The 42,493-nt window shown below is 43.2% G+C and carries 50 protein-coding genes and 2 pseudogenes; 35 read left to right on the plus strand and 17 right to left on the minus strand.

Annotation, left to right across the window (positions count from 1 at the left end; translation table 11 throughout):
* Window positions 1–480: 480 nt before the first annotated feature.
* The 3 genes from QUA78_RS21920 to QUA78_RS21930 form a co-directional block, all read right to left on the minus strand.
* Window positions 481–777 (minus strand): hypothetical protein, encoded by a 297-nt coding sequence (locus QUA78_RS21920; protein ID WP_333301622.1) that lies wholly within the window; start codon window positions 775–777, stop codon window positions 481–483.
* A gap of 190 nt (window positions 778–967) precedes the next feature.
* Entirely contained in the window at window positions 968–2,077 is a 1,110-nt protein-coding gene (locus QUA78_RS21925; protein ID WP_333301621.1) for a ParB/RepB/Spo0J family partition protein, read from the minus strand.
* A complete protein-coding gene (locus QUA78_RS21930) occupies window positions 2,077–2,877 on the minus strand; it encodes a ParA family protein (RefSeq protein WP_333301620.1) in 801 nt (266 codons plus the stop codon). The genes QUA78_RS21925 and QUA78_RS21930 overlap by 1 nt, the downstream gene beginning before the upstream one ends.
* 356 nt (window positions 2,878–3,233) lie before the next feature.
* Here QUA78_RS21930 and QUA78_RS21935 point away from each other — a divergent pair, with 356 nt between their 5' ends.
* A complete protein-coding gene (locus QUA78_RS21935; protein ID WP_333301619.1) occupies window positions 3,234–4,139 on the plus strand; it encodes a DNA/RNA non-specific endonuclease in 906 nt (301 codons plus the stop codon).
* 3 nt (window positions 4,140–4,142) lie between these two features.
* On the opposite strand, the gene QUA78_RS21940 is transcribed toward QUA78_RS21935, so the two are convergent.
* The 4 genes and pseudogenes from QUA78_RS21940 to QUA78_RS21955 form a co-directional block, all read right to left on the minus strand.
* A complete protein-coding gene (locus QUA78_RS21940) occupies window positions 4,143–4,313 on the minus strand; it encodes a LysM peptidoglycan-binding domain-containing protein (RefSeq protein WP_333301618.1) in 171 nt (56 codons plus the stop codon).
* A gap of 81 nt (window positions 4,314–4,394) precedes the next feature.
* A complete protein-coding gene (locus QUA78_RS21945; RefSeq protein WP_333301617.1) occupies window positions 4,395–4,790 on the minus strand; it encodes a nuclease A inhibitor family protein in 396 nt (131 codons plus the stop codon).
* Window positions 4,791–4,845: 55 nt separating this feature from the next.
* Window positions 4,846–4,980, minus strand: a pseudogene (locus QUA78_RS21950) (DUF4087 domain-containing protein); the annotation flags it as partial.
* Between the two features lie 114 nt (window positions 4,981–5,094).
* Entirely contained in the window at window positions 5,095–6,525 is a 1,431-nt protein-coding gene (locus QUA78_RS21955; protein ID WP_333301615.1) for a hypothetical protein, read from the minus strand.
* A gap of 382 nt (window positions 6,526–6,907) precedes the next feature.
* On the opposite strand from QUA78_RS21955, the gene QUA78_RS21960 reads away from it, so the two are divergent.
* Complete coding sequence (locus QUA78_RS21960; RefSeq protein ID WP_333301614.1) at window positions 6,908–7,297, plus strand: hypothetical protein; 390 nt, start codon at window positions 6,908–6,910, stop codon at window positions 7,295–7,297.
* 272 nt (window positions 7,298–7,569) lie between these two features.
* Window positions 7,570–7,872, plus strand: coding sequence for a hypothetical protein (locus QUA78_RS21965; RefSeq protein ID WP_333301613.1), 303 nt, complete (start codon window positions 7,570–7,572; stop codon window positions 7,870–7,872).
* A gap of 539 nt (window positions 7,873–8,411) precedes the next feature.
* Here the strand turns inward: QUA78_RS21965 and QUA78_RS21970 are convergent.
* The 3 genes from QUA78_RS21970 to QUA78_RS21980 all read right to left on the minus strand — a co-directional run bounded on the left by QUA78_RS21970 (window position 8,412) and on the right by QUA78_RS21980 (window position 9,884).
* Window positions 8,412–8,774, minus strand: coding sequence for a hypothetical protein (locus QUA78_RS21970; protein WP_333301612.1), 363 nt, complete (start codon window positions 8,772–8,774; stop codon window positions 8,412–8,414).
* Between the two features lie 82 nt (window positions 8,775–8,856).
* On the minus strand, window positions 8,857–9,330 hold the full coding sequence (locus QUA78_RS21975) for a hypothetical protein (RefSeq protein WP_333301611.1): 474 nt from the start codon (window positions 9,328–9,330) through the stop codon (window positions 8,857–8,859).
* Between the two features lie 68 nt (window positions 9,331–9,398).
* Entirely contained in the window at window positions 9,399–9,884 is a 486-nt protein-coding gene (locus QUA78_RS21980; RefSeq protein WP_333399014.1) for a GIY-YIG nuclease family protein, read from the minus strand.
* 574 nt (window positions 9,885–10,458) lie between these two features.
* Between QUA78_RS21980 and QUA78_RS21985 the strand changes: the two genes are divergently transcribed.
* The 8 genes from QUA78_RS21985 (at window position 10,459) to QUA78_RS22020 (ending at window position 16,882) form a co-directional block, all read left to right on the plus strand.
* The gene (locus QUA78_RS21985; RefSeq protein ID WP_333301609.1) at window positions 10,459–10,683 is read left to right on the plus strand and encodes a hypothetical protein; all 225 of its coding nucleotides are present in this window, start codon (window positions 10,459–10,461) and stop codon (window positions 10,681–10,683) included.
* 61 nt (window positions 10,684–10,744) lie between these two features.
* A complete protein-coding gene (locus QUA78_RS21990) occupies window positions 10,745–11,086 on the plus strand; it encodes a hypothetical protein (RefSeq protein WP_333301608.1) in 342 nt (113 codons plus the stop codon).
* A 278-nt stretch (window positions 11,087–11,364) separates the two neighbouring features.
* Window positions 11,365–11,658, plus strand: coding sequence for a hypothetical protein (locus QUA78_RS21995; protein WP_333301606.1), 294 nt, complete (start codon window positions 11,365–11,367; stop codon window positions 11,656–11,658).
* A complete protein-coding gene (locus QUA78_RS22000; RefSeq protein WP_333399015.1) occupies window positions 11,619–12,002 on the plus strand; it encodes a hypothetical protein in 384 nt (127 codons plus the stop codon). Before QUA78_RS21995 ends, QUA78_RS22000 begins: the two co-directional genes overlap by 40 nt.
* A gap of 116 nt (window positions 12,003–12,118) precedes the next feature.
* Entirely contained in the window at window positions 12,119–12,664 is a 546-nt protein-coding gene (locus QUA78_RS22005) for a hypothetical protein (RefSeq protein ID WP_333301604.1), read from the plus strand.
* A gap of 148 nt (window positions 12,665–12,812) precedes the next feature.
* Window positions 12,813–15,188 carry a hypothetical protein gene (locus tag QUA78_RS22010; protein WP_333301603.1) on the plus strand — a complete coding sequence of 792 codons (2,376 nt, stop codon included), beginning with the start codon at window positions 12,813–12,815 and terminating at the stop codon, window positions 15,186–15,188.
* 8 nt (window positions 15,189–15,196) lie between these two features.
* Window positions 15,197–16,030: a hypothetical protein gene (locus tag QUA78_RS22015; protein ID WP_333301602.1), complete on the plus strand. Its 834-nt coding sequence runs from the start codon at window positions 15,197–15,199 to the stop codon at window positions 16,028–16,030.
* A gap of 12 nt (window positions 16,031–16,042) precedes the next feature.
* Window positions 16,043–16,882: an ATP-dependent DNA ligase gene (locus QUA78_RS22020; protein WP_333301601.1), complete on the plus strand. Its 840-nt coding sequence runs from the start codon at window positions 16,043–16,045 to the stop codon at window positions 16,880–16,882.
* A gap of 141 nt (window positions 16,883–17,023) precedes the next feature.
* On the opposite strand, the gene QUA78_RS22025 is transcribed toward QUA78_RS22020, so the two are convergent.
* The 4 genes from QUA78_RS22025 to QUA78_RS22040 all read right to left on the minus strand — a co-directional run bounded on the left by QUA78_RS22025 (window position 17,024) and on the right by QUA78_RS22040 (window position 22,401).
* A complete protein-coding gene (locus QUA78_RS22025; protein ID WP_333301600.1) occupies window positions 17,024–17,584 on the minus strand; it encodes an HU family DNA-binding protein in 561 nt (186 codons plus the stop codon).
* A 151-nt stretch (window positions 17,585–17,735) separates the two neighbouring features.
* Complete coding sequence (locus QUA78_RS22030) at window positions 17,736–20,444, minus strand: hypothetical protein (RefSeq protein ID WP_333399016.1); 2,709 nt, start codon at window positions 20,442–20,444, stop codon at window positions 17,736–17,738.
* Window positions 20,434–21,852: a hypothetical protein gene (locus tag QUA78_RS22035; protein WP_333301598.1), complete on the minus strand. Its 1,419-nt coding sequence runs from the start codon at window positions 21,850–21,852 to the stop codon at window positions 20,434–20,436. Before QUA78_RS22035 ends, QUA78_RS22030 begins: the two co-directional genes overlap by 11 nt.
* 114 nt (window positions 21,853–21,966) lie before the next feature.
* Window positions 21,967–22,401: an RNase H family protein gene (locus tag QUA78_RS22040; RefSeq protein WP_333301597.1), complete on the minus strand. Its 435-nt coding sequence runs from the start codon at window positions 22,399–22,401 to the stop codon at window positions 21,967–21,969.
* A 108-nt stretch (window positions 22,402–22,509) separates the two neighbouring features.
* Here QUA78_RS22040 and QUA78_RS22045 point away from each other — a divergent pair, with 108 nt between their 5' ends.
* Window positions 22,510–22,776 carry a hypothetical protein gene (locus tag QUA78_RS22045; protein WP_333301596.1) on the plus strand — a complete coding sequence of 89 codons (267 nt, stop codon included), beginning with the start codon at window positions 22,510–22,512 and terminating at the stop codon, window positions 22,774–22,776.
* Window positions 22,777–23,028: 252 nt separating this feature from the next.
* On the opposite strand, the gene QUA78_RS22050 is transcribed toward QUA78_RS22045, so the two are convergent.
* Both QUA78_RS22050 and QUA78_RS22055 read right to left on the minus strand, forming a co-directional pair.
* Window positions 23,029–24,192 carry a hypothetical protein gene (locus tag QUA78_RS22050; RefSeq protein ID WP_333399017.1) on the minus strand — a complete coding sequence of 388 codons (1,164 nt, stop codon included), beginning with the start codon at window positions 24,190–24,192 and terminating at the stop codon, window positions 23,029–23,031.
* 53 nt (window positions 24,193–24,245) lie between these two features.
* Complete coding sequence (locus tag QUA78_RS22055; protein WP_333301594.1) at window positions 24,246–25,088, minus strand: DNA cytosine methyltransferase; 843 nt, start codon at window positions 25,086–25,088, stop codon at window positions 24,246–24,248.
* 65 nt (window positions 25,089–25,153) lie between these two features.
* Here QUA78_RS22055 and QUA78_RS22060 point away from each other — a divergent pair, with 65 nt between their 5' ends.
* Both QUA78_RS22060 and QUA78_RS22065 read left to right on the plus strand, forming a co-directional pair.
* On the plus strand, window positions 25,154–25,507 hold the full coding sequence (locus QUA78_RS22060; RefSeq protein ID WP_333301593.1) for an HNH endonuclease signature motif containing protein: 354 nt from the start codon (window positions 25,154–25,156) through the stop codon (window positions 25,505–25,507).
* Window positions 25,508–25,601: 94 nt separating this feature from the next.
* On the plus strand, window positions 25,602–26,882 hold the full coding sequence (locus QUA78_RS22065) for a transposase (RefSeq protein WP_333301592.1): 1,281 nt from the start codon (window positions 25,602–25,604) through the stop codon (window positions 26,880–26,882).
* A gap of 176 nt (window positions 26,883–27,058) precedes the next feature.
* On the opposite strand, the gene QUA78_RS32945 is transcribed toward QUA78_RS22065, so the two are convergent.
* Complete coding sequence (locus QUA78_RS32945) at window positions 27,059–27,520, minus strand: DNA cytosine methyltransferase (RefSeq protein WP_445302458.1); 462 nt, start codon at window positions 27,518–27,520, stop codon at window positions 27,059–27,061.
* 70 nt (window positions 27,521–27,590) lie between these two features.
* Between QUA78_RS32945 and QUA78_RS22070 the strand changes: the two genes are divergently transcribed.
* The 21 genes and pseudogenes from QUA78_RS22070 to QUA78_RS22170 all read left to right on the plus strand — a co-directional run bounded on the left by QUA78_RS22070 (window position 27,591) and on the right by QUA78_RS22170 (window position 41,992).
* Complete coding sequence (locus QUA78_RS22070; protein WP_333301590.1) at window positions 27,591–27,980, plus strand: hypothetical protein; 390 nt, start codon at window positions 27,591–27,593, stop codon at window positions 27,978–27,980.
* A 60-nt stretch (window positions 27,981–28,040) separates the two neighbouring features.
* The gene (locus QUA78_RS22075) at window positions 28,041–28,448 is read left to right on the plus strand and encodes a hypothetical protein (protein ID WP_333301589.1); all 408 of its coding nucleotides are present in this window, start codon (window positions 28,041–28,043) and stop codon (window positions 28,446–28,448) included.
* Between the two features lie 120 nt (window positions 28,449–28,568).
* Window positions 28,569–28,961 (plus strand): hypothetical protein, encoded by a 393-nt coding sequence (locus tag QUA78_RS22080; protein WP_333301588.1) that lies wholly within the window; start codon window positions 28,569–28,571, stop codon window positions 28,959–28,961.
* A 62-nt stretch (window positions 28,962–29,023) separates the two neighbouring features.
* Entirely contained in the window at window positions 29,024–29,401 is a 378-nt protein-coding gene (locus tag QUA78_RS22085; RefSeq protein WP_333301587.1) for a hypothetical protein, read from the plus strand.
* A 557-nt stretch (window positions 29,402–29,958) separates the two neighbouring features.
* On the plus strand, window positions 29,959–30,324 hold the full coding sequence (locus QUA78_RS22090) for a hypothetical protein (RefSeq protein WP_333301586.1): 366 nt from the start codon (window positions 29,959–29,961) through the stop codon (window positions 30,322–30,324).
* Window positions 30,325–30,405: 81 nt separating this feature from the next.
* Window positions 30,406–30,780, plus strand: a complete 375-nt coding sequence (locus QUA78_RS22095; protein WP_333301585.1) for a hypothetical protein — start codon at window positions 30,406–30,408, stop codon at window positions 30,778–30,780.
* A gap of 4 nt (window positions 30,781–30,784) precedes the next feature.
* Window positions 30,785–31,078 (plus strand): hypothetical protein, encoded by a 294-nt coding sequence (locus tag QUA78_RS22100; protein ID WP_333301584.1) that lies wholly within the window; start codon window positions 30,785–30,787, stop codon window positions 31,076–31,078.
* 135 nt (window positions 31,079–31,213) lie between these two features.
* Window positions 31,214–31,729, plus strand: a complete 516-nt coding sequence (locus tag QUA78_RS22105; RefSeq protein ID WP_333301583.1) for a hypothetical protein — start codon at window positions 31,214–31,216, stop codon at window positions 31,727–31,729.
* A 210-nt stretch (window positions 31,730–31,939) separates the two neighbouring features.
* Window positions 31,940–32,344 (plus strand): hypothetical protein, encoded by a 405-nt coding sequence (locus QUA78_RS22110; RefSeq protein ID WP_333301582.1) that lies wholly within the window; start codon window positions 31,940–31,942, stop codon window positions 32,342–32,344.
* A 173-nt stretch (window positions 32,345–32,517) separates the two neighbouring features.
* A complete protein-coding gene (locus QUA78_RS22115; protein ID WP_333301581.1) occupies window positions 32,518–33,024 on the plus strand; it encodes a type II secretion system protein in 507 nt (168 codons plus the stop codon).
* 139 nt (window positions 33,025–33,163) lie between these two features.
* Complete coding sequence (locus QUA78_RS22120) at window positions 33,164–33,769, plus strand: alpha-ketoglutarate-dependent dioxygenase AlkB (protein WP_333301580.1); 606 nt, start codon at window positions 33,164–33,166, stop codon at window positions 33,767–33,769.
* Window positions 33,770–33,831: 62 nt separating this feature from the next.
* On the plus strand, window positions 33,832–34,443 hold the full coding sequence (locus QUA78_RS22125; protein WP_333301579.1) for an SLOG family protein: 612 nt from the start codon (window positions 33,832–33,834) through the stop codon (window positions 34,441–34,443).
* Between the two features lie 109 nt (window positions 34,444–34,552).
* Window positions 34,553–35,008 carry a hypothetical protein gene (locus QUA78_RS22130; protein ID WP_333301578.1) on the plus strand — a complete coding sequence of 152 codons (456 nt, stop codon included), beginning with the start codon at window positions 34,553–34,555 and terminating at the stop codon, window positions 35,006–35,008.
* 157 nt (window positions 35,009–35,165) lie between these two features.
* Entirely contained in the window at window positions 35,166–35,663 is a 498-nt protein-coding gene (locus tag QUA78_RS22135; protein WP_333301577.1) for a hypothetical protein, read from the plus strand.
* A gap of 116 nt (window positions 35,664–35,779) precedes the next feature.
* Entirely contained in the window at window positions 35,780–36,256 is a 477-nt protein-coding gene (locus QUA78_RS22140; protein WP_333301576.1) for a hypothetical protein, read from the plus strand.
* Window positions 36,257–36,441: 185 nt separating this feature from the next.
* Window positions 36,442–37,209: a hypothetical protein gene (locus tag QUA78_RS22145; RefSeq protein ID WP_333301575.1), complete on the plus strand. Its 768-nt coding sequence runs from the start codon at window positions 36,442–36,444 to the stop codon at window positions 37,207–37,209.
* Between the two features lie 117 nt (window positions 37,210–37,326).
* Entirely contained in the window at window positions 37,327–38,289 is a 963-nt protein-coding gene (locus QUA78_RS22150; RefSeq protein WP_333301574.1) for a DUF5131 family protein, read from the plus strand.
* 131 nt (window positions 38,290–38,420) lie between these two features.
* The gene (locus QUA78_RS22155) at window positions 38,421–38,660 is read left to right on the plus strand and encodes a hypothetical protein (RefSeq protein ID WP_333301573.1); all 240 of its coding nucleotides are present in this window, start codon (window positions 38,421–38,423) and stop codon (window positions 38,658–38,660) included.
* A gap of 74 nt (window positions 38,661–38,734) precedes the next feature.
* Entirely contained in the window at window positions 38,735–39,094 is a 360-nt protein-coding gene (locus QUA78_RS22160) for a hypothetical protein (RefSeq protein WP_333301572.1), read from the plus strand.
* Between the two features lie 198 nt (window positions 39,095–39,292).
* Complete coding sequence (locus QUA78_RS22165; protein ID WP_333301571.1) at window positions 39,293–39,580, plus strand: hypothetical protein; 288 nt, start codon at window positions 39,293–39,295, stop codon at window positions 39,578–39,580.
* Window positions 39,581–40,326: 746 nt separating this feature from the next.
* Window positions 40,327–41,992, plus strand: a pseudogene (locus QUA78_RS22170) (IS1634 family transposase).
* Window positions 41,993–42,493 lie beyond the last annotated feature (501 nt).

Below are 42,493 nucleotides of genomic sequence, written 5' to 3' on the forward strand. Positions count from 1 at the left end.
GACATACAGCAGATTGCACATTAATTATTCTCTTAGTATCCCTGATTTTGGATCATTTTTTCCTTGGATTACTCTAAGATGATAGTCGCGAAAGCCCGCTCCCCCAGGTATGGGTGTGACTCCCAATCTAACCACGAAAACCCGACTAGGAATTCGGAAGGTTGAAGCTGGTAGTAGGGCGCAATCAGAGGTTAACAACCCCAGCGCTTTTAATTAAAAAACTGTTTTTTGATTGAGAATCCGTCTTTTTTTCTGTCTTTTTTTCTCTAATTTTTACAGATATTATTCCAAAAGCTTTAATACAGTTAGGTATAGATTTGTGGGTTGGTTGCTACACAACAATATGGATATTTAAACTGTGCATTAGTTTGGGGTTTGTTTGGGCTTAAAACTTGTTTAAGTCCCGGTAGCATGAAAAAGCGATCGCCACATTCCGAGTACAGCGATCACCCAATATCAAGAAAATCCTTACCCCTACGCCTATTCTTTTAACCCATCCTCCAACAGCATCCGCACGAGATCTACTTTCTTGCTCCTTGTCTTTGCTGCCAACATCGACAGTTTACGGTGCAAAGATTCGGACATATCCACGGTAAACCTGACCGTGGCTTCTTTATCGGGTGCTTGCAGTTTACTCATTAAACTACGCTCCTTAAACAGTCGGCTGTACTCTTTACCAGAATATGAGGCAGGTTGACCACCCAAATCCCACACCGTAGCTGCTTGCCCCGAAGAATCAGCAATCACTTGTTTTTGGTGAACGACTGATTTGAGCACGGCTTGATGGTGGGTGTAAGTTTTCCAAACAACTCCATTGCTTCGCTTTTGAGCTTTGTCCCCTTCACCGCACGACTGAGAAACATCACCGCTTGGGGCGGGCCTTGTCTCACCGAATGAATCGAGCAGGGGGTGATCGCCATTTTTTCTGTCAACCAGAAAGCCTAAGCCATTTTTAAATTTATGATTTTTAGCTCAAAATTTCATCAATTTCCGAAAGCTTCTGTTGTAAAACTTGGCGCAACTCCGTCAGTTGTTCGGCGCTCGTCGAAACCATCACTACTTTCGATAACTTCTTAACCCCCCGCACCAATGTTGTGACTTCTTTCGACTCAGAAGTGACTGATTTTAGGTATTTAGCTTTGATCTGTCCCACTAACTCACGAGTTTTCGCTACCGTCAAATCTTGCTCAATCACTTGGTTAGTCGCTTCAATCCTCTCCTTCTTAGCCTGACGCTCAGAAGTCTTTAAAGTCTTCGTAGATAAAACCGTCAAAGCTAAAGCGTGCGCTCCTTTGAGCCCTAGCTGTCGAATTGCTGTCTTCAAATCCTTTGGCAGGGACAACATAGGAATCAAGTTAGCCTTCACCGAAGCGGGATTTAAAGCCAAATCCAACAAAGCTAACAGCAACTTTTCCTCCGTTTCGCTCACTCCCAAAGATTTCACTCCTTGCTGCTGTTCTTCTGTCGCAGCCGTCACGAGGGCAGCCAGTTGATGAGCCTGAGAAGAACGCTCCAAACGCCGCAAAACTGTTGAGAGTACAGTAGAAATCTCTTCAGCCTCACGACTGGTAGTGGTAGCTATTTCCTGAATAATCGCCTCAGCCTTATCCAATGGGTTGAGGTCTTCGTGATGGATAAACGTCAACAGCGCTTTGCGATGTAAATCTTGAGGCATGGGGGCAGTGACAGCCCGCATTGTTTTCCAACCCAACTGTTTAGCCGCTTCCCAACGCCGTTGTCCGTCCCACAACAAGTATCTTTCACCTTGAGGAATGACGATCAGTGGAGTAATTTGCCCGTCGTGAGCCAAACTCCGAGCCAAAGTTTGAATGCTTTCCGGTGTAATTGTCTGGCGAGGTTGGTAGTGATTGGGGTCAATTAAATCTACAGCTACTTCTAATTCACCCGACTGCGCTTTCAGTTGCTCTCGCAAAGCTGCCATTTGTTGCTCTAGCTCTGGAGATGGTGTAGCTCGCAGCCTATCTACTTCAGCTTGTAATTGGGCAATTCGTTGGGCTTGGTCAGTCGCTTGATAAGCACCCGCAAAGCGTTCGTTTATTTTAGGCAGTTTACCCATTAAAGTTTTCCTTTCTTTACTAACGTAACGAGGTCGTCAGCGATCGCTTTGAAGTCTTTGCAAGCGGGATGGGCTGGGCGGTATTTTTGTAAAGGCAGGCCGTTGGCGCTTGCATTCTTGAATTCTGAGGAATCTCGAATCTGCGGGTATAGTTTTACTCGCAGTTGTTGGGCGACTTCAGGTAACTGCTGGAGGTACTGGCGGTGAATGGCGCGACTGTTGTCATATAAGCTGGGAACTAAGCCTAAGACTGGAGGGCGTGGTTCTAGCTTTAAGTCGTCAGCAATTCCAATCAACCACTGCGTCAAGTCAGCTACACCGGAGACAGATTTCATCTCTAACTGAAGGGGAATTAGTATGCCGGTGGCGGCCGCCACTGCATTTTCGCAAATGATTCCAATGGTGGCAGGGCAGTCTAAGATCACCACATCGTGGCGTAGGGGATGGCTCTTGAAGCGATCGGCCAGCACGTATTCACCGCGTCTCCGAATGACCAAATCGCTTGCCACTTGTGCGGTAGCGGGATGACCTTGACAGATTTCGATATCGGGATGGTTCCAAGCCGAAACCAAGGGCCAATTTCCGTCGAAGTCTTTGTCAAATACTCGGACAACTGTATTTTCAACTTCTGCGCTCGGTAAGCCACAGAATACATCTAAAGCTCGTTGAGGATCGAGGTCGATTAAAGCTACTTTGAGTCCCCGTTTGCATATCTCGTAAGCGAGATGTACTGCTAACGTTGTTTTCCCAACACCGCCAGCATTGGCTAAAATTCCAATAATAATTTTCTGCTTTGCCATAACTTCACTCACAAAAGTCGTATTTTAAGATACGACAGAAAGTTTGCCTCGTCGTATTTTAAGATACGACAGAACATTTGCTTCGTTTTTTAAGATACGACTAGCAGTCAATGCCGATCGCCGATTGGTTGGAAGCGAAAGTTACTCACACGATAGTCCGCTTTTTACAGCACTTGACTCGCAATGAATCATTCCACACAAACACTGAAAAGTATCTACAGGTTTTTTGGGATCACAGCATCGACTGATAGCCAAGTTGGTCACAACTTATTTGAGATAATGGTCGGCATTCTTTCTGTTAAGTGGCAGGTTGCTGATAAGCTTGGCATGGACGACGAGAATGGGAGCGGTTGAGAGTGAGGAAATTGTGGCAACGGGGAGCGATCGCTCTGATGTTGGTAGGGATTGTTAGTGGCTGCAACCTGACAGCGCCATCGCCATCGTCTCGGCTTCCTCAAGTCGATCGCGAAAAACCAAGGGTTCAACGTCCAACGCCAAAACCAGGAACCAGAGAACCCATCAGCTCAAGCATAAATAACCGCAATTTGCTTCTGGGCAATCCCAGCAATGCAGTTGCTAGCATTGCCAGCATTGACAATTACCTGATGGTGAAGCTTCAGTACGTGATGAGCTACAACAGCAAAACTAAGACCGCTAACTGGGTTTCCTGGCAGCTCAATAAATCTTGGATTGGAGCAGCCGATCGCCAAGACAACTTCCGCCCCGACGAAGCCCTCCCGGATGCTTGGTACAAAGTCCGCCCAAACGATTACGCGGGAAGCGGTTACGACCGGGGACACATTGCACCCAGTGCCGATAGAACCCGCACCGAACCCGATAACAGCAGCACATTCCTGATGACCAACATGATGCCGCAAGTCCCAGAACTCAACAGGGGCGTGTGGGGCGACTTGGAAGATTACTGCCGCGAATTGGTGCAGCAGGGCAAGGAACTTTACATCGTAGCCGGGCCCATAGGGAAGCAAGGCGCGATCGGCAAAACACAAAAGATTGCAGTGCCGACAAAGACTTGGAAAGTCATTGTTGTCTTAGACCGACCGGGATTGGGGTTGCAGGGAATTACTAACAATACCCGGACGATTGCCGTGATGATGCCGAACGATGCCAACGTCAAAGGCCGGGGATGGAAAAGCTTTCGAGTTTCCGTGGCAAGAGTTGAACAGGAGACAAAACTGAATTTCTTATCAAACGTACCCCCGCAGGTTCAGCAAGTGATTGAGGGAAAAGTTGACAGCCAGTAAAAGCTATTGGTCAGGAATAGTTAATTGCTGTCCGGGTAAAATTAAATCCGGGTTATCTCCAATAACTTCTTGGTTTGCTAGATAAATCTGTTCCCATTCGTTGCCGTCGCCGTAGAATTGTTCGGCAATGCCGTAAAGCGTATCGCCTTCTTTGACCGTGTAAGATTGAGCCATACATTCCTCTTGGTTGATTAAAACTGCTTAAGTTTCGCTGTTTGCCCGAGCTTTTTTCTCTACCTTGAGACTGAAAAACTGTTAAGTTTCCACTACCTGAGTTGACAGCCCCGCCCAATCGCCATTTTGAGCCATCCCGACGATGTAAACATCAATCTCAATGCTGCCCACTCGGTAAACCTGCAACTGCGATAGGTTCTGCTTCAACACGCTGACCAAGTTCTGAAAGCGCTGCACCGTTTCCCGTTCCTCCCGGTCGTGCCAGTCTTCTTGTGCGGTGGCGATTGCAAAGAACTCGTCAACCGTCCGCATTTCAACGGGAGCATCGGGTGGATGGTTCGTCAGTTGCAGCAGCTTCGTCGGAGTGAGTTCTTCCTGTACCTGCCAATGAATAACCTCAAAGGGGGCGTCGGTTTCGCTGAGGAAGAGCAAGCCCTCGGAAGCTTTTTTGAGTTGGGTGGGGATGGAGTCGGTCATGGTGGCGGTTGGTTCATCAGCTTTACTGTGATTGTACAGTTGGTGTTGGCTGAAACTAAGGACTTTTTGGCAAATTCGGATCTTCGCGACAGGTTGAGAGCGGCAATGATTCGCTACCCCGAATTTCGCTAATTCTGAATCGAGCGCTATCTGTCACCACATCCATACAACCACAACCCATCCCCAAACCAAAGCTCCCATTCTTTCAGGAGATTGGAAACAAGCGTTATCAGTGAATCAAGGGCGCTTTAGGACAGTAAAGCTTTTCTCTTAACTAGCTGTCCCCTACTTCTCAAACAGACTGCTAGGCGACACTAATCGTTTGACCGTTGGTTAGACGGCTGAAATCATACTTTGTGCTACCAGCTATGAGTTCTTCAAACCCAGAGGTATTCATAATAATGCTACCCTTGGTGAAGTTTACCCCTGTTCCCGATATGCCAACGGTATAACTTCCTGACGTTAATTCCAGTGCGTCTTTACCGTTTCCGCCATCGAAATTACCACTACCAAAACCCTTGAGATAGTCTTTACCATTTCCTAAAAATACGCTACCAGTACCCTCAAAGCCTCCATCGACAATAAGGGAGTCTTTACCATTACCAGTATTAATAACACCCTGGTTGTAAATGACACCACTGCTAGTGATTATGTCGTCACCATCCCCAGTCTCAATGGCATTGAAGTTCTCAATGGCAAGGTTGGGAAGGCCTACTTCGGCAATGATCGATGCAGTAATCGAGTCGTTACCATCTCCTAAAAACACCCCGCCTGTGTTAGTAAAAATCCCCTCGGCAATGAGAGAATCTGCGCCTTCACCAGTATTGATGGTACCCCTATTCTCAATACTACCTCCATAGTAAAGGTCATATTGATCGAAAAAGCCTCCACGACCAATGATGGAGTCTGCACCATTACCACTATAAATAGTACCGTTATTGACAATACCATCGACATCGCTAGTACCAGTAATTATGTCCTCGCCATCACCAGTCGTGATGTCTTCATAATTGTAAATACCACTGCCTAAGAAGAAAGATCTAGATCCGGTATCAGTACCAGTGATTATGTCGTTGCCATTCCCAGTATTAATAGATCCCCTATTCCTAATACCCACGCTACCATCCGCGCTATTACCAATTATTATGTCGTTACCATCACCGGTAGTGATGGTGCTTAGAAAGTTGTCGGTACCGACAGCGTAAGCACTTTCCAATGCCGTACCAGTAATTAAGTCGTTGCCCTTTCCAGTATCGAGAGTGCTGTGAGATGTAAATATACCAATCCCGAACTCGCTACCGAGCTCACTAATGCTACGGGATGTGGCAGCACCTGTGATTGTGTCGTTATCATCACCAGTATTTATAATGCCAGATAAGCTTTGGATGCCTCGGCTCGAACTAAGGCCAGTGATTCTGTCGTTACCATTTCCAGTTTCAATGGTTCCTGTTGTGTTGTAAATGCCCGCACCCGCAAAAATGTCGTATTTCCTGCCGATGCCAGTAATTATGTCGTTACCATCATCGGTATGAAGTGTGCCACTGTTGTAGACGCCATGGAGATGCTCGCTAGTGCCGTTGAGAACCTCGCTGAGAATGTTTATAGGATCACCACTGATACTGTCGTTGCCAGCAAGAGTATTAGCAACACCTGTATTGAGTATTTGCTCTACCCCAGACGAGGGGACAATATCATCCTGGGCAGTAAACGTTAGATTTGAAAGTTCGATCGCCATAGGAAAACCTCCGAATTAAGAGAGAAATTAAATAATTTTAGATGTTACTGCTATATGTGTATCACAAGTTACAAGATTCTATTTATTATTTTGCATTTCTTAACAGTCAAAAGTATTTTGATGAAAAGGCTTGCTTCAACAGGTTTTATTACTTAAATTATTTCAATAATTGACGGCTATTATTCTGACAGTGAACGATTTCAACATTAGAATAAAAATGACATATTCAGCTATACACAATAGTCTTGAATCTGGAACAATGATTTATTGCCTGGGGGGGTGACAACCCGCCCTAAACCCAGAGAGCGTAAAAATTTAACCCACTTGTGGTAAAAAAAGATAGGCAGCCGAATTCTTACAAGCTAGCCTATCTCAAAAATTAATGTTACCAACATTCTATCAGACCCACTTACAAAAACAACTGACATCAGCTCAGTTTATTTTACTCACAATCTTGCTCTCCTTGATACAATCAGAGAAACAAGTGAGATTAGAGAGGCTGGCACGAGTATTTCCCTACCCAATTACTACCGAAAGTCGCCGTCGCAAATTGCAAAGATTTTTGGACTTACCTCAATTAACGCTCGCATTAATTTGGTTCCCTTTGCTCGCTTACTGGTTAACAACTTATTGCTCTGTGGGACAAACCCTATCAGTGGCGATCGATCGGACTCAATGGGGCTGTATCAATATGTTTACGATCGCCCTAATCTGGCAGAAAAGAGCCATCCCCTTAAAAAGAGTGTTTGTTACCAAAATTAAGCAGCAGTAACTTACAAGAACAAACCCTCGCTCTCGAACAAGTTTTACCCTTGTTTTAGGAATATAAACTTATCGTTTTGGGCTACCGTGAATTTTGTTCGGTAGACTTAGGAAACTAGCCGGGAGCAATGGGTGTATCTTTTTGTTTAAGGCTGAAAAAGAATCATTGTATTGAAACAAAAAACTTAATCTGGCAACGCTTAGACCAATTAGGAGCAGTACCCGGAACTTCGTTGTACTTTCAAGGAGTGAGGGTAAGAAAAACTCAACCCGTAGCAGGATTTGATATCGCCTGTAAATGGAAACGCAACTACCCTTGGATTAAAAGTAAAAGACGCCTGGTTTATTCTCACAGATTTGGGTTCATTGCCAGTAGCGCTCTCCGCTTATAAAGAGCGAATGGGAATTGAAGAAATGTTCCGAGATTGCAAGAGTGGAGGTTATAATCTAGAAGGGAATGGTTTAAGGGGAGACCGACTGATTAAGATGATTTTGTTAATGGCTATCGCCTACACTTCCGCGATATTTCAAGGCATTGAAATTCAGAAAAAGCAGGTACAAAAATATGTATCTCGCCGCTCCTAACCGAGAAAAAAACACCGTAGACGGAGTACATTTGGCGTTGGCTTCGATGGAGAACAGTGGGTTAATTATCTCGATTGGCATTCATTATAAATTCAACAGTTAATGAAGTTAACTCGAAATAAACGTCGCTTTTATCAACAGGGTATACGGGCTGCAACCCTTATTGCGTCTATCTCCTAAACCTCTTTGTCACCCCCCAGATTTATTGCGCTTCAGTTTAACAGGATTTGAACAAATTGCCAGCCCAAACAGAGTATAGAACTTGCTATGTGTGTTGCTAAAAATACATCATCATTATCTAGGGTTTGCTGAATAATTAATCGCGTTCTCAAGACCAAAAACAATCGATATATTCAAGTCAAATTAAGTAAAAGTCTTGGCTAATTTAACTCTTACGGGCTATCCGTGTATTGCGGTTAGTGCGTCTTATCGGTTCGCTCGATTACGGGATGGGTGCACTTCGGGCGAGCATTGGTCATCGTGGCTTTGGTTACAACAACCTTGGCAACTTTCTTTGTCGGTCACGATATCGATCGCCTTCAATCTCCCTCAACTTCCATCTCCAACTGATACACACGCAAACTGGAATGTTCGCCAATCAATTGCCAGCAATATCCCTCAACTGTGGGAGTGGGTCGCGCTCCTTGGCGGTACAGGAATATCGGTTCGTTTCTCATTAATGCGGTGAATATCTCCCGCTCTCTGTCTTTGCCGTCATCCCAAATAAGGTGAGATTTGCCAAAATATCCAGCGCCCATCAAGCTAGCAAAGAGCCATTCCATGAGAGCTTGCTGCTCGTCTTGGGTCAGCATGGATTCACCGTAAGTGTCGATTATGGGTGTTTTTGATTTGGGCTTGAGTGATGCGATGAGGGCGGTGGCGAGGTTGATGTACTTTTTCATTGGTGGGTAGAGATGCGTCTAGTTCTAGTTAGTTGGGATGGAAGATATTGTGCGGCCGATCGCACTTTCGGATCTCGACCAGTTAGAGAGCGTTTTTAAGACTTATCAACCAAACGACCGAATTGACAGCCAACAAAAAGGTATAAAAAATATAGATTGACGGAGCGCGCATAGCTCTCCACAAAGAAGGCATTTTAAATGTTTTTAATGAACCGAGCGGGTGAACTAGACCTCCCGGTAGAGAACGGGTATTAAAACTTTCATCTAAAGCTCTTTCATCATTCAAGAATTCGGTAACGGCAGCGGCTCTTTGCATATAATAAAATTGCACCCTCCAGTAGGTAGCTTCTAAAAACCAAAAACCAAAAATTATAACGTACCCCAGCGGAACCAGCGCCTCTATTTTACTGGCAAACACCCAACCAATTAAGGCTACCCAAATGGTAATTGCCGCCGTTTTTACCTGCTGCAAAATTGTACTGAAGTTAGCTATCTTTTTCTCTAGTTCTTCTGCTCCTTTTTGCAGCATGGCTAACTGAAATTCAAATCGATCCATGTTTTGTTCGGGGATGACTGATTGTTCCTATATGGTTTCTAACTTTAAAATACTAAATTCCAGCAGCTTCACTTTCCGAACGGTTGCCCCCAATATTGCCAGCACTCCTTATTAAAAGGCGACTTCCACTTATAAATAAGCTCTGATTCTAACTGTAACCGCTGCTTTCGATTACTCGGCGCTCCGTACCAAAATGCGATACCCACAGCCACATCCAAGGAATAACGCCGATGCAGTTCGATGTAATTGCCAGCGTAGTTGTAGCAGTAGTGGTTCGCCCAGCGCTGTTTCGGTGTTCGGTGCGTTTCTCCTACGTACAGCAGCAGGGGCAGCGCGTTGTCGATAACGAAGTAGAGGGAAGTACGATCGCCCCAATCCGGTTTCTCACAGAATGAGAGATTGTGCAGTTCAAGAGCAAAGGGGTCTATGCTGTTGGGGTCACAGGCATTGGGTGCGAGCTCGAATAAGTTTCCCTGTCGCGGTGGTTCGGAAGCAGCAGATTGTTGATGTTCGAGGATGCGTTGTTTCCAGGAATGCAGAGCCTCAGAACTCATCGTTAGTTGAGAAGATTTCAGGACTCTGGGTTTGGGTTTAAATTCAGGAAAAAGTTCGAGTTGCGCCACGGCTTCAAAAGATTAGTTGGACGATTGCTGCGGTAAGTTTAGCTCAATGAAATTCTGCCAAACCCCACACTCCCAGTAGTAATGTCTCCAAATATGGAACTGCTACTGTCACAATTATATCAAACTAACACTGATTCTTGAAAAAACTAGATAATTCATGAATGTAATCAACAAAATCTAGAGATACTGTCACAGATTTCTTGCTTTTCGATGTCAAGGAAAGTTTATTTAACCAAGTTTCAGAAACCGTTGCATTCACGTTGCCTATCTATTCGCTCGATTCTTAGCAGTTTATGAAGAAATGCTACGTCAGCTTTGGCGCTTCTTACGGGCTGACAATCCAGGAACAAGGAAAATCATGCTTCGCTTTGGGGTGATGAGGTTTTGGCTCTCTAACTATGAGAATCTATGCTCATCATTCTTTATCAATCTCCGAAAAAGTTGAATGCAAAATATCGGGACGTTCGACTTGTTCCAGACTTTCGGAAACTCCATTGGAAAACTCATGAATCTAGAGGAATTAGTAAGGTTTCTGAAATATGAAACTGACCTCGACACATTTTTTGATTCCACTGCTGAATACTATTTTCAGAACCAAGTGCTTCCTTCACCAACTGAAGCTCAAAGGATAAAAATAGCTCTGGCAATAAGCGACCAGATAGAAGGCAAACACCCGCAAAGTACCGATGCAACGTATCTAGCAGTATATAAAATTGCAGAATCTGTTTAACTACTGACCACTGACCTCTCATTCTACTGGGAGGTCAGAACTCATACTAACCCTCAAACACATGGCAAGAGATTTAAGTGCTTACAATGTACCAGCCAACTGCTGCTATTCCTGCCCGTTTGGTGGGAAGAAACCGATCGAACTCACCCCAGATCGACTGGCTTATTATTACGACCAACTCCTCAATGGTGGCTCCCAGCACTTATGCCATAGCGCAGAAAAAACTATTTGCCGAGGCGGACGAACTATCCAACTCCGATGGTTTTGTTTGATTGGTATCATTGAAGAACCTACCGATGAAGCTTTCAATCAAGCTGTTGCAGAAGTTGAATTGAAGAGAAACAAAAACGATAGAAACGGTGGAAACGATGGAAACACAGAAAACATCTCAGAAACACATTGATTTGTTTCTGAAACCCAAAGATTGTTTCTTCTTGTACAATCCCTCTAATTGGTGTCCTGGCTGGGCGAACGGTCAAATTGAGCTTCCCATCCCTACTAGCTATTCCCGTTGCTTGACTTTGGTTCGTAATGCTGAAGGTGGCTGTCATTGGGTTCCTACCAATAAAGTTGCCATTCGTGGGGAAAATCATCGTCAAACTCATCTTTTTGAGACTTACGCAGCAAATGCTTTCGATTGGGAGAAAATCAACAGGTTTAAGCCAATTGTTTGGTAATTCTATGGAAACCTTAAAAATTACTCAAGAACACATTACTTGGTTTGCTGAACCAAAAGACTGTTTCTTTCACTATGGAAATGTTTGGTGTCCGGGTTGGGCGATCGGTCAAATTGAACTTCCGATCGTTCCCTGTTACTCCCGTTCCTTTACCTTAGTTCGAGATTGTAGTGGCGAAAGTCATTGGTTTCCTGCCAACAAGGTTTTGTTTCGCGGTGACAGTCATTTATTTGACAGTTACATCGGAAATACTTTCGATTGGACGAGAATCAACACTTTCAAGCCTCTTGTTTCCTAGTTTCTTACCTAACAGCAGCGGTTTACCAGTTCGCTACTGGTTTTTTTATGCTCAATTCCCCCGTTTCCAATGCTAATGCTGATTTACCTTCTTTGATTCAGCAAAGATTTGTTATCTGTTACGCCTATTATTCGCTGGGTGCTGCCACCGAACATGGTAGTATTCTGTTCTTGGCTAACTATGAAAATCCTGAATGGATTACTGATTTTGAACAAGCCTACTTCTTTGAGTGTAAGGAAAAAGCAGAACAAGTAGTGGCGACTCTACAGGACAACTTTAAAGTTAATAATTTCCCCAAAGATTCTGTCTCTATTATTTTAGTTAATTGGTCAGAACCCGATTAACACTTTTGGCTTTTATCTCTATAACAAATGGGGATAAAAGTCAACTTTTTAGTGTATGAACTCAAAAACAGAAAAGGGATATAAGCTAAAAAATAATTTATTAGTTGATTACTGACATGGTGTTAACAGCAGGACTAGCAACAAAACTACTGCGCCAAACGATCGCCGATTACAATTTCTGGCCTCAATCTGAAGGCGATTCATTGCTGTCGATTAAAAGGGCAAAGCAGCCATTTGATGACGCAGCTATTCTCTCCAGGGATGCTTCAATGCGGAGAGCTGCAATCAAGGCGCTCAATCCCGAAGCTCCTACTTACAAACCTCCGGCAAATCGAACAATTTCTAATCAAACCCTTGATGAACTCTTCCAGCCTTTGATTAGAAATGCGCTGGTCGAGTTAGGGGCAGTTACTCAGAACCAAGGGTTGACAATGGAGGGAACTGTTCCGGCAGAGGCGGTTTTTGGCATTTTGATGCCGATCGAAGCTATCGAATATCTGACTGAACTTTACCAAGTTTTCAGCCAGCTACAAAACCCCAAAGTTATCCGGGTTTCTGATGATGCTAGTCCCACTCCCGACGCTTACACCAGTCTGATGATTGTCGGAGAGTCAATGGAACTTGAGGTTATTATCGCTCAGACTCTTTTGATTCAAACCTGATTCCCCACCAGACGCGGGATTGTTAAGCGCGAAACCCAAATTCTTCTCTCTCAAAGCTAGTTTCAGCCTTGCTTCAGTAATCTCTTTCTTGGTACGCCGATGCCAAGAAAGGGATTGTTTGTCTATCAAATTTTAGGCGGTTAAGCTAATGCCAATTAGAATCACATCTCCCACTCAACCCAGCATTCAAGTCGGAGGATTGCCCTATTCTCTCCCCGTTACGGCAGTCACTGACACTAACACCAATACCGATGTTCGTTTCAAATTGAATGGTGTAGTTGTTGGGACAGATACCACAGCCACAAATGTAGGAACTACTGCTGCACCTATCTATCAATTTGGAATGTCGATTCCAATTAATACCGCAGGTGTTCACCTAATTGAAGTCGAGGATATTTCTGGAACAGCTCCAGTTACAGTTCGATCGACCGCTCAAATCAATTTTGAAGTCAAGGTCAATGCTCCCACAATTTTACTCCGTGCTCCTGTTCTTTACTCAGGGCAAACCGTCGTAGTTGCTGATGTTCAACACATCCCAACCAATGCCTTCATTCGGTTCAAATTGAATGGAGTTGTCATCAAAGAATCTCCCTGGGTTCCATTCGAGACACCCATCACACAAAATGGAACTCTCATTGCTGATTTGATGCTCGGCACCAGTATTTTGGCCACCGCCACTCGCGAAGTTGCTCTCATTCCTCCCGAACCTGCCATTGTTGGGCCTCAAGGTCCGATCGGTCCTCCTGGCCCTCAAGGTGAACCCGGCCCGAAAGGTGACAAAGGCGATCGTGGTGATGTTGGCGTTCCCGGTGCCAACGGTATGGACGGCGCTCCCGGCCCGGCTGGCGCTCAAGGAATTCCAGGGATTCCAGGCTCTCAAGGGATGCAAGGCATTCAAGGCGTTCCGGGTGTTGATGGTTTACCCGGTGCCGCTGGTGCTACCGGCCCGGTTGGTGAAAAAGGCGATCGCGGTGAACCCGGTTTGCCAGGTATCCCCGGCGCTAAAGGTGACAAAGGCGATCGTGGCGACACCGGGCCTCAAGGACTTCAAGGAATTCCGGGCGCAGTTGGCGCAGCAGGCAGCAGCGGTGAAAAAGGCGAACCCGGCGCTCAAGGTAGCCAGGGGTTACAAGGCGCACCGGGCCCGATCGGACTTACCGGCCCTCAAGGAAATCCCGGCATTCAAGGCGTTCTCGGTGAAAGAGGTTTACCAGGTGAACCGGGCGCTCAAGGTAGTCAAGGTTTACAAGGAATTCCCGGCGCTGCGGGTTCTAAAGGCGATCGCGGTGAACCAGGTTTGGTCGGGCCTCCAGGGATTCAAGGCGAAAAAGGCGATCGAGGTGAGCAAGGTTTAGTTGGCGCTACAGGTTCTCAAGGTCAGACAGGATTAACCGGCCCGAAAGGCGATCGGGGTGAACAAGGAATTCCAGGCGTACCGGGTGAAATTGGACCCGTCGGCGCTGCTGGAGCGGTAGGTGCGACGGGAGCTCAAGGGCCTCAAGGAATTCGAGGTGAACAAGGGCGACCCGGCTTGATTTGGCGCGGGAACTGGAACGCGACGACGAACTACGCCATGTTTGATGCCGTTGCTTATAACGGCAGCAGCTATATTGCCAACGCCCCGAACGTCAACTCTCAACCGCCGTCGATTGCCTGGACTTTGGGAGCAAAACAAGGCGACCAAGGTATTCAAGGAATTCCCGGAGCCAAAGGAGATACCGGAGCGCAAGGTCAGACCGGATTAACTGGCTCAACGGGAATGCAAGGCGCACCGGGCCCCGTTGGAATGCAAGGGCCTCAAGGTCTTAAAGGAGATACGGGAACTGCCGGCCCGCTCGGACTTACCGGCCCCAAAGGAGACGTTGGAGCAACTGGAGCAACTGGTGCAACTGGAGCGCAAGGAATTCCCGGCCCGAAAGGTGATATCGGAGCGAAAGGTGATGTTGGGTCACAAGGAATTCCCGGTGCTGCTGGCCCGATCGGTTCTGCCGGCCCTAAAGGTGAGGTTGGCGCAACAGGTGCGACCGGAGCCACTGGTGCTCAGGGTGTTGCTGGCCCTAAAGGTGATGTCGGCGCGAATGGTGCAACTGGGCCTCAAGGGATTCAAGGCATTGCTGGTGCTGTGGGGCCGATCGGACCGAAAGGAGACACGGGAGCCACCGGACCAGCCGGGCCAGCAGCAATTGTTTGGTCAACACCAGTATCGTTACCTCTATCAGGAGGAGTAACAGGCAGTGTAACTTATCAAACCTGTGGGAAATTGGTTCGACTTAACGTGGATGTGGTTATTACTTATAGCAACATTTCAGGAATGATAATTTGTGGAAATATGCCGAACACTATCTTTAATAATTGGTTCCATTCCACAGCAATGATTTTCCGACCTGATTTAACAATTGCTGCAACAGGACAATGGGGCTTAATGAGATATCAACCAAATAACCGAGAATTAGCGTTGATGTTTGACAAAATCGTCAATGAAACTGTGCGATGTGTCAGCAATTTCATAATGGCAGTTAACTAAGAAAAACGATGATTTTTGTAGCAGAAGTACCAAATACTTACAATCCAGCTAAAGAATACATGGTTGGGTTTTGGTTAAGTAGCCCAAAGCTTAATGGAGTTCGTTGTATTTACACGCGGGACGGCATTTCACGCGGATTAAGAAGCCAGAGCTTGACCACGCGATTTGTAGGATTCGATCGACTGGAGTTAGCTTGTCGCGCTCTCTGTGATGCTAACAATTTATCTTTTCTTGACGGTGAGCTGTTCATTCCTGGTAGAACATTCGAGGAACTTACGGTATTAGTTCGCGATCGCGCTAACTACGAACTTGCTGAAAAATTTGCTGTTGAATTCCGAGTTTCTGCTGTTGGTTCGGCAACAGCTAATCTAACAGCACAACAAATGATGAATCTCATGCAGCAAATTATCCCCACACAGGGGATGATTAGTTTGATTCCTCAAAAACTCATTCGGAACACACCTCTCGGCGTTCTAGATGAAGCAACCACCGTTCTTAATGCTGGAGGAACTGAAGGAATCATCCTCAGAAATCTGGACTCAGTTTATTCTGGGGTGCGATCGGACAATCTTCTCAAAGTGAAGGACATAACAAGCGGAATCTTTACTGTCGTTGGGTTTACGCAAAATCTAATAGTGGGTTACGTGAGTTATATGTCCGTTGAAGGCATGGTAAATGGAGTTAATAAAGTTTCTCGTATTTACGGCTTAAACGACGAAGAGGAACAGGATCTCTGGATGAACAGAGATTCTTATATCGGCAAACAAGTTCAAATAGTTTACATGGGAGTAACAGCTACTGGTAATCTCCGAAGCCCTGCTTTAGGTCGATTTGTTAGTTAAGGAGCAAGAATAATGCTATTACAATTAGCAAATACTTACAGCCCCACCAAAAACTACGGTGTGGCTGAATGGCTCAGTAGCCCTAAATTGGACGGGGTGCGCTGTTTCTATGAGAACCCGACCAGTGGATTGAGGAGTCGATCGGGCGTGACTCGATATTCAGGTCTGACCGAAATTGAGCAAATCTGTGAAAGCATCCGGTTAGCCAACAATTTGTCTTTCATTGACGGTGAGCTGTACATCCCCGGAGAGCCTTTCGATAGAATTTCTGGGATTGCTCGATCGACTAAAACTACAGCAACCGTTGTCGAAGCGAAACAGAGAATGGAGTTTCGCATTTTTGCGATCGGCTTCACTCAATATCCCAACATCCTGGCAACAGACGAATATAGCCAGGTTCAGCAAATTTTTCCGGCAATGGGGAAAGTTAGCTACGTTCCGCAGAGGCTAATCGAGAATAATCCTCTGGTTATCCAAGCTGAAGCTGACTCAATCAAGGCCTCAGCACAATCGGCTGAAGGGATAATGCTGCGGAACCCGAATTCTGTTTATTTCCAGGGTCGATCGATCGCACTTTTGAAGGTCAAGAATTTTGTGAAAGACCGTTTGCCAGTTACGGGGTTCACCAAAGGCTCAGGCAAATATTCTGCGTCGTTGGGCAATCTCTTAGTTGGTGGCACTCTCAACGAGCGAATTGTCAATGCCCGAGTCGGCACTGGATTTACTGATGCCGAGCGATCGACTATTTGGGCTAACCAAGCTAATTATATGGGTAAAATAGTCGAAGTCATCCATCTCGGCATCACTGCTACGGGTGCTTTGAGACATCCCGTATTTTCTGCTTTTGTTTAAACTTGCTAAGAAATTGTAACCAATTTTTAGAAATTGTTAGAAACAAGAAACATGAAAAAAACCTGAGCTTGGGTGCAGTCACTCAGGTTTTTTTTGTGCAGTTCGTTCGTCGTCGATTCAGTTTAGCTGAAGCCCTTTTTATTAGACCAGTCCTACAAGTTCAGGAATGCTCCCTGCTAATTTCCAACCAGTGGCAGCAGAGTAGATTGGAGTATTTGCACCGACTCCCCACTTAGACAGATCCTGGCTCGGAACTTCGATAAAGCTACCATCTGGCGCTTTGATTTGCCAGATAATTGGTGGTGCCGAAGGAGTAAGTAACTCGGCTGGAATTGGAGGAGGCAAAACAGGAGCTGTTGGAGCTGCTACCGGGGTAGGTACGGGAGCTGCTACGGGAGCTGGAGTCATTACAGAGCTTGCTACTGGAGCTGCTACCGAAGTTGTTTCAGTCGAAGTTTCCGAAGCACTTGCACCCGCATAAACCCTTTCAAGGAACTTCTTGTCAAAGGTAATTTTCGGTCGGCGAGTAGGCTTGTAAGTGGTGGGTTTGCCTGTTCTTGGGTTTCGTCCTTCCCGTTCTGGTTTTTCAATCAATGAGAAAGTGCCAAACCCTTCGATTTTGATATCCTTTCCGCTTTCTAGAGAAGCGACGACACTGGAGATAACTTCTCCAAATGGGAGATTTTCAACAACTGAAGCCATAATTAAAATTTTGATTGAGATAGACGCTTGATTTGATTATGCCCTAGTTTTTTTAAAAGGACAATAAATCAAGAACATTTTTCTCATTTTTACCCATGAAATCGGCATAAAATTGGTAGTATTTACCACTTGTCGTAAATACCACTGATCATTAATTAGGTGGTAAACCAAAATCTTCAGGGCTATAAAGACCTGCTGGCATTTTCCCATTTAAGAAATCAATCTGCTCTTGACTCAGGGATTGATTAAATAAACGAACTGTTTTGGTAATAGTTCTACCCGCTTCATCCATATATTTGCCATCGGTGTAACAGCGCATTTCACGAGTTTCGCCGATCGCCACTTTACTTCGATATTTTTCACCAACCCATCCAAGGGGGAAATAGCCGATATTTTTGGTACTGTCGGGATACCTCATATCGATCGCCAACTCCATCCGTGCGGCTTGCTGACCAGCAGCAGGTTTCAGACGTTGAACAATCCGAACCAGAACATTCTGTCCAGTCCATTCACCTCGGCTCCAGACATTGGGTTCTTGTTTATGGACGTTAAAGACACCGAAGTAGGGCAAAGTATCGGGATTCTCTTGTAGTTCAGTCACGATTTCTTCTCGGAATAGATTGAACACCAGCGAGCCAGTGCTAAGTTCGCTAGCACTGGTGTGGACAGCGCGCCAATAAGCAGCAGCCCAAGATTTTTCGGTATAAGCCTGACCCTGGGCATCGGCAAATTGTTCAAGAGCAGAGTTTTTGAGAGCCTGGTATTTAGCCGAAACTTCCCGAATTTTGGTAGTGTCCCCATCATTTTGTTCCTTCCATTTGATAGCAGCATTCATCTCAGAGCCATATCCCTTGCGCTGCTCAAACGCGAAATCCATCTGTTCTTGGGCTACCTCAACTCCATCAAAAAGCGCATTGTGAAACGAGTTGATGTCGATGTTAGTTTCTAGCTGAGCTGGTCGCCAATAGCTGTTGACTACTTTGACGAGTCGGGAGATGGTATCGATCGCATCATTGGCAACGGCGCAGGGTCGAGTTAGAAAAGTATCCTTCTCCTTAAAATCTTTGAGCCAAGGAATTTTGCCTGCATCTCCCAGACCGTTGAGATAGTCGGTAACAGCTTTGAGTCCCACATCATTATTGGGATATGCCGACTTCAGCGAGTCAACGGCGATTTGCAATTCCTGACTCAGGAAATTGATGATTGCCATCTCTTTTGGCTCTGTCTGCATTCCCCCTGGCGGGATGTTGAGGACTATTCCTTCTACCCCCGCTGCTCTGGCGCGACCAAGGAGTGAGGCAACTACACCGGTGATGTCGTTCATACTGTTGATGGCGACTTCTTGGAGTGTTCCGGTCAGCGCCATTTTAGGCAGCTTGTCAACTTCGGGAGGTTTGTCAAAATTGGTGATCGCATCTCTCAACGCCGGATATTGATGAGAGGCGATGAGCTGAACAAAGTCGCCGTCAAAGTCTCTGCCCAGACTCAGCATCAATTTTGTGGATGCCGCCATGAGGTTCGTCCCCCGCGCATAAGTGCCTTCAATTCTGTTGATCCACAGTTGGCAGTCGCCCCAATGCCTCATGGGATTGCAGAATACGATGTACTCACCGGGAGCCATCCCAGGTGCACAGAACACTTTCTCAGTAAAAGTAGTTTTTCCGCCACTATCCGTGGTTTCGTATTTCTGGAAATATTCATCTGGCTGCGACATCAACGACCAGAAACGAACCCCAGCAGCTTTTGCTAGATTTAACCAAACTGCCTGAAGTCTTTCTGCTACTTTGCCTGTGATGTAAGGATGAAGCAGAAGTCGTCCTTTAATATCGTATTTAATGATTTCCATCGCAGTATTTACATATTCAGCTTCTGACTGAATACTATCGCCTTGTTCGCGTTCTTGCTCTGCTTCTACTTGATGGATTCGGAGTTCTTTAGCCAGCGCTTGAATAGAGTTAGTAGCGGCTACTAGCTTCTCACATTTCGCTCGGAGTCGGCTAATTATTTTATCTTGTTCCAAAGTTTCAAATGCGAACCACTGGAATAGCATCCAACCAGCTTTCGCCGTTCGTTTTTCTCCTTCAAATACCAACCCACAAAGCAGTTTCTCTCGGTAGTTTCCGAGGGCGGGTTTGTTCCCTTTTAGTGAACTCCAGGGTATGACCAAATCATAGCCCGAGCCATCTAATTCTGGATTGTGGGCGATCGTCCCTTTTGCAACCCAGCTTTTGAATGACGCTATCCGAAATTGAAGGGGAATTCCTTCGTCATTTGGATGATGAACATCGCCTGTTCCAAGTATAGTAAGAAACTCCTTAGACCCTTTGGCATGGCTATCTCCGCTGTTCCAGTGTCTGCCATTTGTGGGGTCATCTTGGAGATTACCTTCCGCATCCCGGTTAGTATCATCCACGATGACAAAGTTGAATTCTCTACCGACTAAATGCTTGCATCCGGTGTGCATAATACTCCCGTAAATGATCCGCTTCCATTGTTCGGTTCCTTTACCGCCATAGTAGTTTGAGCCAACCGGAGCCATATTAAAAGTGAATCTCCCGTGGTTACGAGAGCCACTAGCTAAGTCCAGGATATATCGATCGTTCTTGTTAGCAATAAATGGGTCAAGGAGAGCAGCAGTCTTGGTATCTTCTGGGATTTGTCCAATACAAAACCGCTCTTTACCCAGGTCTTGATGCCAGCCAGAGAGAAGGATATTGCGGAGAGTTACTTTAGGAGCGGTAGACCATTGTTTAAGAACACAATCCCAAACTGACCAAACAGCAGTAGTTTTTATTTGTCCCAAACTTTCATCAACCCAAGAATAGTCTACGAGGTATTCAGTAGGCATATTAGTCAGCAAAAAAGAATTTTCCTGATGCTATTCTAGCAACTTTATCGCTTCCTAATATAGTTTGAATTTCAGTTTTTGGAAGAGTTACTGGACTATCTGGATTAGTTAAATCGTAGGCAATAACGTATTCTTTTTTGAGGTTTAGCCCAACCCCTGTGATTTTTTCGATCGGAACTGGAGCACTTTGAATCAATCTTTTTGCAGAATCTTTAAATTGTTCAAGGATTTCCACTTGATTGGTGTCTGACATATAAGCCATAGACAAATTGAATTTTCTTGGTGTTGCATTACCAATGTCTGCAAAAACATAAAGATATTGAGCAAGATCGGTTTTATTTCTCATGGCGATGGTAATAATTACGGCTGCACCAATTATAGGAGCTGCCCAACTCATCAAATAAGCCCAACCACTTGCTTGCATTCCTGTAGTGCCAAAGAGTCGGGGCAACAAACTTGCTCCAGCTTTCAGAGCAGATGCCGCTAAATAACGAACCGCTTCAGCACCGCCTGAACTGCCAGATAATTTCAGGACGATCGACACCACAGTATTTGTCAAAGCGGGTAACAAAACTGAGGGGATGTTAAAGGATTTCAAGAAAAAACTCCCCAGCAGCCAAGTTGCAATGCTTGTGAGCACACCCACTGCACCTGCGATCGTAGCTGCTCCCCCCACAGCGATCGGCACCAATGCAGTGTTGAGGACGGGCGGACGGCTGTAAATGGAACTGATGGAGTGGTTGTAGGTTGAGCTGATGGAGTATGGATTGTGAGCAATGATGTTAGGAATCGTGTTCGTAGTCATAGCAATCCGTGCTGCCTCTGCCCGTCGGATACGTGCGCGAGCGTTCCGGCGTGGATTACCGGTCAGAGATTCGATCGTTGCTAAAATCTCAGCCTTAAGTTGCTCGACTCTAGTAAGAGCTTGTGATTTCCATGTATCTATTTGAGCTTCTGCTGTCGCTCCCCCTTGCTGAATTGCTCGAATGTCGGCATCTATCGAGTCGATCGTTACTGATAAATGAGGCAAATTCAAGGCTTCGTTGTACGCCATCACGGATGCTTCATAAATTATCCTTTCTCTGGTTGATGGAAGGAGACTTGCTAATTCTTGCTGACCTTTGCCAGCTAGGTTTGTAAATGCTTTGCTATTGTAGGCACGGTTGATGCCATTAAGCGTCTCCAAAAATACCAAACTGCAATCAATGACTGTTGTTCCTACATTTTGGGATGCTACTAATAAATCTTTGACCCCTGCCATTACTGGATTTGCCATAATAAATTGGATATGGGGCAGGCTAAAATACCAATCTTTTCCGCTAGTTACTCCTTGATCAACAGCATCGGCTACTGTCAAAATTGGTTTTCCTGCCCATACGTTATCGGCTAGCTGGGCTCGTAAATAATCAAATTGACTCATCGTTTTGCCCTAAAAATTGCGCTAAAAGTTAGCTTATTTTAACATACCAGAAATGGACATTATACCTATTTAACAATGCCCAATTCGGGATTAAATTAAGCTAAAATTTAGCTCTCAAGAATTGCCAACTTGTTCTTTGGCGAGTCGATCGCATTCACTCAACTCAGGAGTTGAATTCCGCGACAACCACAGCCACGTAATGTCGTGAACTTCTGCTAATTTGTCTAGTTCTTTCCACAAATCCTGGTTGGCGTTACGGTTCCAACTTTTGGTCATAGTATGAATGACGTAAGTTGAATCCGAGAATAGGGTAACCGTGCAGGGCTTTTTGAGAGCTTTCAACCCTTCGATCGCTGCTGTGAGTTCCATGCGATTGTTCGTAGTGGTTGTGTCAGATTTCCCACTAACTGCTTTTTTAGTTGGTTTACCTGGAATTGTGAGAATTGCAGCCCAGCCACCGGGTCCTGGATTTCCTGAGCAAGCACCATCGCAATGAATGTTGACTACAGGTTTTGTTTGAGTTCCTGTTGAATTTTGTACGGCAACCATAAGACTTTCACAAAAAGAAACATCAAGACCCCCTAGCGAAGCAGTTTATTTATGAACAGTTGTTACTTATAGTTTGGTATAATATAGCAAATAAAGTAGACAATTAGTATGTCAGAATACACAGATTTATTGAGAGAATATGCACGTTTATCAGTCGCCAATTCTGAATTATCGATCGACAACTCGCAACTGTTAGTAGAAAATTTACAGATAAAGGCAGAAAGCATCAGGCTAGCCCAACAGTTAGAACACATGAAGAATCTAACCAAGGAAATGTACTATGAGTTCAGGCTCGATCGACCCAACGGAAACTTGAGAGAAAATAATAGAGAATCCCTGGAACTGAGCACTGGCGGGACTCTCTACGTGGTTTAGTATCTGGATACTAAAGAGAATTCGTTCCTATCGACTGAAGGATTTACGCCGGAAGGTGACATAGCCCCAAAACTCTTTTACTTTGGATATGCTGTATTCTTTCTGGTAGAAACGTTAGCTCAACAAGGTTTTACTACTCTCCCTGACAGATTTTTAAGAATCATTAGCAGAAATCCCAAATTCTTGAAATATGTCCTTAAGGAATTTCAGCGGGTTTTGTCATTATAGAAAACCTTAGCTACAGAATTGGTTTTAATTACAATCCATTCTTGGTCTATTTGTGTATGGATAGACAAATACTGCAACAATTCCTTGAGTAAGAAGCCGACCCGCCTCAAAGGGACAATCAACTTTTTTAGGGACAATATTGTTATTACGTACCCAATCCCAAAATTCAATTGCGACACCATTCTCTATTTTGGGGAAGAGAGGCATAACTACACCATTATGTTTAGCAACCCCCTCCCAAGCATGATATGGCATTTTGAAATAGAATTCTGTGCCTTCGACAGAGGTAGGATAATAAATTTTTCCTGCTAACACTCCTTTGTCAAATCTGATATAATCTCCACAGATTAAAGCGTTATCGCACTCCCAAACTGCTGATCTGGTAATTGGAGTTCCGTCTGTCGTATAAAGACCCATCCAATTAGCATTAGCAAATCTCGAAATATTATTTTTAAACTTTTTTTCGTCGTTAAGGTCAATATTCTGGATATCAACACAGAAAACTGTCTCTGCTTCTGCATATAGTCGATCGAGTTCTGCCTGAGCCAAGTACCGTTCGCTGTGGTTGATATCATTCAAGTGATCTGCCAGATAAGCAGCAAGGATGTAGGCATTGCTGATTACTACCCTTTCTGTGTCTTCAATCAACAAAACTTCTGTATCTGACGGGCCGATCGCATACATCCCATTTGCATAATCAGGATGACTGCATTTCCGATGGTAAATCTTCCACTTTTTGGTCACAGGCGGGTTAATGACTTCGATCGTGATTCCTTCAGGAATATTTGGATCGTCTGGTTTTCCACCAGACAACAGCCACGGTAAAATAATTCGATTATCACCCTTTGGTTGATACTGAGCATCATCTGAATCATAGTCACCGTAAGTTTCGACTAACTTATGGATGAACTCTTGAGTAATTTCATCGTTGGTTTGTGAATAGCTAAAGTTGGAATTTTCTAGGATTGACATTCCATTTTTACAAACTTCCCACGCATTAAGGATTTTGGCATGAACGGAAATTAGCCGATGTTGCTTGTTCTTGCCTCGATCGAGTTCTAGATAAACGCCATGACCGTCACTCTGTTGTGATTTTTCGATGATGCACTGTAGATTGAGTCTCCGACCCTGACTCATCTCCAAAAACAGTCTTTCTTTTGGCTTCATCTTGCCTCTCTTTTTGCCCATGAGTTTTATCTCCGAATAGGTGGGTTGCTAAGTGTTAAGTTAAGCTTGTTTGACTAACCTGCTAGTAAAGAAGCTAGGAATTGAAGGCGCATCAATGGAACTGTGGCTTGCGGAACACAAATTGATAAACCTGCCAGAGTGATTGCTTCTGCCCTCCCAGGGGTTCTTGGTTCTACTCCTGGGTTGGTTGGTGGGGGAGTGAATTTCCACCAGTGGTCATAATGCAGTCCAGCCAAGTAAGGGGGAATCCCATTAACCACAGGCAAACCTCTGGATTTAACTTCTGGGTACTTGGTAAACGATTTTGCGATCGCAAGGTGCTTTCCAACTTGGTCAGACCAGCCCTGCCACCCTTTCCGTTGCTTGAGCTGTAAGTTGTGCAGGTGGGCAATGATAAAGCATCTTTGCCTCTCGTGAGGCGCACCGCACTCCGACGCGCTGATAATTTCAACTTCTGCTTCAAATCCAGCCATTCGCAAAGCTCCCAAGATTGTTCGCAAGCCTCTATGAATGACTCCTTTTGGGTTTTCAATAATGACAAAATCTGGTTGGGCTTCAACGATGACTCTGTACATTTCCCACCACAATCCTGATTCAGTGCCTGCCAATCCTTGTTTCTTTCCTGCGTTTGATGTATTTGTGCAAGGAAAACCGCCAATGACGATCGTAGGAAAGCCGAGTTGTCTGAGCTTGGGTGGATGATATGTTCTGATATCTGACCAGATGGGGATATTAGGAAAGTGTGATTGGAGGACTTTTTGAGCATAAGGATTAATTTCGACAAATTGAAATGTTTGATATCGTAGCTTGCGGGGCGCGTCAGCGCCATCGCCAAAAACTAATTGTGCTGCTAATTCAAATCCTCCGATTCCTGAAAATAAACTAATTGCTTGCATAATAGAAATATTTTAAACTAAATTAATGCTTCGCTTTGAGATTTTGATGTTTCTTAATCAAGATTATGCCTCGTAAAACACTACAAGAACGCATTGAAGCTCACATCATTTCTAAAAATGATTGTTGGCTTACAGATTTAGCTACTCAAAGTAGCCACGGTGATCCGAAGCTTACTATGGCAAATCGCAAAAAGAAATATATATCCAGACTGATGTACGAAATCTACAAGGGTGAAATCTCTGAAGGAATGTTTGTTTGTCATACTTGTGATAATCGAAGTTGTGTAAATCCTGAACACTTATTTCTCGGAACTCCCAAAGACAATATGATAGACATGGCTAATAAAGGACGTTCAACTAAAGCAATACTCCGGACAGTTTTTAAAGAGGAATGCGATCACAATAAAATAGAGAAGTGAAAAAAGTGAGTGCAATCTGAACCCAAAATCAACAGAAAAAAAGGCACTCTTTTAGGTTAAGCTATAAAAACACACAAGCTCAACAGATTTCCTTATGAAGATTATTGAATCCATCTTACAACAAATGCCGGGGATTAGTCAACCCCAAAAGAAGTTTTTAATCACTTTATTTTCAACTATTTTGCTGGTCTATGGCAAGGTCAACTTCACGAATCTCAGTCGTTATAGCTGTTTGAGTGAAAAAACCTACCGTCGTCACTTTATCAAAAGCTTTAACTTGACACAATTTAATCAATATTTTATCAAAGAAGCTTTAAATCCTAAACACACAGTTATTGCTGTTATTGATTGTTCTTTTTTAAGAAAAAGCGGCAAAAAAACTGACGGTAAAGCTTATTATTATAATGGTGTAGCGGGAAAATCGGAAGAGGGATTGGAAATTTCTGTGATTTCTATTGTCGAAATTGAGACTCGTTTATCTTATAGTTTAAGTGTACAACAAACTCCATCACGCCCTCAAATAAAGCCTGCGAAAAAGCTGCCCCAAAAACCGAATAATAACCGCTCAAAAAAATCTCGCAAAAAACCTGACTTTCAAAGTTCAAAGCCTGACATCACAAGAGTTGATGACTATGCACAACATCTAAAGAATACTCGTTGTTACTTCCCAACTTCTGTACGTTATTTGGTGGCTGATGGCTATTACTATCGCTCTCAATTCTGGGATGCTGTGCGGGACTTAAATTTAGACTTTATTGGCAAGTTAAGAAGTGATGCTAACCTACGCTATCTCTATACAGGTGAACAAAAGAAACTGGGAGCTCCACGTAAATATGATGGCAAGGTTGACTGCCATGATTTGAGTCGTCTTAATTTCGTTAAATACCTAAAACCGGGAGTTTCATTATATACATTGATTGCGTGGAGTTGTTGTTTAAATTGCCCAATTTGTTTGGTTGGTCTCTCTGAAGTTCAAGCCAACGGCAAAATCAAAAATGCTTTATTGTTTAGCACTGATATTCACCTACCACCTGAGCAAATTCTTGAATATTATCAGGCTCGCTTCCAGATTGAATTTATTTTTCGTGATGCCAAGCAATTTACAGGATTGTCTGATTGTCAAGCTCGTCATTTACCACGGCTTGATTTTCATTTTAATGCCAGTCTAATTGCCTTAAACTTAGCTAAACATCAACTCTCTAGTTGTCATTCATCTGCCAAGTCGTTTGTGTTTTCTATTGCCTCTTATAAACGTCTGGAATTCAATAAGCATCTACTTTCTACCTTTATTGATAAGTTAGATTTAGACCCGGATTTGATTTTAAATCACCCTAACCTTCCTTCAGTCTTGTCTTATGGTACTCTGGCTGCTTAAAAACTGTCCGGAGTATTGCTAAAGGGAAAAATTGTTGTAATAACCGAGGCTCTAAACATGGTTTTGCTGTACTTAGCGAGACTCAAGTGCTGGAAATCAAACGCTTGTTGGCTGAAACAAATTTAACTAGACGGGAAATTGCTGCAATGTTTGGTGTACATCGTGGTACTATTACATCAATTAAAATCGGTCAGAGTTGGAAACATCTCATTTACAAACCGACCGAACCTGAGAATGTGCAATTGAATTTGTTTGAGAATTGAAGTCCCAAGTTGATTGTAGACCAGGTTCTCCACCAGAACAAAACTTGGTCTACCGAGTATGATGCAGCGCAAGGCTTGGAACCAGAGGCTTGATTCAACATGGATGAGTCCTGTCTTTTTTCCGGCTCTTGATGTGCCGGTGCAGGGAAAACTACAGTAATAGACATCGGCTTTGTTTTTAACTGGTAGGTAATCTTGGATATCAGAATGAATTGGGATTTGAGGGAAGTGAGTTTGTAGAATTTTTTGGGAGTAAGGATTAATCTCTATAAATTCGATTGTCTCTAATTTAATTTGAGATATAGAGCTGACCAAATTGCTTGCTAGTTCCCAAGCGCCTATCCCCGCAAACAAATCAATACATTTTAATTCCATCTTAGGTTTCTTTTTATTCTATCATTTGAGCTTCGCTAGAAAGTAGTGATTTCAATAATTAACTTGCCTCATGACTAAAATTGTAATGGTTTCGGGCAGTCGATCGATAACGGATATTCGCCCTGGCTTGCAGTCTATTAACCGCATAATGGAGCTGAACTTTTCGATAATTCTAGGTGATGCGCCAGGAGTTGACAAGCTAGTTCAAGAATATCTCCGCAACAGCAATTATCTGGATGTTAAGGTCTATTTCGCTCTCTGGTCGGGAAACGGGAAACCAAGAAACGTTACTGGTTTTCAAACGGTTGGAGTTGCAGGAAGTTATGTCGATCGGGACAAAGCAATGTGTTCAATTTGCGATTACGGTTTAGCTCTCTGGGACGGCATCAGTCTCGGGACTAAAGACAATATCGATCGGACAAAAGGCAAAACTAAAATCATCAGGATTGGAGGTACTTGAGGCTTATGTGTGCGGTGCGCTTCGCGGTGAGGGAGTGACTTCTCATCCCACGCATGAGCCATGACCATCACTGTAGAAAAGTTTGACTATAACAAATTCCAGACCGAGAAAGTCCAGTTTGCGATCGACCTAGACCGTGAAGTTTTTAATGTGTCAGAAGGGACTAATTCTCCCTATGTTGACGATGAACTGAGTATGTCTCCCCTGTGGCGAGGCAAGTATTCAGTCACAGAATATCGCCAAATCCTGTGGCAACAAATCCAGCATCATTTACCGAGGTATTTGAGCAAAGGATTAAAGAGTTTCTATGAACCTTATTTAGTCCCCAATTCAGATATCTTTAGAGCGATTATGGAGTTGGCAGAGGCTTATCGAGATAACGGTAGGTTAAAGCTCATCTACATAACCGATCGCTCCCATGCCGAACTGATTGCCCGATGTGCTAATTATTTGGCACACCTCATTTAGCAAACCTAAGAAAGTTTAGTTGTCCTACATTTTCTTAGGGTTTCACTACAAACGGATTTTTGGACAATACACACGCTTTGTTTACCCTTCAATATCATGTCAAAAATTTACATTAATCCAATGACACTGTTCCCTTATGATGTTAACCGTCGGGAGGGGACATATTTCGATCGTAATGGTAAAGCTGTCGATGACAAGTTGATCAGAGGACATTATGCGGTTGCGTATGAAGGCAGTGATATCCGTTTGTCCACTTGGGCATGGAAACAGCGCAAGGAATTGACAAATTTAGCAACTTACTTTGATGGCAGCACTGCTGAGGAAAAACGGCAGATTATTTGGCATCAATTTCAAACTCGAAGAGTGAACCGACATTTAATCGCTTTGTGTGAACGGTTCAGAAAGGAGCCTCTGTTCCTGTGGTATGTCAGCTACTACGACTTACCCACGGCTCAGTTCATTAAGCGCTTTCTGGAGTGGTATTGGAAAGAATATCCAGTTATTGAACAGTAGCAAAAACAGTTTTGTTTCTAGTAATACTTCGTTTTTTGGGGAGGATTTCTCTCCGAAAAACGATGGAAAACCTATCTCTTTATACCTGGATTGTTCGTAATAACTTTGCAGAAGCTGACTTTTGGCTTATCAACAAAGGCAGCAAACATAAGTTAGGTGAGCCAGTTAGGAAGTTTGAGCCATTTTTGACAGGCATCAAGTGTCCCGTGTTGGTTCTGCCTGACTACGGGTTTTACCTGTGCCTGCATCTGCAACAGCAAGGACTATGGAAGCAGTATTCGATCGGCTCAACCAACCTTCAACATCTTCGGATGAAAGATGTCAAAGAGGTTTTTCAGTCTATTGCCTACCAACACCGAATCCAAGATAAAGCTCGCTTCAAAGTCTTTGTGCCTGCTCCCGTTCCTGCTAAAAGGCAAGAATTGTATGCTTCGCTCTAACTGGGGATGATATTTGCTTACTTACTTACTGCATTACTGCGCTACTGCAATGGAAACAATAAATTTTGGTGGAATTCAAGCAAAAGTTTTGACGCTATCCCCGCACCAGAGCTACTTCATATTCAGGTTATCTGATCGCATCGCAGTCAAAGGGATTTATTGTTCCAGTTTTGTTTGGGATATGGTCACAGATAATCTGGCAGGTTTTCTGCCAAAGCGCTTTGTCCTGTATGTGGGTACGCCACCTACCAAGACGCAGAACTTATCAAAGCCCAAATTATCAAAGCTGGCGGCACTCCCAATAAGGATGTCTTTGTGTCGAAGTTCGTTCACGGCTACCCGTATGAGGTGAGAGCGATTGGGCTTTCTCCTGAATATCTTGTGCAATCTGTCAAGCATTTCCCTCTTTAGCTTCAGAAACACCAGAAACAAGAAACGCTTTCAGAAACACTTTTCATCTCAGAAACAAAAACAAGAAACGGTTTCTGAGATGAAGGGTGTAATGCTTCGCTGTGAAGTGTTGAGTCGTCTTATCTAGCTTAAAAGGAAATTAAATCATGGATAAGGTTAATTTTGCCGGGATTGAAGGTAAAGTCATTAAAACTTCCCCACATGGAAGTTACGTTGTTGTCAAACTCAGCGATCGAATAACGATTGTTGGAACGACGAATAATCAGTTTAACTGGCAAGAAATGCCTGACGCAAGTTCAGGTTTCGATTCATTTATCACCTACATCGGCGTTCGATCGAAAGCTGATGGTGAAAAAGTCAAAGAAATTGTTTCTCAAGTAGGTGGCTACACTTATGCCAATGAAAGTGAGGCTCGAAAGTCAAAACGAATTCAAGGTTTTCCACTAGAAATCAAGATTCGTGGGCTGACTCCTGAATTTGTTGCGGAAACCATCAGACTCAAGAGAATGTAGCAGTTTCGTTAGGTTCTCTCTATTATCAAATACTAGAGAGAACTCCGACACAATTTAACAAGCCGAGAGAGGTAACACTTCATGACTAAAATAATTTACGATTTAGTCCAAAGGTTTGAAGTCATTAACGGCGTACCCACACTACTGTCGTCAAACATTCAAATAATTGAAGGTGGCGATACGTTGTTGTCGATCGCTCAAGATTGGTTACTGAAGAATACTCGGTTGATAACATTCAAGAAACAACAGTATATCGGCTACAAACTCAAAGGCGAAAAACGATACCAACTCGTTCTTACTCCTCGAACAAGTTTCCTTCAAGTATCCTTTCCCTGTTCCCGTCTTAAAGGTTTAGAAATTGAAACTGAACCTGATACCCTGTTTCCTTACGCGATACGTACAGCCATAACCACGGCTGACCAACTTATTCAACTTCTACAACATCTCTTCAACTAGCATCATGACTCAAGTAGATTTGGAAACTGACCAAGAAACTTTACGCCTGCGTGATGCCTTCCGTGTACTCGCGTGGCAAGTCTTTGAAAGCCATCTCCTACTCAAGGGAGATTTAGACCAACGTTACACCCGGTTTTATAGTCGTTGGACACGGAGTAAAATTCGATCGATGGATTTGAGTCAACTCACAGAACTAGCAACAGAAAGAGGTTTCTCGATCGAACAACTGTTAACCATCAGAGAATGCTACTACTGCATTGCTCAACCTTATCCACCAGAATTTTTTCTGAGTAACTAGCCAAAACTAACATGATGGAGAGTTTTGTCTCTCCATCAATCCGGTAATGTGAGAAGTTTCAGTGCCAGGAAGTTATCCGTAAGGTCGCTTCGCGATTAGGAGGTGAGTAAATTCTTGTCGTATGAGCGTAGTATTATGGAAACAATCAAGAAAATTATCCCCAATATTTCTGAATTTAAAGAGTATTTGAGAAGCTTAATTGCAGAAATGGAATATAGCCACAGTAGCTTAACCAACAAAAGGTTAGAACTTTGGCTGTTTAACAAAGTCCATCTCGGCAACGGTCAAGTTACCCCTGGCTATTTCAACATAAGGCTTTATGACCTTTGCCAACGCATCTATCCTGGCTGTGACATAGGTTTGTTGACTTATCACGGCAAAGAAAGAGGCGGGAGTTGTGGGCTGATTGCCCCTCACAGAGATCACGGCTATGCACAACCAATGGCTGTATCTCTCAATATTGGCGTAGCAGAGTTTGTCATTGATGGCAAAACTCATGTGTTGAATGATGGAGACATTGTGAAGTTTAACTGCAAGCTTTCCCATGCCGTCCCCCGCATCCTGAGTGAGGAGCGGTTTAGTTTGGTTTTATGGAAACTAAACGAAGTCAAGGGTTATCGATCGCAAATGATGACCCCAATTGATTGGTAGCTTTCAAGGTGATTAAGGAAACTTAGTCACCTTAATTTGCATAACTTTTCCTAAATTTCTAGCTTATTTATGTATTTGATCGACCTTAAATCCATCTAATATCCGTAGATTTTAGCAAGTTAAGTCTCTCGTTAGGTGCGCTTCGCGATGGGGAAATGAGCTAAGTTTTTTAGCTGTTGTCCAAATTCTTTACATTTTTAGAGGTTTATCATGACTATCGTATTTCCTTCCAAAACTGGCAAAAAACGTTCTTTGTTGATTGATGCTTTTCGTATTCTCGGTTGGGAAGAGTTTCGTGCTACCCACAAAGAAGAGTTAAAAGGTCTTGAGTATGGTGGCTATGGCGTATTTGAGGTTGCATGGAAAGCTCATGAAATCCATGATATGACTTATGTTGAAATCGTTGCTTTGGCTAAGTCCTTAGAGTTTGCAGAGAATGAACTCTTGAATCTCCGATCAAACTATTACGCCAAAAAGAATGCTATGGCTGCTAATAAAGCTCAAGCAGCTACTAGCAAAAGCAATGGCAATGGCAATGGTAATGGTAATGGTAGTGCTAATGGTGCAGCAATGGCAATGGCAGCGCAAGAATTCGATAATGGCGATCTCTTCTAGCCGATCGAACTGGTCGTAAAAAAAACTCCGAAGTCCTCGTGGCTTTGGAGTTTTTTTTTTAGAGCGCCAAGAAACTTTGAACACAGCAAAGTCCAGAGCCAGAGGTTGCTCTGTGAGGCGCTTCGCGATGAGGAGGTGAGTAATTTTTTTTTGTTATATCAAGAGCCAAAGACATGAAATTAACTGAACTTTTAACTTCGATGACCATCGTTTCTTTGTTAACTACTTTCGCAGTGCCGACAACTCTCAGAATTATAGCCAATGCCAAAGTCACGGGAGCATTGCTACAGTTACACCAGACCGCTAAGCAGTCTCGCTATGATGCCATCGTAAACTACGGACAAGTTAGATCGGTTGCAATTTTTACTGGCGAAAACCCAGGAATTGCAGAATGTTTAGATGGTGTTTGTGGCAAGCCAATGCCCATGCCAAAAGGTATTGTCATTAAATCCACATTTCGGGGTATTGATGCCAAAGTTGCTGGTAAAGCCGGAGCTGATAGAGCAACTTTGGTTAGTTGGTCTTCAGAGACGAATGCTGGTATTGGTGGCAGTTATGGTCAGCATGGAAAGGTAGTCTTCAGTCACCCCTGGTCACTGAAAACCTTTTGTGTTGTTAGAGGTGGAAACCACGGCAACACTGGCGAATATCTCGTCAAGACAGATAAAGAATGTAGATAGATAAATCTCCAGCGATGGCTGGAGATTTTTTTTACTCGCACTTATAATCAAAAAGTTTTTAAAATCCAAGCCTCAACAGCGCTTCGCGTTAAGGAGTCGATTTGTCGATTTCCTTGGATAGACCTATTTAGATAAACTTATGTTGCACCTGAAGAACTATTTCAATGAATCTGAACAACAAGCTTTAGTTGAGTTGACCCGAAATATAGCTAAAACAAATGGCGGAATGACAATTCCGGTTATGCCCACTGGCAGCAAATTCAACTGTAGTCAAACCAGTTGTGGCTTAGTTGGCTGGCTGTCCGATCGCAAGGGCTACCGTTATTCCAAGATAAATCCTGAAAATAACCAACCATTTGCAACCATGCCCACTGAATTAGTAAACATTGCTCAAGATTTAGCCAAGTTAGTTGATGAACCTAATTATCAACCAGAAACTTGCTTAATCAACTTTTACTCTGCCGATCGAAAGAGTAAACTTGGGTTACATCAAGATAATACCGAGTACAATCTCAAACCCTGTATTATCTCCATTTCCCTCGGCGATGACTGCATTTTTTCGATCGGTAGTAACTGTAGTAGAAAAGATCCAGTTATAGATGTCGTCCTACGATCGGGGGATGTGTTGATTTTGCATGGCGAAACTCGATTAGCTTACCATGCAGTCAAAAAAATTGTCCCCAAAACTTCCTCCTTGTTGAAAAACAATGGTCGCTTAAACCTAACGATTCGACAAGTTTATTAACACAGTCAAAAAAATTAGTAATGCTTCGCTGTAAGTTGTTGAGCTTTTTAAGGTAACAACTAATGGCGACCAACGTTTTTGCTTTAGCACAACACGTCGATCGGAGTCTTAATTGTGAAACGCAGTACGATTTCTCTGAATACTCCGAACTCTTTGAACCGAAAGAATACCACACAGCAATGATTACTGGTCATCGCTGGATTAATTCGCAAGGTTACAAGCCATACATCGAAAAACTTATCATGATGGCAGTTAATCAAGGTGTCAAAAAATTCTTTTGTGGCATGGCTTTAGGCGTTGACCAGTTAGCTGCTGAAGTTTTGATTTACCGTAAATTGAACTGGACAGCCGTAATTCCCTGCGCTGACCAGCACGTACTCTGGAAACGTCGTCAGCAAAGTCATTACAAGAAACTATTGGCACAAGCAACTGAGCACGTCTGCCTTTACAAGAATTACAGTCCCGGTGTCATGCAAGCTCGGAATTCTTGGATGGTAAAACGATCGGATATCTGCTTAGCTGTTTTCAGTGGCGATCCTCATGGTATGGGAGGGGGAACCGCCACCACTTTCAATATGGCTAAACAGAAGAATTTACTCATTTATCAGTACGTTCCCGCCGAACGTAAGTATCTCATCATTGAACCCAGTCACCAACAGTTAAGCCTGTTTTAGCTAGTTCAAAATTTCTATTTTCAAATCTCTCTTGCTTCCTGGTCGCAAAGCCAGAAGTGAGAGAGATTTTTTTTCAGCATTCACCATCTAGAACCTAAACCCAGGAATCATGCTAAGAACAAAAAAAGTTGTAATAACTCACATCCACTCCCGCATTGCCAAACTTGCTAAGGGTGCGATCGACCGTGGTGAAATCGTTAGTTGCGATCGAATCTCAGACAGCTCGTACTTAATCAAGCGATCGGTTGATAATAGCAGAGCCAAAACAATTAAATACACTGCCGTCGGCGCTGCCAGCCTTCTCTATCTTCTCAGTGCTGCTGCCAACGCTAACGAATCTCCCGATCCGATCGAACCTGATTCTGATTTTAGTTCCAATTATTCAGAGCCACAACCAGAACCAGAGCACGACTTTGGTTCCCCATCTGAACCTGACTTCCTTCTTAACCCGGAACCTGAATCTGAGTCTGAATCTCACTCTGACTTTAACCTTGACTCTGAATATTTAGAGCCAGAGCCAGAGTCTGATTTAGAAACAGAAACAAAATTTCTAGAACCAATCTAAAAACATTCGAGAAACAGAAACATCCTCGTATTTTGCTCTAGTGAGGAGTAATGATGTTTCTGTGCGCCAGATTGCCAGAAATAGCAAAAAAATACCCCAAAACTGTCGCGGGGGGTGCTTCGCTTTGGGGTAAGGATTCTTTATCAAAGTAACAACTATGTCAATCCTACCATCTTCCACTTCTTCCACATCAAGTTTACCACAAATCGAAATTTCAGATTGGAGAACTGTAGAATTCAATGCACAAATTCCCTGGAAAGCTTCGGACAGACTTCTTGAAGCAGCCATCGGCAAACTTATTAATTTGGATGAGATAGTCGATCGGCTCCAGGCTCTTGATTGCCAACATTGCACACCATTCACGACTGAACAAGTTAAGTTTGCTTTCCTGAAATGGATTGAGAATCATCTTGAGTCGATCGAACTCCAGCCCGAATGGTTTATCTATCAGGACTTTAAACATTTTGAGCGTTATTTACCTGAGCTTGATGGTTCCTTCTTTCCAGAGGAAGAGTGCGAACCAGGAGCTATTTACGAGGAACAAGCTGCTCAATATGCTGCTGAATTAGCTACTACTGACTCTCAACCATCTCAACTTGAAGATGCTTTTGACGGCACTCCCCAGCAAGCAGCCGTAGCAGCACTAGATTGGTAGCCACTGGTAGCCAAGAGTAGTTAAAAAATCCGTTGACATAGAAACAGATTAGAAACAGCTCACAATTCTGTTTCTATGTCCACGGTATCCACCGTATTTACCGACCAAATTCTAACATGAATAATTGCACTGTACCCACACCGTATTTACAGAGAATTGCTGAAATTCGCAGCAAAATTGAAGCTCTAAAAGCTGAGGCTGAAGCGATCGAACCTGATGCTATTCTTGAAGGCTTTAATGTGCTTCAATCTCAACAGTCCCGGAAACAGATTGTCTATAAGGATGCCAATGCCAAAATTGTCATTCAGTTCCGAAATCAGTATGATGACCAGATCCTTCCCATTCAGCGCTTGGATGAGGACATTGCACGGGAATATGAAAACCTCTGCCGATATAATGCTGAATCGATCGAATCTTCTAAAGCTCTCATCGCTGAACTTCAAACCCAACTTGAAGAAGCAGAAGCAAAACTAGAAACGTTTCTGACTTCTGAACATTTAAAAAATTTGCAAAAACAGCGGTCGATCGAACTCAAGAACACCGAGTTTCAAGTGCCAAAGTTAGCGGTTTATGTCCACCAATTAAACCGCTAAAATATGGAAAGCTAGACACCGAAGCTATGGGTCAATACAGGATTTAAAATCATAAAAAGTTTGGCTAACTTCCAAGTGACGTAATGCTTCGCTGTTGGGTCTTGAGTTTCTTATTTCTCATATAGAAACAGAAACTAGAAACAAAAAATGAAACCTGAACTGAAACTTAATCTGAACCAAAAACCATGCAGAATCCAATTATCGTAGACGGACACGCATTCAGAATCCCCGGTGTCCCTAGCCGTTACAGAGCGAATTGTTCCCGAGATTTTGGCATCTTCGTTACCGGAGACACGAAAGGCTTAAACATTCTCGAAGTCCAAGAAAGGAAATTAAGCCGTGGAAAATTCGTTGAGATGGCTGTTTGTTCGATCGGCTCAAAGATTTTAACTTTTGAGCCAAATTATGTGAATGAACAATTTACCGAGATCTGGGGATTCCCAGTAGCGGGAGGCATGAAGGATTACTTTCATGCCAAGTGTAGTGAGTTGAGTACGTTCTTAATTCATCGGCAGTCACGAGACAAGATGAAAACTCTAGTTGAGGGCTTCAGTCAGCAAGCATTTAATGCTTGGGGTGAAGAAGGAATGCCAGGGAATTATGAGGAATATGCTCTTAATAAAGCTGCTGAAGCTTTGTTCACAAATATCTTTCGCTTTGAATTAACCAAGCAGGAAAGCCGTGAATATGGAGCCTATCACGCTGTCTCAATTTCAGTTCGTCCGCCAAGTGGGGCTTTAGATGAAGCAGCTCTCAAAGCAGCACGTCAAGTCCATGAGGCCGAAACTCAAGGATTCATCTGTTGTGAAGACCCTCGGCTAGTCGAAAATGAGCAAATGTGCGTTGCCTCAATGCCTCAGTCTCAAGCACCAATAACATTGCCTGAAGCTTCGGAACAACCAGCAATCAATGTGGCTACCACATCCGCAAAGCAAATTAAGTCTGCTAAGTAATCTGTCGTTTAACTAAAAAGTTGGGGAGCAATCCCCAGCTTTTTTTTTAAGCCAGAGTCAAAGTCCCAATCAGTCGATTGACACATAAAAGTAACCACACAAGGGAGAACAAAAACAATGGGAACTAAAATTTCTTGGGCAACAGATGTTTGGAATCCTATCGTAGGATGCTCTCGCGTACCAAAAAGTCCCGGATGCAAAAATTGTTATGCAGCAAACCTCGCTAAATCTGCACGGTTACAGCAATTTCCTCAGTATCAAGAAGTTAAGGAATGGAACGGGAAAATTGCCTTTGTGCCGTCACAGCTAACTAAACCGTTTAAGTTGAAAACCCTGCAACTTTTCTTCTTATCAATGAGTGATCCAGGGCATCATAATGTCAAAAGAGAATGGCTCGATCGGATGTTTGCGGTAATGGCAATCGCAAACGAGCACCAATTCCTGTTTCTGAGCAAGCGACCTGAAACCGTGAAAGCCTACATAGACGAATTAACAGCAGGTCGTTTGTATGAAGCAGCCAAATATTTCTGGAAGGAAACCGAAATCCCCAAACGACTTTGGCAATCACTGGAGCAACTGAAAGATTACTTTGAGAAGTTGGAATTTCCGCTCAAAAATCTTTGGATTGGAACCAGTGTCGAAAACCAGGAAGTAGCCGATCGCATCCTTGATGTAAGAGATACAGCAGCCCACATCCGGTTCATTAGCTGTGAGCCGTTGTTGGAGCGCATTGACCTCCGCAAGTATTTGGGCATCTGTGTCGGCTGCCAAACCTGCGAGTTTCGAGGCGACCATCGAATTGGAAAACCGATGGTAAATTGGGTAATTGTGGGGGGTGAATCAGCCCGGAAACGTAGCGATGCCCGACCCTGCCATCTAGATTGGTTGCGATCAATCATTCAACAATGTCAGCTCGCGAAAATTCCAGTCAGTGTTAAACAACTGGGTTCAAATCCGATCGATAGTTCTCCCTACATTGATGGTGTTGCAATGACGAATTACTCGGTCAAGGTTAAAGACCATACCGATATCAACGAATTTCCATCAGAGCTAAGGTTCAGACAGCATCCTGTTTTCTAGATTTAGTTTGGCTTTTCTTTACGGATGCAGGTTTCACATCTGCATCCTTCCTTTGATTCGTTAATACAACATTACACTCATGATTCTGGATAGTGCTTCGCTGTTGGACTGCAACTTTCTCAAGTTGAAAAATGCCACATACTTTTGGATTGTTGGAACAAAGCCAAGAACAATTAGCAAAACTAACAGCGAAAATGCTGTACGAGATCGAATATATTGAGCCTGTTCTCGGTGAAGACTTATTCCCCTACTACCGCCATTATTGCGTTATCTCGTCTCTAGGGAGCGATTACTCTCGAAAAGGCTTTGGTATTTACAACGATCGCACCAGCAAATACGATCGAATCGGCCACGTTCTCCGACATTTGTAACAATCCTGTTTAATTCAGTTTGCCAGCGAGGGGCTTCGCTGTAGGGTAGTGTTTCCGAATTCTACCCTACAGCTATGAAAGTCTTTCTCACAGGAACGGAACATTTGCAAAAAATGAACGATGAAATGTGGACAAGGATTCACAATATCACCAAACTAGATGCCGAAATTTTAATTGGCAACTATCGCGGGTTTGACCAACTCGCCCTAGTTTTCTTAACGATTTTGAGGTATCCCAAAGTCACAGTTTATGAAACTGGCAGTAATCTCAGCTTTGGATACCCGCTTGTTTTCGTTGGTCGGTATCCGGCTCAGGACATCTTCATGAGCAAGCAAGCTGATTATATGCTTGCGGTCTACGACGGCAAAAGTCGCGGAGTTCGAGCCAATCTACAACGGATGCCAGCCGATCGCATTCGCATTATTCGAGTTTAGCCAGAAACAGAAACAGAAACAAGAAACAGAAACAAGAAACAGGAGCAGAAACAATTTAGGTAACTGTTCCTGTTTCCTGTTTCTATGGAAATTCATGTTAATCAAGTCAAATAGGAGTTCGATCGAATGAAAGTATTTTTCACAGGGCCCGAAAATCTAAAGAAAATCCCTCCAAAGGTTAGTGTGAGAATCCTTAAGGTGATATCACTCAATGCCGAAATCTTGGTGGGAAACTTTACAGATTTTGATGAAATTGCTTTAGGAATCTTGTTTCTATTAGAATATCCTAAAGTTACCGTTTATCACACCGGGAACAAGGATAATCTAAGGTATCCGATCGTCAATGTTGGTGAATATCCCGCTCCTGATATTGCCATGAGTGCAGAAGCCGATTTCATGCTTGCTGTTTGCGACGGCAAAACTCCCAGAGTTACTGCGAATCTTCAGCGAATGCCAGCTAATCGCATTCGTCTCATCCAGCTTTAGTTTCTCTGGATTTATCATTTTTTACCTCAACCCACACAACCAAGACAAAACCAATTCCAGAAACAGATAATTGCTTCTGGAATTGTTTATGAAAATGCTTAACAAAAATCCCCAGCAGCTACGAACTGACTAAGGAAATGCAGAAAAACTAAGTAATTATGACATACTTCATTATATCTCATGATAGTAGGTTCTTCCTCAATTAGTGTTAAAATTTACTTATAGCAAGTCTATTTGAGTCATGAATGTAGAACCACCTGAAACGCTGGCGATCATTGAATCGAGTGTTTACAAATCAAATGGTTTTGCTATATCATGATTTTATTTCCTTATGCTTTGTGGAGCCTGCCAGTAACTCCGCTTTTTTGTGTTTCTACATCAGTTTTTCTATCAATAACTCAGCATAGTCACAGAACAAATTTTCTGACACTTCAAAACTGGTTGCAGCAACAGATTTTACCTCTTACTGCAACTGCAACCAGCTCAACGTCAAATGCCTTTCACCGCAAAAGGTAAATCATCTTATTTGAGATTTCTCCACTCCTGTTCATTTCTCAACACTGATGCCCAAAAGAATTTGATTCCGTAAGCGTCCGCAGCATCTTTATCCCACATTCCGCAGATATTCGATCGGATTTAATTTCAAAAAGATTCAGAGTTGTCAAAACCTCAAATGATTGCATAGCAATCATTTGAGGTTTTTTTAAGGTATAATAATTTGTGCAAGTAGACCAACCCTAAAAATCATGAAAAAGCCATCTGAAGCTATAAATATCGTAAATTTAGACCATTTGGGAATAGTAGCAGGGATAATAGATGAAATGGAATTGGTAGAAGAAGTCAACAAAAAGGTGGGATTAAGAATAAAAGAAACCATCAGTCCAGGACAAGTAATGAAAGCAATGATTTTGAACGGACTAGGATTTTTGAGTGCCCCAATCTACCTATTCGACAGGTTTTTTGTCGGAAAAGCAACAGAACATTTAATTGGAAAAGGAGTGACCCCCGAACAATTAAATGATGACAGAATCGGGAGAGCCTTAGACAAATATCATCAAGCTGGAACGACAAAGTTATTCACAGCAATTGCCATGAAAGCGGCTCTAAAATTTCAAGTAGAAATGAAAAGCGTTCACCTAGACAGCAGTTCAATATCAGTAGAAGGAGCATACAAAAACTGTCAGGGAAAAAGCCAGGAAGTTGAGATAGAATCATCAGATACAGAATCTTCCATGAAAACCATAAAAATCGTTCACGGCTATTCAAGAGATAAAAGACCAGACCTCAAACAATTTATGATTGACACGATCGTAAGTGGGGATGGAGATGTACCATTGTATCTCAAAATAGATGACGGAAACGCCGATGATAAAAGTGTCTTTGTTGCGAGATTGAAAGAATTTAAAAATCAGTGGACATTTGACGGGATCTGTGTGGCAGACAGTGCCTTATACACAGCAGAAAATTTGTCAGCAATGGCAGGAATGAAATGGATAACCAGAGTACCATTAAGCATAAAAGAAGCTCAAAATAAAATCTGCAACATTGAAGATAGTGACTGGGAATACTCTCAAATAAAAGGCTATAAAATAGCAACCAGAACGAGTGAATATGCCGACATAAAACAAAGATGGCTGGTGATAGAAAGTGAAATCAGAAAGCAAGCAGACCTTAAAAAAATAACCCAGCAAGTAGAGAAACAATTAGAATCAGCTAAAACCAAGCTGCGTAGGCTATCCAGGCAAAACTTTGCTTGTATTGCCGATGCGGAAGTTGTACTAAAAAAGTTATCAGACTCATGGAAATATCACCAAATAACAGAAATCAAATCCCAAGAAAAATCAGTTAAAGCAACAAAAAGTAAGCTCAACAAATTGAACCAGACACAGACAAAAGTTTATCAAGTAACGGGTGAAATAGAACCCCGAAGTTCAGCGATTGAAGTGGAACAAGTCAAAGCTGGGAGATTTATATTAGCCACAAATATCTTAGAGACTGAAGCAGTGAGCAATCAACAGGTATTATCGGAATACAAAGCGCAGCAAAGTAATGAAAGAGGATTTAGATTTATCAAATATCCGTTATTTTTTACTTCCAGCGTCTTCGTGAAAAAGCCGGAGCGAGTTGAAGCAATCGGAATGATAATGGGACTGTGTATGAAGCGTGTATAATCTAGCGCAAAGGAAATTGAGACAACAATTATCAGCTACCAATGAGCAAGTGAAAAATCAGGTAAAGAAATTGACCGATCGGCCGACAATGCGCTGGATATTTCAGGTGTTTCAGGCGGTGCATTTAGTGACGATAAATGGAGCGAAGCAGGTCAGCAATTTAACCCGAGAACGTCAAGATATCTTGCGGCATTTAGGAGAGTATTGCTGTCAATACTATTTAATGTTTTCAAGTGAATAGCGATCGATAACTAGGTGTAGATATTTGTGAATAATTTTCATTAATTAGTCAAGACAATTTGCTCTTGGCATAAGTTGTCTTGCTTAAAAAGATGAGCGATAGCAATAAAATAGCAACATAAATATGTGAGGAAAAGTCAATTATTTCAACTTACTTAATTTAGGTAAATTTGACAAGATTCTGTAACGCTAAGACCTTATAAGTTCAACCCAAAAGCCTTTGGTTTCCAAGTTTTCACAACTGATAAAAAAATCCGACCCACATCTGCGGAATGTGGGCTTTATCTTCTGGTCGATCGCCAATCATGATGCAGTTTTTCGGTTCTGCTAGCGGTCGGGATGCCAGCAACAACATTCCGTATCCGGGTTTCCGGCACGATATCTGGTAGTGCCCTGAAGGAAAGGATGGAGTAAACTTAAGCTACTATAGCAATCCTAAATGATTTTCTAGACCTATAGCAATCCTAATTAATTTTTTCCGTGCAATTATATTTATGTATTT

The organism is Microcoleus sp. K4-B3 (assembly GCF_036704615.1).
Lineage (GTDB): Bacteria > Cyanobacteriota > Cyanobacteriia > Cyanobacteriales > Microcoleaceae > Microcoleus.

Bases quoted from the DNA above. Each gene is read 5' to 3' on its own strand.
- QUA78_RS22150 (WP_333301574.1), top strand. From the start codon at position 37,327: ATGGGAACTAAAATTTCTTGGGCAACAGATGTTTGGAATCCTATCGTA.
- QUA78_RS22005 (WP_333301604.1), top strand. From the start codon at position 12,119: ATGGTGTTAACAGCAGGACTAGCAACAAAACTACTGCGCCAAACGATC.
- QUA78_RS22070 (WP_333301590.1), top strand. From the start codon at position 27,591: ATGACTAAAATTGTAATGGTTTCGGGCAGTCGATCGATAACGGATATT.
- QUA78_RS22050 (WP_333399017.1), bottom strand. From the start codon at position 24,192: ATGGGCAAAAAGAGAGGCAAGATGAAGCCAAAAGAAAGACTGTTTTTG.
- QUA78_RS22075 (WP_333301589.1), top strand. From the start codon at position 28,041: ATGACCATCACTGTAGAAAAGTTTGACTATAACAAATTCCAGACCGAG.
- QUA78_RS21995 (WP_333301606.1), top strand. From the start codon at position 11,365: ATGGAAACCTTAAAAATTACTCAAGAACACATTACTTGGTTTGCTGAA.
- QUA78_RS21975 (WP_333301611.1), bottom strand. From the start codon at position 9,330: ATGGATCGATTTGAATTTCAGTTAGCCATGCTGCAAAAAGGAGCAGAA.
- QUA78_RS22025 (WP_333301600.1), bottom strand. From the start codon at position 17,584: ATGGCTTCAGTTGTTGAAAATCTCCCATTTGGAGAAGTTATCTCCAGT.
- QUA78_RS22015 (WP_333301602.1), top strand. From the start codon at position 15,197: ATGATTTTTGTAGCAGAAGTACCAAATACTTACAATCCAGCTAAAGAA.
- QUA78_RS21925 (WP_333301621.1), bottom strand. From the start codon at position 2,077: ATGGGTAAACTGCCTAAAATAAACGAACGCTTTGCGGGTGCTTATCAA.
- QUA78_RS22060 (WP_333301593.1), top strand. From the start codon at position 25,154: ATGCCTCGTAAAACACTACAAGAACGCATTGAAGCTCACATCATTTCT.
- QUA78_RS21980 (WP_333399014.1), bottom strand. From the start codon at position 9,884: ATGAGTTCTGAGGCTCTGCATTCCTGGAAACAACGCATCCTCGAACAT.
- QUA78_RS22145 (WP_333301575.1), top strand. From the start codon at position 36,442: ATGCAGAATCCAATTATCGTAGACGGACACGCATTCAGAATCCCCGGT.
- QUA78_RS22155 (WP_333301573.1), top strand. From the start codon at position 38,421: ATGCCACATACTTTTGGATTGTTGGAACAAAGCCAAGAACAATTAGCA.
- QUA78_RS32945 (WP_445302458.1), bottom strand. From the start codon at position 27,520: ATGGAATTAAAATGTATTGATTTGTTTGCGGGGATAGGCGCTTGGGAA.
- QUA78_RS22130 (WP_333301578.1), top strand. From the start codon at position 34,553: ATGCTAAGAACAAAAAAAGTTGTAATAACTCACATCCACTCCCGCATT.
- QUA78_RS22160 (WP_333301572.1), top strand. From the start codon at position 38,735: ATGAAAGTCTTTCTCACAGGAACGGAACATTTGCAAAAAATGAACGAT.
- QUA78_RS22040 (WP_333301597.1), bottom strand. From the start codon at position 22,401: ATGGTTGCCGTACAAAATTCAACAGGAACTCAAACAAAACCTGTAGTC.
- QUA78_RS22115 (WP_333301581.1), top strand. From the start codon at position 32,518: ATGAAATTAACTGAACTTTTAACTTCGATGACCATCGTTTCTTTGTTA.
- QUA78_RS22110 (WP_333301582.1), top strand. From the start codon at position 31,940: ATGACTATCGTATTTCCTTCCAAAACTGGCAAAAAACGTTCTTTGTTG.
- QUA78_RS22095 (WP_333301585.1), top strand. From the start codon at position 30,406: ATGACTAAAATAATTTACGATTTAGTCCAAAGGTTTGAAGTCATTAAC.
- QUA78_RS21930 (WP_333301620.1), bottom strand. From the start codon at position 2,877: ATGGCAAAGCAGAAAATTATTATTGGAATTTTAGCCAATGCTGGCGGT.
- QUA78_RS21945 (WP_333301617.1), bottom strand. From the start codon at position 4,790: ATGACCGACTCCATCCCCACCCAACTCAAAAAAGCTTCCGAGGGCTTG.
- QUA78_RS22010 (WP_333301603.1), top strand. From the start codon at position 12,813: ATGCCAATTAGAATCACATCTCCCACTCAACCCAGCATTCAAGTCGGA.
- QUA78_RS22090 (WP_333301586.1), top strand. From the start codon at position 29,959: ATGGATAAGGTTAATTTTGCCGGGATTGAAGGTAAAGTCATTAAAACT.
- QUA78_RS21970 (WP_333301612.1), bottom strand. From the start codon at position 8,774: ATGAAAAAGTACATCAACCTCGCCACCGCCCTCATCGCATCACTCAAG.
- QUA78_RS21940 (WP_333301618.1), bottom strand. From the start codon at position 4,313: ATGGCTCAATCTTACACGGTCAAAGAAGGCGATACGCTTTACGGCATT.
- QUA78_RS22120 (WP_333301580.1), top strand. From the start codon at position 33,164: ATGTTGCACCTGAAGAACTATTTCAATGAATCTGAACAACAAGCTTTA.
- QUA78_RS22020 (WP_333301601.1), top strand. From the start codon at position 16,043: ATGCTATTACAATTAGCAAATACTTACAGCCCCACCAAAAACTACGGT.
- QUA78_RS22100 (WP_333301584.1), top strand. From the start codon at position 30,785: ATGACTCAAGTAGATTTGGAAACTGACCAAGAAACTTTACGCCTGCGT.
- QUA78_RS21990 (WP_333301608.1), top strand. From the start codon at position 10,745: ATGGCAAGAGATTTAAGTGCTTACAATGTACCAGCCAACTGCTGCTAT.
- QUA78_RS22140 (WP_333301576.1), top strand. From the start codon at position 35,780: ATGAATAATTGCACTGTACCCACACCGTATTTACAGAGAATTGCTGAA.
- QUA78_RS22080 (WP_333301588.1), top strand. From the start codon at position 28,569: ATGACACTGTTCCCTTATGATGTTAACCGTCGGGAGGGGACATATTTC.
- QUA78_RS22125 (WP_333301579.1), top strand. From the start codon at position 33,832: ATGGCGACCAACGTTTTTGCTTTAGCACAACACGTCGATCGGAGTCTT.
- QUA78_RS22065 (WP_333301592.1), top strand. From the start codon at position 25,602: ATGAAGATTATTGAATCCATCTTACAACAAATGCCGGGGATTAGTCAA.
- QUA78_RS22045 (WP_333301596.1), top strand. From the start codon at position 22,510: ATGTCAGAATACACAGATTTATTGAGAGAATATGCACGTTTATCAGTC.
- QUA78_RS21985 (WP_333301609.1), top strand. From the start codon at position 10,459: ATGAATCTAGAGGAATTAGTAAGGTTTCTGAAATATGAAACTGACCTC.
- QUA78_RS22035 (WP_333301598.1), bottom strand. From the start codon at position 21,852: ATGAGTCAATTTGATTATTTACGAGCCCAGCTAGCCGATAACGTATGG.
- QUA78_RS21960 (WP_333301614.1), top strand. From the start codon at position 6,908: ATGTTACCAACATTCTATCAGACCCACTTACAAAAACAACTGACATCA.
- QUA78_RS22055 (WP_333301594.1), bottom strand. From the start codon at position 25,088: ATGCAAGCAATTAGTTTATTTTCAGGAATCGGAGGATTTGAATTAGCA.
- QUA78_RS22135 (WP_333301577.1), top strand. From the start codon at position 35,166: ATGTCAATCCTACCATCTTCCACTTCTTCCACATCAAGTTTACCACAA.
- QUA78_RS22085 (WP_333301587.1), top strand. From the start codon at position 29,024: ATGGAAAACCTATCTCTTTATACCTGGATTGTTCGTAATAACTTTGCA.
- QUA78_RS21955 (WP_333301615.1), bottom strand. From the start codon at position 6,525: ATGGCGATCGAACTTTCAAATCTAACGTTTACTGCCCAGGATGATATT.
- QUA78_RS22105 (WP_333301583.1), top strand. From the start codon at position 31,214: ATGGAAACAATCAAGAAAATTATCCCCAATATTTCTGAATTTAAAGAG.